The organism is Micromonospora sp. LHW51205 (assembly GCF_003315815.1).
Lineage (GTDB): Bacteria > Actinomycetota > Actinomycetes > Mycobacteriales > Micromonosporaceae > Micromonospora > Micromonospora chalcea.
The window spans coordinates 681,143-736,927 of the sequence record NZ_QMEZ01000002.1 but is presented as its reverse complement, the minus strand read 5'-3'; the positions used below and the strand labels follow the sequence as shown (position 1 = coordinate 736,927).

Genomic DNA, 55,785 nt, shown 5'->3' with positions numbered 1-55,785 from the left:
GGGCGGGCCGCCGCGGACCGGCGGACCACCTGCGGGTCGATGGTGGGCAGGGGCACCGCCCACTGGCCGAACTCGCGTACCCGGCCGACCTTGCCCGGCACCGCGCGGACCCGGCGCCCGTCGGGCTTCGGCTCCATCGCCCGCCGCGCCCGCGCCGCGCGGCTCGTCTCACCGGTACGGGAGAACGCGGTGAGCGCCGAGTGGTACGTGCCGGCGGAGAACCGGCCGCCGGCCCGCACGTACCCGTCCACGGCGATCGGCCCGTCTGCGGGCAGTTGCTTGACCGTGTACCAGACGCCCAGGTCGTGCGGGATCGAGTCGAAGCCGCAGGCGTGCACCAGGCGGGCCCCGGTGCGTACCGCCTCGGCGTGGTGCCGCACGTACATCCGGTCCACGAACTCCGGCTCACCGGTGATGTCGAGGTAGTCGGTGCCGGCTGCGGCGCACGCGGCCACAAGCGGCTCGCCGTGGTGCACGTACGGCCCGACGGTGCTGGCCACCACCCGGGCGCACTCCGCCACCGCGCGCAGCGACGCCGGGTCGGTCACGTCGGCGGTGAGCAGCGGCAGCTCGGCCAGGGCCGGGTCGATCGCGGCGAGCCGCTCCCGCACCGCGGCCAGCTTGTCCGGGTTACGCCCGGCCAGCGCCCAGCGCAGCCGCTCCGGCGCTTGCCGGGCCAGGTACTCGGCGGTCAGCCCGCCGGTGAAGCCGGTGGCGCCGAACAGGACGAGGTCGTACGGACGGTCTGCGCGCATCCGCCGAGTGTGCCATCCACGGCGCTCACCTTCACGGCGTGAAGACCACCCGGACGCAGCCGTCGGCCCGGTCGCGGAACAACGCGTACCCGTCGGCGCCGCGCTCCAGCGGCATCCGGTGCGTGGCCAGATGCTCGGTGACCAGCTCGTCGCGGGCCATCCGGGCCAGCAGCTCCGGGATCGCCGTCGCGCCCCGCCGCCGGGCCGCGCGGACGGCTAGGCCCTTGTCCGCGAGCGCGCCGAGCGGGAACCGGTCCACCACACCGGGCCGGGCGTCGAGCACCACCACGACGCCGCCCTTGCGGCACGCGTGCACCGCCTCGCGCAGCGCCGCCCCGCCGTCCGCCTCGGTCAGCGGCCACCGGTTCGGCTCGGCCGGCACCCCGGAGGCGTCGACGCAGACGTCCGGGCCCCGGCCGCCGCTGCGCTCCCGCAGCTCGGCGAGCACGTCCACGTACCTGTGGTTGAGCGCCTCCACCCCGGCGTGCCGGGCGACCATGCTCAGCCGGTCGTCCCGGTCGTCGACCACGATCACTCGGTCCGCGCCCCGGGCCACCGCCGCCCCGGCGGTGAGCTGGCCGACCGCGCCCGCGCCCCACACCGCCACCACGTCGCCCGGGGCGACCTCGCCCAGCTCCGCGCCGTACCAGCCGGCCGGCGCGGCGTCGGCGGCGAACACCGCGCGGTCGTCGCTCACCGACTCCGGTACGGCGAACGCGCCCACGTCCGCGTACGGCACCCGGACGAACTCGGCGTGGCCACCGGCGAACCCGCCCAGCCGGGCCGGCCGGCCGAAACCGCCCGCTGACGGCTGGCCCCACTCCGGCTCGGCCGTCACGCCGCTCGTGCCGTTGTCGCAGCAGGCGAGCAGCCCCTGCCGGCAGAACCAGCACGCCCCGCAGGCCACCGCGGCGCCCACCACCACCCGGTCGGCGACCCGGTGCCGGCGTACCTCCGTACCGACCTCGACCACCTCGCCGAGGAACTCCCGTCCGAGCACCTCCCCGGCGGACGCCTCGGGCACCCGCCCGTCCAGGAGCGGCAGGTCCGCGCCGCAGGTGATGCTGCGCCGCACCCGCACGATCATGTCCTGGGCGTTGCGCAGCTCCGGGTCCGGGACGCGACGTACCTCCACCGCGTCGGCCCCGGCCCAGCACAGCGCCCTCATCGCACCGGCCCCGGCCGCTCCAGCGGCGAACGGTCCGCCCGAAGCACCTCGCCGGTCTCCAGGAGCTGCTTGGTCTGCCGCAGCACGTGGCGCAGGTACCGGCCCGGGTCGTCACCGACCAGGTGCGCGGCGAACCCCGGCAACGTGCACTCCCCGCCCAGCGGACGGATCGCCAGCTCCGTGCCGCGACCGCCCGGCGCGGGGCGGGCCCACACCTCGACCGCCCCGTCGAGACGACGCAGCGGCTCGGGCCACCGTCCGGCCGGGAGCACCCGCTCGGGCTCGGCGGCCACCGTCACCTTCTGCCAGCGCCCCGGCCGTGGATCCGTTGCGGCCCGCTGCGGCAGGCGATCGGCCAGCCTCCGCGCCCCGCCGGCCGCCAGCGCCAGCGCGCCGGCCGCCAGCCGTCTGATCCGCGCCACCTGACCTCCCGAGGTCCCGGCCTCGGGCGGCCGGCGCTGCCCGGCCGGCCGCCCGCGTGCCTCCAGGGTGGGCGAGGGGCGGGTGAGCCGGGGTCGCCCCGAAGGGGTGAACCGGCCCGGTTCGGGTAACCGCTGCCCGCGTCGACAGGGGGAGGGATGCATGCCGGAGGAGGCCGACCAGGTCCGGTTCGTGGCCGCGCCGCACGACACCAGCGAGATCACCGGTACGTCCGATCTGCGTACCGCCGGCATCGATTCGCCCGACCTGGCCGGTGGTCCGCTGCCGGGCGGCCCGCCGCTGCTGGCGTCCCGGTTGACGCCGCCGGCGCCACCCGAGCCGGGCCTGCTGCGGCCCCGGCTGGTGGAGCGGGTGGAGCGGGGCGCGAGCGGTCCGGTGACGCTCCTGCTCGCGCCGGCCGGCTGGGGCAAGACGGCCGTGTTGTCCACCTGGGCGCGGGCGGAGCGGGACGGCCCGGCGCCGGCCTGGGTGACGGTGGGTGAGGGCGACACGGCACGGCGGCTCTGGGGCTACCTGGCGGCGGCCCTGCGGACGGCCGCCGTCGACGACCCGGACGAGGGACCACCGCCACCGGTGCCGGACGGCCCGCCCCGGCCGGAGCAGCTGGAGTCGTTGGCCGCCGCGCTGGCCGGACGGGAACGGCCGGTGCTGCTGGTCCTCGACGACCTGCACCGGGTCACCGACCCGGCGGCGCTGTCCGGGCTGGAGTTCCTGCTCCAGCACACCGACGGGCGGTTGCGGCTGGTGGCCGGCGCGCGGCGCGAGCCGCCGCTGGCGCTGCACCGCTGGCGGCTGGCCGGCGAACTGACGCTGATCGGCCCGGACGAGCTGGCGTTCACCACCGACGAGGTCGCCGACCTGCTGGTCGCGCACGGCGTGCCGGTGCCCGCCCCGGCGGTGCCCCGGCTGGCCGAGCGCACCGCCGGCTGGCCGGCCGGGCTGCGCTTCGCCGCGCTCGCGCTGGCCGACGGGACCGACCCGGCCCGCGCGGTGGACCGGTTCGCCGGTGACCAGCCGGACGTCGCCGCGTACCTGCGGGACGAGGTGCTCGCCCCGCTGGGCCCGGCGACCCGCGACGTCCTGCGCCGCGTGGCGGTGGCCGTCGCGGTCCGCGCCGACCTCGCCGCCGCGCTGACCGGGCGGGCCGACGCCGGGCAGGTGCTCGCCGAGGCGGCCCGGGACGGCGGCTTCCTCCTCCAGGACGGCGGCAACCCGCAGTGGTACCGGCCGCATCCGCTCCTGGCCGACGTGCTGCGGGACGAACTGGGCCGGCTGCCCGCCGACGAGGTGCGCGAGCTGCACCGGCGGGCGGCGGACTGGTACGCCGCCCATGACCGGCCGGCCGAGGCGGTACGGCACGCGCTGACCGCCGGTGAGTGGACCGCCGCCGCCGAGCTGCTGGTCAGCCGCTGGCCCGAGCTGACCCCGGATGAGCCGGCCGCCGCGCCGGCCCCGCCGGAGCCGCCCGCGCACCAGGTCCGCCGGGATCCCGAGCTGGCGCTGGCCGCCGCCGCCGAGCGGGCGTACGCCGGTGATCCGGCCGCCGCCGACGGGCAGCTGCGGCGGGCGCTGGCCCACGCCGACGACCTGCCCGCGCCGCGCCGCGACCGGTTCCGCCGGCTGGCCGCCGCCGTGGAGCTGAGCCTGGCCCGGCTCGGCGGGAACCACCAGGGGGTACGCGAGGCCGCCGACCGCCTGCTCGCCACCGCTTCCGGCCCGGCTGCCGACGCCGGGGCCGATCCGCGTGCCGGGTCGGCCGAGCGCGACGACGTACGCGCGGTGGCGGGCGCCGCGCACGGGCTGGTCGCGCTGGCCGAGGGGGAACTGCCGGCAGCCCGTACCCGGTTCGCCGAGGCGCGGGAGGCGGCGCGCCGGGCCGGGCGGCCGCGGACCGAGCTGCTCTGCGTCAGCCGGTCGGCGGCGCTGGAGGCGGCCCGGGGCGCGTTGCGGGCGGCCGAGGAACTCGCCGGGGAGGCGCTGGCGATGCCGGCCTGCCAGGGCTGGTCGGCGCGGGCGGACTGCGGCTACGCGTACCTGGCGCTGGCGCTCGTGGCCTGGCACCGGGACCGGCCCGCGGAGGCCGTGGCCCACCTGGCGCTGGCCGGTCCGGCCACCGCGGAGCCGGGGGGAGCGGCGCTGGCCGCGCTCTGCCGGGCCGGGCTGCTGGCCGACGGCGACGACCCGGCGGGCGCGCTGCGCACACTCGCCGGCGCGCGGGCGGTCGCGCCCGGCGCGGAGCTGGGCGGGTGGCTGGCCGCCGAGGAGGCGCAGGTACGCGCGGCGGCCGGTGACGCCGACGGCGCCCGGGCGCTGCTCGACGCCGCTGGTGACGGGCCGGCGCCGGCGCTGGCGTCCGCCCGGTTGCTGCTGCGCGCCGGTGACGCCCGCGCGGCCGAGCGGACGCTGCCCGACTGGGCCGGGCCCGGCGCGGCGGACTGGCCGCTGCCGGTGCGGCTGGGCGCCGGGCTGCTCGACGCGGTGCTGGCCGGGGGGTCCGGTGACGCCCGGCGGGCCGGGCGGGCGCTGGAGGAGGTGCTGGCGCTCGCCGAGCCGGACGGCTACCGGCGCGTCTTCACCCGGACCGACCCGGGGGTACGGGACCTGCTGGCCGCGCACCTGGACTCCGGGACCGCGTACTGGGCCACGGTGAGCGAACTGGTCCGGGGCGCGGACGCGCAGCCGGTCACCGGGCCGGCGGACGGCGCGGCGCGCGGGCTGGACGAGCCGCTCACCGAGCGGGAGCTGACCATCCTGCGGTACCTGCAGAGCATCCTGTCCAACGTGGAGATCGCCGCCGAGCTGTCGCTGTCGGTGAACACCGTCAAGACGCACGTGCGCAACATCTACCGCAAGCTCGACGCGACCCGCCGGCGGGACGCCGTCCGGCGGGCGCGCGAGCTGCGGTTGATCTGACTCAGGCGTCGGCGGCGGCGTCCACCGCTGTCAGCAGTTCGGCCAGGTCGTAGCCGCCGTCGTGGCGGACGCCGTTGACGAACAGCGTCGGGGTGCCGTTGACGCCGCTGCGGATGCCGCCGACGAAGTCCTGCCGCACCCGGTCGGCGTACTCCTGGCGGCCGACCTCCGCGGCGATCTCGTCCGGCGACAGTCCGATCTGCTCGACGCCGAGCGACAGGTGCACCGGGTCGAGCTGGTCCTGGTGCTGGAAGAGCCAGTCGTACATCTCCCAGAACCGGCCCCGGGCGGCGGCCGCCTCGGCGGTCTCCGCCGCGCTCTCCGCGTACGGGTGGATGTTGGCGATCGGGAAGTGCCGGTACGCCAGCCGCACCACGTCGGCCCGCTGGCGCAGCACCTCGGTCAGGTTCGGGTACGCGGCGCCGCAGAACCGGCACTGGAAGTCGCCGTACTCGACGATCGTGACCGGCGCGTCCGCCGGGCCGCGGACGTGGTCGTGTTCGGTCACCGGGGTCCGCAGCCGCGCGGTGGTGACCTGAAGTGGCGTGGTCATCGGGCGCTCACCCGCCGATCCGCGTCCAGCCGCTCCAGCGCGTCGAGGATGCCGTCCACGCCCGGGTTCACCTCGGGCGGCGACAGGTGGCTCCAGGCCACCCGGCCGTCCGGGTCGATCACCACGAGCGCCCGGTCGGACTGCCCACGCGGCGCGTACGCGCCGTACCGGCGCGACACCTCGCCCTTGGGCTCGAAGTCGGCGAGCAGCGGGAACCGGATGCCCTGGCTCTCGGCGAACGCCCGGTGCGAGTCGACGCTGTCCACCGAGATGCCCAGCAGCACCGCGTCGTACCGCTCCAGTTCGGGCAGGGCCGCCTGGTAGAGGGCCATCTGCTCGCCGCAGACCGGTGACCAGTCGGCGGGATAGAAGGCCAGCACCACCGGACGGCCCCGGAACTGCCCGGGACCCACCTGTCGCCCGTCCGGCGCCGCCGGCAGCGTGAACCCGGGGGCGGCCCGCCCGGGTGTGATCAGCCCGTTCGGATCACTCATGCCTCCCACCATGGCGGGCGCCCGGGTGAGGCGGGCTCACCCGGGCGGGGTGGTTCGGCTCAGCGCACGACCAGGTGGTTGTGCACCTCCCGGATGCCGGGGGCGTTCCACACCACCCGCTCGATCTCCGCGCGCTCGCCGGGCGAGTGGACCTGCCCGCCCAGCACGACGGTGTCGCCGTGCACCCGGACGTCGACGCTCTCGGCCTCGGTGGCGGCGTTGCGCGCGAGCGCGTCCACGATCCGTTCGGCCAGGTCGTGGCCGTCGGCGCGGACCGCCGGGCGCACGGCGATCCCGTTGCTCACCCCGCGTACGCCGGTGAGCCGGGCGACCGACCGTTCGGCGGCCCGCCGCTGGTACTCCCACTCGACGTCGCCGTGCAGCGTGACCCAGCCGTCGGAGACCGTCACCTGCAGCGTCTCGACCGGCACGAACGCGTCCCATTCCAGCGCCCGTACGGCCGCGACGGCGATCTCCGGGTCCTCCCGGCCGGCCGCGGTGGCGATCTGGACGGCGAGGTCGTTGGCGACCGCGCGGACCCGGGCGGCCCGGTGCGCGGCCCGCTCGGCAGCCCACTTCTTGGCGTAGCTGTCCACCCGGCCGGTCAGCGTCACCACGCCCTCGGTGACGGTTACGCCGATCTCGTCCGGGCCGACCCGGGGCTCCCAGGTCAGTTCGTCGAGCACCGCGGACTGGATGTCCCGGTCGGTGCGCGTGATCGTGTCGGTGGCCATCCGGCTCTCCCTCCGTCGATGGCGGCGCGGGCACGCGGTCCCGCACCCGCGATCCTGCGCGTGTCCGGGGTGACCGGCCCTCACCCGGTCCGGGTGGGGGAGCGCACCACGCGGCACGGTGGCCGCCCCCGGGAGTGCCGGGAGCGGCCACCGTGCCGGTCGGGTGGGGTTCAGCCGTCCAGGCCGGCCGGGGAGTTCGGGCGGTCCACGTCCACGAACTCGATCTCGTCCGCGGCGCGGTCGCGGCTGCCCGCGGCGCGCGCGGCGGTGCCGGCGGCCCAGCCGATCGCCGCGCCCGCGAGCGCCGCCGCGATCAGCAGCGTCCAGGGCAGGGCGGGCCGGCGTCCGGCCAGCGCGTCGAAGGCGAGCGTGGCCCGCCGGCGCGCCTCCTCGGCGGCGGAGCCGACCAGGTCGGTGGCGTCGTCGGCGAAGCCGGAGGAGTTGCGGCGGGCGCTGCGGGTGGCGTCGCGCACGCTGTCACCGGCGGAGCCGGCCGCGGAGAGCAGGTGCTGCCACGCCTGGTCGGCGACCCGCTCGGCCTTGCCCCGGCGGTCCAGCAGGTTGGATCCGAACATCGTTCTACCTCCTCGGGTGCCGAAGGCCGGCGGCCACTTCGGACTCCGGTGTCCATCCGGCGCGTTCACTGTCTCGGGGCAGTGCCCCACCGGCGCACGCGGCAAACCCTCGCGGTGGTGCCCGGCTCGTGAGCAGCGAACGGGACGAACCACCCGAACGCGCCGGGACCGGTGCCGACGGGACGTGCGCGCGCCCGCTACCCTGGTCGGCGGATCGACGGGTCCGACCGGCCGTACGGCTGGCCGCGGCCCGCGTCGAAGGGGAAACTGGAACCCGGAGGTCCGGATTGGGAGCGCCCAGGTGTGCCCAGTTCGCGAATTGCTCATCCCGGGGGGTGGCGACCGGGCCGTTGGAGGAATACTCTCGGTCGCGGCCCGCGTACTGATGAGGCGCCCGTCAAGGGCGAGTGGAGGTGCTCGCGTGAGCCTGTCGATCGTGAAGTCGGTGCGGCCGGGTGGTGTCGTCCAGATCGCGCCCCGTGGGGAGATCGACGTCGACACCGCGTACGAGGTGCGGGAAGCGATCGCCGAGGTGCTCGCGAAGGGCCGTCCCTCGCGCATCGAGCTGAACATGCGGCTCGTCACGTTCATCGACTCGGTCGGCATCAGCGCCATGGTGGCCGGCTTCCAGACCTGCGAGGTCAGCGGCGTCAAGCTCGTGGTCACCGAGCCGAGCCGGTTCGTGCACCGGCAGCTCTGGGTGACCGGCCTGCTCGGCCTCTTCGGCGCTCCCGAGCCGTGGTTCGCCGACGACACCCCCGAGGTGCTGCCCGGCGCCTGAGCGCCGTTCGCACCCCCTGCGGCCAGGGGACCTTCTACCCGTTGCCAGCCCGGCGTCGGTACGGGACGATCGTCGCGACGTACGACGGCGAGGGGGCCCGCTTGCAGAGCAGCGACAGCTTCAGCTACACCGTGCAGGCCCGGTGCAGCCGGGCCGACGCGGTGGCACTGCTGGGTGACCTGAGTCGCCAGGGCGAGCTGCATCCGCTGATCGTCCGGGTCCGGCAGCTGCCGGCCCGGCCGGGCGCGCTGGCCAGCTACGCGATCACCGACCGGCTGCAACTGGGCCCGCTGCACTTCCCGGTCACGTACCAGGCGGACGTGCTGGTCGCGAGCGAGGACGAGGTGGTCACTGTGGCCCGGCAGCAGCCGGCGACGACGGTGCGCAACCACACCCGGCTGCGCGACGAGCCCGACGGCACCGTGCGCATCGACGTGGAGATCACGCTCACCGCGCCGGCGCCGCTGTTCGGGTACGCGTTCCGCCAGGCCCGGGCGGCTCACCTGAGCCTGGCGGCCCGTCTCGGCGCGACGCTGGAGGGCCGGCCCGATCCGGCCGGCCCCCCGGGAGCGCGCTAGTACACCGACAGGTGCACGTGGTTGGTGTGGTCGCTGGACGGGTCTCCGTTGCCGCCGCTGTACGACTTCCACCCGCTGCTGGGCAGCCAGATCTGCTTGAACCAGATCACGTAGAGCACGGCGAGCGGGTCGGCGTTGCGCACGAAGTACGCGGCCAGGTTGTTGCCGTACGTCCGGTCACCGCCGCTGGCCACGCCGCCGAAGCCGTTCTTCTGGGCGGCGAAGTCGCAGGCCCGCCCCTTCGGGTGCTCACCCGAGCCGCTGGGCCGGTGGCACGAGACGTACCTGGTGAAACCGGCCGCCTTGGCCTGCTGCAGCGCGTGCAGCGTCCGCGGGGTGATGCAGCCGTTGGCCGGGGTCGGGTCGTTGACGCTGCACGACTCCGACGGCCACGAGCCGTCCGAGTTGCGTGGCGCGGGCTTCGCGTTCTTGCTTGAGGTGCCCTGGACGCTGCTGCCGCCGCCGCTGCTGTTGTTGCGTGCGGAACGTTCGTTGGCCACTTCGAGCGCGCGCTCGGCCTGCTCCTTGCGCTTGCCCATCACCTCGACCTGCTTGCGTTGCTCGCGGATCTCGGTGTCGAGCGCGGCCCGGGTGCGGGTGGCCTCGTCCCGGGTGGTGATCAGCTCGCGCACCGTGCGGTCCTCGTGCGCGGCGACCTGTTCCAGCGTGGCGGCCCGGTCCATGAAGCCCGCCGGGCTGCTGCTGTCGAGCAGCGCCGCGGCGGTGCCGAGGCGGCCCGCGCGGTACGCCACCCCGGCGATCTCACCGACCTTGGCGTCACGTACGGCCAGCTCGGCGCCGACCTTCGCGAGCTGGTCGTTGAGCTGCTTCTGGCGGTTCACCGACCGGTTCAGCGCGGCCTTCGCCTCCAGCCAGCCCTTGCTGGCCGCGTCGAGTTGGGCGCGCAGCTCGGGCGTGCCGCCCTCGTCGTCGCCGGGCGCGGCGGCGAGCAGGGCGGTCCGGGGCGCCGCCGAGGCGGGGGAGGCCGGAACGGTCGCGACGCCGACAGTCAGCGTCGCGACGAGCAGGGCCGCCAACCGGGCGGCCGTCCGTCGTACAGGTGCCACTGGGGGCATTCACATGTCCTTCCGTCAACCGCCGACCGGGTTAGCTGACGGGTTCGGGACGGAAGATCCCTACCGCTGACGCGGATGCACCCCACGTACGTGGTTCCCCGGCTCGCCCCTTCGGGCGATTAGGCGACGGCCACCCCACCTGCGCCGGTGACGCCGGTGGCTGCGGCCGCGACCGAGCCTACCGGCGCGGCCCGGGCGTGGCTCCGTTGCGCAGTGCCGCATGGTGGGGCAAAACCGACATAAGTGTACAGCAGTCACGGTGATTTAAGTCTGCCCTAATCACCACTCGGTCTTTCCGCACACTCCGGCTGACGCTCCGGGTTCGACCTGCAACGTGGCGTGATCGATGGAGAAGTCCTCGTGCAGCGCCGTCCGCGCGGCGGCCAGCACCCCGGCCGGGTCCACGCCCGGGTCGGTGGTCAGGTGCGCCGAGGCCACCTCCATGCCCGAGGTGAGCGTCCAGACGTGCAGGTCGTGCACCTCGGCCACGCCGGGGACCGCGGCCAGCCGGTCGTGCACGGCGGTCACCTGGAGGTGCTCCGGCGCCGCCTGCACCAGGATGCGCACCGCGGCCCGGCCGAGCCGCCAGGTGCGCGGCAGGATGAACAGGCCGATCCCGACGGCGACCAGTGGGTCCGCCCACCACCAGTCGGTCACCGCGATGACCAGCGCCGCGGCGATCACGCCGAGCGAGCCGAGCAGGTCGCCGAGCACCTCCAGGTACGCGCCGCGCAGGTTGATGCTCTCCTTCGCCCCGGCGCGCAGCAGCGCGAAGGCGACGATGTTGGCGAGCAGGCCGAGCACCGCCACCACGAGCATCGGGCCGGCCAGCACCTCCGGCGGCTCGCCGAAGCGGCGTACCGCCTCGATCAGGACGTAGACCGCGACGGCGCCGAGCAGCACGGCGTTGGCGAGGGCGGCGAGCACCTCCAGCCGGTAGAGGCCGAACGTGCGCTGCGGGTCGGTGCCGGCGCGCCGGGTGGCGGTGATCGCCGCGAGGGCCATGCCGATGCCGAGCACGTCGGTGAACATGTGCCCGGCGTCGGAGAGCAGGGCGAGCGAGCCGGTGGTGAAGGCGGCCACCGCCTCGACCACCATCAGGACGGCGAGCAGCGCGAACGCGGCCCAGAGCCGGCCTGCGTGGCGGTGTGCCGCGTTGGCCACCGCGCTGCTGTGGTCATGACCTGCGCCCACGCCAACACCCTCCCTGCCGCGTACCGGCCGGGCCCAATGTATGCTCACATCGCTATGTATGCAAGTGAACTGTGGGTGGCGCGGGCGTGGCCCCTCACCCCACCGGGTCGAGCGTGGTGAGGCGCTGGGTCGCCCGGGACAGCGCCACGTAGAGCGTGCGCACGCCCGAGCCCGGATCGGCCCGGATCTCGCTCGGCGCCACCAGCACCACGCCGTCGTACTCCATGCCCTTGGCCTGGAGGCTGGTCACCACCTGGAGCCGGCCCGCGCCGAGCGCGCCCAGCCAGCCGGCCACCTCGTCCCGGCGCGGCACCGGCGTGATCACGCCGACGGTGCCCTCCACCTGGCCGAGCAGCGCCTCGGCCGCCTCGACGGTGGCCGCCGGCAGCTCGGCGGCGGGCACCGTGCGCTCGACCGGCGGAACGCCGGTGGACCGGACCGCGTCGGGCAGCGGCAGATCCGGGTAGAGCCGGCGGATCTCCGCCGCCGCCACCGCGAAGATCTCCGCCGAGTTGCGGTAGTTGGTGGTCAGCTCGTAGCGGTGCCGCTTGCGCCGGCCCAGCGCCTGGTCCCGGGCCCGGTCCAGCTCCTGCGGGTCGCCGGTCCAGGCCGTCTGCGCCGGGTCACCGACAACGGTCCAGGACGCCAGCCGCCCGCGCCGGCCGATCATCCGCCACTGCATCGGCGAGACGTCCTGCGACTCGTCCACCACCACGTGCGCGTAGTCGCGGTAGTCGGCCGGACGCTCCCGCGCCGCCGCGCGGGCGGCGCGCTGCCGATCGGCGTACGTGCTCAGCTCGCGCACGCCACCGGCGAGCTGGTACGGGTCGCGCTTGGGCCGGGCCCGCTGCACCGGCTTGCCCAGCAGCGCGTCCAGCTCGTCCAGCAGCGCGATGTCCGCCACCGTCAGCCCGTCGGTCGCGAGCGTGCGGTACGCCTGCCCGAGCAACCGGATCTCGGCCGAGGAGAGGATCCCCCCGGCGTAGCGGCGCAGCCGGTCCGGGCGGGCCAGCCAGTCCAGCACGTGCCGGGGGTGCAGCCGGGGCCACCACGCCTTGAGGAACTCGCGGAACTCCGGCCGCTCGATGATCTCGTCCTCGAACGCGGGCTGCTCCGGCAGCCGTCCCACCCGCAGCGTGCGGGCCTGCGCGTAGAGCGCGGCGAGCACCGCGTCGAACGCCGCCCGGCGTACCTCGTTGCGGCGCGCGCCCCGGGCCAGCGTCCGGTCCCGGATCGCGTCCAGCGCGGGGCGCTCCAGGCGCAGCAGCTCACCCCGGTACAGCAGGCGCAGCTCGGCGGGGGAGTCCGGCACCGCGTCGCGGACCGCGCGTTCCAGCACCCGGCGCATCCGCAGCGAGCCCTTCACCGCCGCCACGTCCGGCGGGTCGGTCCGCGACGCGGACAGGCCGGGGAAGAGCGAGCCGAGCGAGTGCAGCGTGGCGGTCTCCTCGCCCAGTGAGGGCAGCACCGAGGCGATGTACTCGACGAACACGCCGGACGGGCCGACCACCAGGATGCCGCCGCCGGCGTACCGGGCCCGGTCGGAGTAGAGCAGGTACGCGGCCCGGTGCAGCGCCACCGCCGTCTTGCCGGTCCCCGGGCCGCCGGAGACGATCGTGACGCCGTTGCCGGGGGAGCGGATCGCCTCGTCCTGCTCGCGCTGGATGGTGGCGACGATGTCGCGCATGCCCCGGCCGGTGGCCCGGGACAACGTGGCCAGCAGCGCCCCGTCACCGACCACCGCCATGTCCGGCGGCGCGGCCTCCGGGTCCAGCAGGTCGTCCTCGATCCGGGTGACCTTCTCCGAGGCCGACTGGATCGTGCGCCGGCGCACCACGCCGCGCGGCTCGGCGGGCGTGGCCTGGTAGAACGCGGCGGCGGCGGGCGCCCGCCAGTCCACCACCAGCGTCTCCGCGTCCACGCCCCGCACGCCCAGGCGGCCGACGTGCAGCACCTGCCCGGTACGCAGGTCCAGCCGCCCGAACACCAGCCCCTCGTGCTCGGCGTCCAGCACGTGCCGGCGCTGGGCGGCGTGGAAGACCATCGCATCCCGCTCGACCAGCGCGCCGAAGTTGCCGACCCGGGCCAGCCGGTAGCCCTCCCGCTCGGCGTCGGCCGCCGACCGGCGCAGTTCGGCCAGCCGGGCGTACACCCGGTCGAGGTGGCGCTGCTCGGCGGCGATCTCCCGGTCCAGCGTGGTCTGGTCGGTCAACGCGGATGCTCCTGTGGTCGGACGGCACGACGGGCTGAATGAGGGTACGGGCCCCCGGCAACCGCAGCGCCGGGGCATGCCGTCCGCGTGGCGTACGTCAGTGCCGTTCCGGAGCGGGAGACGCTCAGAGGCGGGCCGCCGGACGGCCGGTCAGCACCCGGTCCAGCACCCCGGCCACGGCGTCGTTCACCTGGTCCGGGCGCTCCATCATCAGCATGTGACCGGCGCCCGGGCAGACGGTCAGCTCCGTGGTGGGCAGCGCCGCCGCGATCGACTCGGCGCACGGCGGCGGGGTGAGCCGGTCCCGGTCCCCGACCAGCGCGGCGGCCGGCAGCCCGCCCAGCGCGGCGAGCGTCTCCAGCCGGTGCTGCGCCCCGATCGAGGCGCGGAACCCGCCGATCGAGCGCAGCGTGGCCCGGGCCACCGCCGAGGTGACCAGCCGGATGTCCGCGGGGTCGCAGCGGTCGCCGAACAGCATCCAGCGGATGCTCGGGCGCAGCGCGCGCAGCAGGGCGTGCGGTGGCCGCCAGCCGCCGCACCGGGCCAGCACCCCGGCGCCGGTGGTCTCGGCGAGCCGGATCAACCTCGTGATGCGGGGGGACAGGCCGTAGACGGTGTGCGTGTGCCCCTCGGCGGTGGTCGAGACGAAGACCAGCCCGGCGGTACGCGCCGCGAACCGGTCGGCGTGGCGGTGGGCGTACTCCATCACCGTCATTCCGCCCATCGAGTGCCCGACCAGCACGATCGGCCCGGACGGGGCGATCTCGTCGACCACGGTGGCGAGGTCGTCGCCGAGCTGGGCGAGCGTGGCGTCGCGCAGCGCCAGGCAGCTCGACCGGCCGTGGCCGCGCGCGTCGTAGGTGACCAGGCGGACCCGGTCGCCGAACCGTTCCCGCAGCTCGGCGACCTGCCGGTGCCAGCTGCGGCCGTCGAGCGTCCAGCCGTGCAGCATCACCACGGTGACCTCGGCGTCGACCGGCCCGGTGACTGTCACGTGCAGGCGTACGCCGTCCGGAAGCCGCAGTTCCATGTCGCCACCCCCGAGCCCGTCCGGTTTGCGTCCACCGGGTGTCCCGGCGGTGACACCGGCGTTACCCGTCATGACACCACGGCAACCGGGGCGGGGAGAAGATTCGCGTCCGGCCTATGGACGAGCCGGACGCACATCCACCGGCGATCCGCCACCGGTGAGGTGACGCTGCTGCCGCAGGAGCAGACGCGAAACCGCCCGCCGGGGTGATCCCGGCGGGCGGTCGCGGTGGTGCGGGTGAAGGGTGCTCAGCCCTCGAAGACGCCGGCCTCGACCAGGCGCTTCTCGGTGGCCTCCCAGCCGTGGTCCGGGTGGGCGGCGGCGAGGCCGTTGATCTCAGCCCGGATCTTGGCGGCGTGGCCGGCGGCGGCCAGCACCCGGATCTCCTCGACGAAGGCCTCGGAGTCGGTGCGCAGGTGCGCGGTCTTGCCGTTGGTCAGGTTGCGCACGTAGGCGTGCTTGCCGCCGTTGAGCGGGATCAGGTACTTGAACTCGCCCAGCACGCTGAGGGCGCCACCCTGGCCAGCCTGGCCGGCCCGGACTGACGCGCGCGCGGTCTTAGAGGTGTTGCTCGCCACGGAGGTACTCCTTGCAGACGTACGGTGGGGACGGAAAGCCGTCCGGGGGCTGTGCGAGTGACGCCCGGGTTGAGCGCCTGCCCGCGAAGATGTACGGCGGCACACAGAACCGCCCAGAGAACTGTACACGACCGCGACACCTGGCTGGTCGTCGCGGCGTCAGAGGGCACAACCGGCTCCACCTCCCGGGTATTTCCCGCCGGCTGGGACCGGCGAATTTTCCGATTCGCTGGCGCACCACCAGTCACACGGGTCATCATGTGTGTCCAGGTACCACTCGGTAGGACGAGGTCGTAGGGGAAGACGCACCTCGGCTCACCGGGAGGTCACCGTGCCAACGCGTGGCGTCGTATACGTCCACTCGACCCCGCTCGCCGTGTGCTCGCACGTCGAGTGGGCGATCGCGCGCGTCCTCGCCGCGCCGGTCAACCTGCACTGGACGGCGCAGCCCGCCGATCCGGGCGCTCGTCGCGCCGAGTGCGGCTGGACCGGCAGCCCGGGGACCGGCGCGGAGCTGGCCGCTGCCCTCCGGCAGTGGCCCATGATCCGTTTCGAGGTCACCGAGGAACCCAGTCCCGGCGTCGACGGCGAGCGTTTCATGTACGTACCGGGCCGGGGCCTGTTCCGGGCCGCCGTCGGCGCGGCCGGTGACATCCAGCTCGGCGAGGACCGGCTGCGCAGCCTGATGGCCGCCGCCCGCAGCCCGGAGGCGCTCGCCCACGCGCTGGACAAGGCGCTGGGCACCGCCTGGGACGCCGAACTGGAGCCCTACCGTTACGCCGGCGACGGCGCCCCGGTGACGCTGCTCACCCGGGTCGGGTGACGGCGGCCGAGTTGCCCCGATACGGTGGGCCGCGTGTCGATTTCCCCGCGGCGCTCCGCCGTCGCGCTCGCCGCACTGACCGCGCTGCTCGTCTCCGGGTGCTCGGACGGGCCGGACCGGCCCCGTCCCACCCCGACGAGTCCGGCGCCGTCGTCGGCCGCGCCCGCGCCGAGCGAGTCCCCGGCCGCTGACCCGGCCGCCCGCGCCGCCGCGCTGGTCGGCACGCTGAGCGACGAGGACCTGGTCGGGCAGGTGCTGATGCCGTACGCCTACGGCAGCTCGGCCACCGAGGTCTCGGCCGGCTCGGCAGCCGGCAACCGCGCGCTGGCCGGCGTCGACACCCCCGCCGAGATGGTGGCGAAGTACCGGCTCGGCGGCGTCATCCTGGTCGGCTTCAGCGCCGACGACCCCACCTCCGGCAACCAGGCCACCACGAACGTCGACAACCCGAAGCAGGTCCGGGCGCTCACCGACGGGCTGCGCGCCGCCGCCGGCAAGCTGCCCGCCGGCGCCGCGCCGTTCCTGATCGGCACCGACCAGGAGTACGGCGTGGTCACCCGGATCACCGACGGCGTGACGCTGCTGCCCAGCCCGCTCGCGGCCGGCGCCGCCGGGAACCCGGCGCTGACCGAGGCCGCCTGGCGGGCCGCCGGGGCCGAGCTGGCCGCGATGGGCATCAACCTCGACTTCGCCCCGGTCGCCGACGTGCTCGTCACCCGCAGCACGGTGATCGGCTCCCGGTCCTTCGGCGCGGACCCGGCGACCGCGTCCCCCCAGGTGGCCGGCGCGGTACGCGGCCTGCAGGCCGAGGGCGTCGGCGCGGCGGTCAAGCACTTCCCCGGGCACGGCCTGAGCGCCGAGGACTCGCACACCGAGCTGCCCGTGATCAAGCAGTCCCGCGCCGACCTGGACCGGATCGCGTTCCCGCCGTTCCGGGCCGGGATCGGCGCCGGGGCCATGGCGGTGATGTCGGCCCACCTGGACGTCAAGGCGGTCGACCCGGGCACCCCCGCCACGTTCTCCCGCAAGCTGCTCACCGACGTGCTGCGCGGCCAGCTCGGCTTCCAGGGCGTGGTGATCACCGACGGGATGAACATGGCCCCGGCCAAGAAGTGGTCACCCGGTGAGGCGGCCGTGCGCGCGCTCAACGCCGGCAACGACCTCATCCTGATGACGCCGAACGTCACCCAGGCGTACGACGGGCTGCGCGCCGCGCTCAAGGACGGCTCGCTGCCCCGCGCCCGCCTGGTCGAGGCGGTCACCCGGGTGCTCACCATGAAGTTCCGGCTGGCCGGGCGGGACACGCCAGCGCTGTCCACGCTCGACGGCGCCGACCACCGCAAGGCCGCCGACGACCTCGCCACCGCCGCGGTGACTGTGCTGCGCGGCAAGTGCGGCGGCGCGGTGACCGGACCGGTCAGCGTGACCTCCTCCGGTGGCCGGGAGCGCACCCGCAAGCTGCTGACCGAGGCGCTCACCGCGGCCGGCGTCAAGGTGGTGCCCTCCGGCGGCACGGTGGTGCACCTGGTCGGGTACGGCGACGGCGCGAAGGACCTGCGCGCCGACGCCGCCGTGACGGTGGCGATGGACACGCCGTACGTGCTGTCCGGGGCGAAGTCCCCGACGCTGATGGCGACCTACTCGTCCACCCGGGCCTCGATGAACGGCCTCGCCGCGGTGCTCGCCGGCAAGGCCCGCCCGGGCGGCCGCTCCCCGGTGCCGGTCTCCGGCCTGCCCGCCACCGCCTGCCGCACCTGACCGCCGCCGCCGGTAACTCGGGTGCGGCCCGGGGCGGCCGGCTGGCAGGGTGGCGCTCATGGGAGAGGCAGCACAGGGATTCCGGTACGTCCAGCGCGCCGACGGCACGGTGGTGATCACGCATCACGGCCGGGTCGCGAGCACGCTTCGCGGCGGCCGGGCGGCGCAGTTCCTGGCCGAGGTCGACGACGATCCGCAGCTGGCCATGGCCCGGTGGACCGGCAACTACCGGCGGGGCAACGAGCGCACCGCCCGCCTACACCCCCGCAACCGCTGAGGTGTAAGGAAGGGCCCCCTGTTAACGCCTGCGGTAGAGGAAGGGCCCCTTCTTAACAGTCGGCTGTTAAGAAGGGGCCCTTCCTTACGTCAGGGGCGGGTGAAGACCAGCGCCACGTTGTGCCCGCCGAAGCCGAACGCGTTGTTCAGCGCCGCCGGGATCTCCATGTGCCGCGCCTTGTGCGCGGCGACGTCCAGGGTGAGGCCCTCGTCCGGGTCGTCCAGGTTGATCGTCGGCGGGATCACGCCGTCCCGGATGGCCAGGATGGTGGCGATCGACTCCAGCGCGCCGGCCGCGCCGAGCAGGTGCCCGGTCATCGACTTGGTGGCGGTGAGCACCGGGTGGTCGCCGACCGCCTGGCGCAGCGCGCCGATCTCCAGCATGTCCCCGACCGGGGTCGAGGTGGCGTGCGCGTTGACGTGCACGATGTCGGTACGGGCCACGTCCGCGTCGGCGACCGCCCGGGCGATGGCCCGGATCGCGCCCTCGCCCTCGGCGTGCGGCTGCACGATGTCGTACGCGTCCGAGGTGATCCCCGCGCCGGCCAGGCGCGCGTACACCCGGGCGCCCCGGGCGGCGGCGTGGTCGGCGCGCTCCAGGATCACCACGCCCGCGCCCTCACCGAGGACGAAGCCGTCGCGACCGGAGTCCCACGGCCGGGAGGCCCGCTCCGGCTCGTCGTTGCGGGTCGACATGGCCCGCATCGAGCTGAAGCCGGCGATCGGCAGCGGGTGGATGACCGCCTCGGTGCCGCCGGCCACCACCACGTCGGCCCGGCCGGCGCGGATGATGTCCAGACCCAGCGCGATCGCCTCCGCGCCGGTCGCGCAGGCGCTGGCCACGGTGTGCACGCCGGCCTTGGCGCCCAGCTCCAGCCCGACCCAGGCGGCCGGACCGTTCGGCATCAGCATCGGGATGGTGTGCGGGGAGACCCGCCGCGGGCCCGACTTCTCCAGGATGTCGTCCTGGGCGAGCAGGGTGGTGGCGCCGCCGATGCCCGAGCCGACGCTGACCGCCAGGCGCTCCGGGTCCGGCCCGGCCTCGGCCAGCCCGGCGTCGGCCCACGCCTGCCGGGCGGCGATGATGGCGATGGCCTCCGAGCGGTCCAGCCGGCGCAGCTTCACCCGGTCCAGCACCTCGGACGGGTCCACCGCCAGCTGGGCGGCGATCCGGACGGGCAGGTCCGCCGCCCACTCCTGGGTGAGCGCACTCACCCCGGAGCGGCCGGCGAGCATGGCGTCCCAGGTCGACGCGACGTCCCCGCCGAGCGGGGTCGTCGCGCCGAGCCCGGTGACGACGACGTCGGGACGACTCATGATCAGGACTGCGCCTCGATGTAGCTGACCGCGTCACCGACCGTCTTGAGGTTCTGCACCTCGTTGTCCGGGATCTTGACGCCGAACTTCTCCTCGGCCGCCACCACGACCTCCACCATGGAGAGCGAGTCGACGTCGAGGTCGTCGGTGAAGGACTTCCCCTCGGCCACGTCGTCCGGGTTCACCCCGGCAACCTCTTCGAGGATCTCGGCGAGGCCGGCGGTGATCTCGTCACGGGTCATTACGGTTGGTTCCTCTCATCGGGGGTTACCGGTGACCGGCGTCGCCGGTCACGCGCCTCGGCGCGTTCGCGCCCGAGGGGGTCTCAGGGGCAGCGCACGACCTGACCGGCGTAGGTCAGGCCGCCGCCGAAGCCGAACAGCAGGACCGGGGCGCCCGAGGGCACCTCGCGCCGCTCGACCAGCTTCGACAGGGCCAGCGGGATGCTCGCCGCCGACGTGTTGCCGGACTCGACGATGTCCTTGGCGATGATCGCGTCCGGAATGTTCAGCCGCTTCGCGATGCCGTCGATGATCCGGCCGTTGGCCTGGTGCGGCACGAACGCGGCGAGCTCCGACGGGGCCACGCCGGCCCGCTCGCAGGCCTGCAGCGCGAGCGGGGCCAGCGCGGTGGTGGCCCAGCGGAACACCGACTGCCCCTCCTGCGCGATGTACGGCTGCCAGCCCTCGATGCGTACCGCGTCGCTCTTCTCCGGCGCGGAGCCCCAGACCACCGGCCCGATCCCGGCCGGCTCGTCGTCGGCGGTCGCGGTCACCACGGCCGCCCCGGCGCCGTCGGCGAAGATGATGCAGGTCGAGCGGTCGGTCCAGTCGGTGAAGTCGGAGAGCTTCTCGGCGCCGACGACGATCGCGTTGCGCGCCGCGCCGGCCCGGATCGCGTGGTCCACGGTGCCCAGCCCGTACGCGAAGCCGGAGCAGGCGGTGTTGAGGTCGTACGCGGCGGGCGCGGTGACGCCGAGCTTCGCCGCGACCCGGCAGGCCACGTTGGGACTGCGGTCCACCGACGAGCAGGTGGCCACCACGACCATGTCGATGTCGGCGGCGGTGAGGCCGGAGTTGGCGAGCGCCTTGCCGGCGGCGGCGGTGGCCATGTCGGCGACCGTCTCGTCGCCCGCGATCCGCCGGGTGGCGATGCCGACCCGGTCCCGGATCCATTCGTCGCTGGTGTCCACCATCTGCGCGATCTCGTCGTTCGTGACGACGCGGGAGGGCTGGTAGTGCCCCATCGCGACGATCCGGCTGCCGGCCATTTAGTGCGTTCCTCCGATGCGGACGAGGGGCTGGCCCGGGGCGACCGGGTCGTCGTGGTGCGCGAGCCACTCGGTGAGCAGCCCGTTGTCGTGTGCGGTCACCTCGACCGGCCCCTGCGCTCCGGTGACGTGGCCGAGGACCTGGCCGGCGCGTACCTCGGCGCCCACCGTCGCCTCGGCCGCCCGGGCGAGGCGGCCGGCGGCGGGGGAGACGACCACCCGGAACCACGGCGCGTACGGGCGGGCGGGACCGGCGTGCCGGGCGACCAGCCGCCGCGCGGCGGGCAGGTCGGCGGGGGTGTTCAGGGTGACGATCTCGGGCGCGCCCTCGCCCTTGAGTTCTCGCTTGACCAGTCCGGCGAGGGTGCCGGCGGGCGGCAGCTCGATCACGCCGGTGACCCCGAGGTCGGCCAGCGTACGCATGCACAGGTCCCAGCGGACCGGGGCGGTGACCTGCCGGACCAGCCGCTGCAGCGTCTCCGGGCCGTGCCCGACCGGCGCGCCGTCGAGGTTGGACAGCAGGATCCGGGCCGGGGCGGAGGCGGTGACACCGGCGGCGACGGCGGCCAGCGCGGCCTCGGCCGGTGCCATGTACGGCGTGTGGAACGCGCCGGCCACCTGGAGCCGGATGATCCGGGTGCGGGCCGGCGGTTCGGCGGCGAGCTTGTCCAGCCCGTCGATCGCACCGGCGGCCACGATCTGACCGGCGCCGTTGCGGTTGGCCGGGTGCAGCCCGTGGGACTGGAGCGCGGCGAGCACCTCGTCCGGGTCACCGCCGAGCACCGCGGCCATCCCGGTCGGTTCCAGCGCGCAGGCCGCGGCCATCTCGTGTCCGCGTACGCCGGCGAGCGTCACGGCGGCCTCGGCCGGCAGTACCCCGGCCAGGGCGGCGGCGCCCAGCTCACCCACGCTGTGCCCGGCGACCAGCGCGACGTCGTGCATCGGCAGGTGCTCGGCGGCGAGCAGCGCGGCGGCGACCAGCAGCGGCTGGGTACGGGCGGTGTCCTTGATCTCGTCCGCGTCCGCCCGGGTGCCCAAATGGATCAGGTCCACCCCGGCCAGGGCCGACCACCAGCGCAGGCGCGCCTCGACACCGTCGAGGTCGAGCCACGGAGCGAGGAAGCCGGGCTTCTGCGAACCCTGTCCCGGAGAGAGTACGGCGAGCACGTGTACGACTCTGACGGATACTCGCGGGTCGCGCTGTAACGCACGGCACGAAACCGCACTAGAACCTTTGGAGGAAACCTACAAAAATCGGTGGGCGGTCATCGCCGGTCGGAGACCCCCGGTACCACCGGGTCGAGCCTACCCACAGTCAGCGCCACCTGCAGCGCGAAGGCGTCGCGCGGGGCCAGCGGCGAGAAGGCGGTCACCTCGGCGATCCGCTTCAGGCGGTAGCGCACGGTGTTCGGGTGCACGAAGAGCGCCCGGGCGGCGCTCTCCAGCGTGCCACCGGCGGCGAAGAACGCGTCCAGCGTCTCCAGCAGCTCGCCGCCGGAGCGGGCCAGTGCCGCGTACACGTCGTGGCGCAACCGGCGGCGGGCCTCGGTGTCGCCGGCCAGCGCCCGTTCCGGCAGCAACTCGTCCGCGGCGACCGGGCACGGCGCGGTCGGCCAGGCCGGCGCGGCCCGGAAGCCGGCCAGCGCGGCCCGCGCCGACTCGGTGGCCTCGTCCAGGCTGGGCACCGCCGGGCCGACCACCACCGGCCCCTCACCGAAGGCGGTACGCAGCTTCTCCGTGGCCGCCACCGGGTCGGCGGCCCCGCCCAGCACGATGACCAGCCGGTCGCCGTGCACGCCGCCGATCACCTCGACGCCGATCCGCCGGGCCTGCCGGTAGACGGTGTGCAGCACGGCGGCCACCTCGCCGCCGGGGGAACGGCCGACCGCCACCGCGACCGGTGGGGCGTCCGTCCAGCCGAGCGCGGCGGCCCGGCTGGCCAGCACGTCCGGGGAGTCGCCGCGCAGCAACGCGTCGACCAGGAGCGCCTGCAACCGGGCGTCCCAGGAGCCGCGGCTCTCGGCGGCCCGGGCGTAGACCCGCGCGGCGGCGAACGCGATCTCCCGGGAGAAGCGCAGCACCGCCTCCCGCAGCGACTGCTCCTCGCCCGGCACGGCCAGCTCCGACACCTGCTCCTCGACCACGTCGATGGTCACCTTGATCAGCGCCACGGTCTGCTGGAGGCTGATCGAGCGGGCCAGCGCCTGCGGCGCGGCGGCGAAGACCTCGTCCGACACCTCCTGGGTGCGGTCGGTGGCGCCGCCACCCTGGCGCAGCCACTGCACCAGTGACCGCACGCCGGCCTGGGCCACGAGCATGACCCAGGAGCGCTGGTCGGCGGGCAGGTCGCGGAACCAGGGCAGTGTCTCGTCCATCCGGGCCACGCTGGCGGTGGCCAGGCCGCCCGCCGCCCGTTCGATACGGCGCAGCGTCGCCGACGTCTCCGTGCCGCCCGGTTCGCTCACCGCACCAGCCTGACATGCGCTGAGCAGCGGTTCCACTCCGAGGTGGCGGCTTCGCCGTGGCGTGACGATCTCCACCGGTACGCGCTGGCGATCTTGTCCGGGTGGGCCAGTACGGTGTCAGGGCGCGCCCGGGCTGTTCCGGCGGGCGCGCGAGGGCGACGGTGAGGAGGCCGGGATGGCGCAGGGGGAGGCCGAGCACGGTTGCGCCCAGGGCGAGCCGTGCCGGCGTGGCCACGACCAGCCGGTCACGGCCACGCACCCGCGTCGGCCGTGCCTGCACCACCAGGGCGAGCAGGCCGTCGGCCGGGCCGCGGAGCGCGCCGAGGACGAGCCGGCGGTGCCCCGTCAGCGGGCCGTCGAGCCGGCGCATCTCGCGGACGAGGCGTCGCCGGAGCAGGGTTGTCGCAGCGATCTGGCGGGCTGGGCGGGCGCCCACCGCCACGGCGCGGTACGCCCGCGCAACCGTACGGTCCGCCGGGAGCGCCCGCCGCGTCGCTGGTGCTGACGCGGAGCCGGGCGGGTTGACGCCGACGCGGTGTCGGGCCGGGCTCAGCGGGTGCGGCGGCGCACCAGCAGCGCGATGCCGGCGAGCCCGGCGGTGATGACCAGCACGACGCCCACGTTGAGCAGCAGCAGCCGCTGGAGTTCGCCGAGGGCGGTGTCGAGTTCGCCCACCGGGTCGAGCGCCTCCTCCGGCAGTACCCGCTCGCCGCCGCCGATGCCACCGGCGAGCGTGTCGAACTGCGCCGGCAACGGCACGCCTACCGAGCGCAGCGTCTCCGGCATGTTGAGCCGCCCGAGGAACCAGCCCGCGCGGAGGTTGCTCCGGTCCGGCTGCTTCGCCGGCCGGTAGACCCGCGGGCCGCCCTTGGCCAGGGGAAAGAGGTCGTAGGTGCGCTGCGGACCGGCGGCGACGTGCACCACCACCGTGTACTTCGGACCGAGGTCCGCGGCGGCCGGGCCGCGCAGCTGGCCGGTCGCGCCCAGCCACTTGATCTGGTCGATCACCAGGTGGACGTCGGCCGACCGGCTGTCGGTGCGCAGCCGCAGCGGCTCGTCGAGCTTGTCGCCGGTGATGTCGACGCCGGTCGGGGCGGGCGCGGGCGTCGGTTTCGGGGCGGCGTAGGCCGCCGTCGCGCCGGTCAGAGCCAGTGTGCACGCGATGGCCGCCATCGTCCCGGTCACGGCGATCAGCAGCCGTCTCACCTTCCGGATCATCGCCGCCTCCTCGCCCCGTTCGATGGCTGGCTTCCGCTGCAGTCACACTGGACCGGTGTCCACCACAAAGACTCCGCAGAACGGCGCTCGGTTGCAGCAGGTGGAAGAGTATTTGGAACTATTTGCGAGCTGAGACCGACCAACGAGCGGTCGATGATCATCGGCCGGATCTTACCCGGACGGAGGGAACCATGGGGGGCAGGGTCGCCCGTACGGCGCGTACCTGGCTGGTGGTGCTCGGGGTGGTGGCGGCGTTCGCGCTGCTGCCGGCCGCGCCGGCCGCCGCGCACAACTCGCTGACCGGCAGCGATCCGCGCGACGGGGCCCGGCTGGCCGCCGCGCCGGAGCGGATCGAGCTGCGGTTCCTGGCCACGCCGAAGGAAGCCACGACCGAGGTCACCGTCACCGGGCCGGACAACGTGGCCGCTGCCGGCGGCGCGCCGACCTTCTCCGGCAAGCGGGTGACCGTGCCGTTCCGGCCGGGCGCGGCCGGGCTCTACATCGTCACCTACCGGCTGGCCTCCGACGACGGCCATCCGATCAAGGGGGAGATCCGGTTCACCCTGACCACCGGCACCCCCGCCGAGGCGCCGTCGGCGAGCGCGCCGCCCACGAGTGCCGCGCCCGCCGCGCCTACCAGCGCGGCGCCGAGCCCGACCCCGGCCCCCGCCGAGGCGGACGACGACGGGGGTACGGGCTGGCTGTGGGCGGCCGGCGCGGTGGTGGTGCTGGCCGCTCTGGGCGGCGGGCTGCTGCTGCGCCGCCGGGCCGCCCGCCGCTGACGCCGGCCGGTCAGCGGGAGCCGGCTCGCGGGGAACACTCCGCGTGACGCGGCCGGCGCAACGATCGCCGAAAACGCATATGCCTCTGAGTCATAATCATGACTCAGAGGCATATCGCTCGACAGGGTTACCTTCTCCCGGCCACGACACGCCCGGGCCGTCGGCGGGCCTGCCGCTCAGACCAGGCGTACGCGGGCGGCGCGCAGCCGGGTCAGCGTACGGTCGCGGCCGAGCACCTCCAGCGACTCGAACAGCGGCAGCCCGACGGTGCGGCCGGTGACCGCGACCCGTACCGGCGCCTGCGCCTTGCCCAGCTTCAGCCCGCGCTCCGCGCCGACCGCCTCCAGCGTGGCCTTGAGCGACTCGGCGTCCCAGGACTCCAGCGCCTCGAACGCGACGATCGCCGCGTCCAGCAGGTCGGCCGCGCCCTCCTTCATCGCCTTCGCCCACGCCGCCTCGTCGATCAGCGGGTCGGCCAGGAAGAGGAAGTCGACGTTCGGCACGATCTCGCTGAGCACCGCGATCCGGGTCTGCGCCAGCGGAGCCACCGCCGCGAACGCGGCCGGGTCGAACTCCTCGGGCTGCCACGGCGGCGGGGCGATGGTGTCGGTGCCGGTGAGCCACGGCTGGCAGGCGGCGACGAAGTCCTCCACCGGCAGCGCCCGGATGTAGTCGCCGTTGAACGCGCGCAGCTTCTTCTCGTCGAAGAACGCCGGGGACGGGTTGACCTCGTCCAGCCGGAACTCCTCCTCGATCACCGACCAGGGCACGATCTCCCGGTCGCCCGACGGCGCCCAGCCCAGCAGCATCAGGTAGTTGCGCATCGCGTCGGCGAGGTAGCCCTCGTCCCGGTACGCCTCCAGCGCGACCTTGTCCCGCCGCTTGGACAGCTTCTGCCGCTTCTCGTTCACCACCACCGGCACGTGCGCCCAGATCGGCGGCTTGACCCCGAGCGCGTCCCACAGCAGCTGCTGCTTCGGGGTGTTCGGCAGGTGCTCCTCGGCCCGGATCACGTGGGTGATCCCCATCGACATGTCGTCCACGACGTTGGCCAGCAGGAACACCGGGGAGCCGTCGCCGCGGGCGATGACGAAGTCCTCGATCAGCTTGTTCTCGAACGTCGGCTCGCCGCGCACCAGGTCGACCACCACGGTCTCGCCCTCGTCCGGCGTACGGAAGCGCAGTGCCCGGCCCTCGCCCGGTCCCAGGCCGCGGTCGCGGCAGAAGCCATCGTAGCCGCGCTGCTGCGGCCCGGTACGCGCCTGCACGTCCTCACGGGTGCAGTCGCAGTAGTAGGCCCGGCCGCCCTCGTACAGCCGCTGCGCGGCGGCCCGGTGCTCGCCGGCGTACGAGGACTGGAAGTACGGACCCTCGTAGCTGCCCCGCGCGATGCCGATCCACTCCAGCGCGGACAGGATGCCCTCGGTCCACTCGGGCTTGTTGCGGGCCGCGTCGGTGTCCTCGATGCGCAGCACGAACACCCCGCCCTGCTGCTTGGCGAAGATCCAGTTCTGCAGCGCCGAGCGGGCGCCGCCGACGTGGAACATACCGGTCGGGGAGGGGGCGAAGCGTACACGTACCGTCACGTCCCCCAGCCTACGGCGGGCCGCCACCGAGAAAGGAAGGGCCCCTTCTTAACGCCTCCGGAGGTGAAGGGGCCCCTTCTTAACAAGCGCGGCAGCCGGCGGGCGTCACGGCACGGAGCGGATCTTCACGACCAGGGCGCTGCCGAGCAGCGTGACCGCCGCGGTCACCGCGTACAGCGTCGGGTAGCCGCCGAGGTGCACGACGATCGGCGCGGACAGCGCCGGGCCGAGCACCTGCGGAGCGGAGTTGGCGATGTTGATCACGCCGAGGTCCTTGGCCCGGTCGGTGGCGGCGGGCAGCACCTGCGTGATCAGCGCGGCGTCCACCGCCAGGTAGACGCCGTACCCGGCGCCGAGCAGCAGCGCCGCGACGATCGCCATCGGCCAGGTGGGTGCCACCGCCAGTAGCGTCGCCGCCACCGCCATGATCAGCCCGGAGGCGATCACGAAGACCTTGCGCCGGCCGGAGCGGTCGGACATGCGCCCGGCGGTCACGGCGGTCAGCATCATGCCGACCGTGTAGAGCAGGATCAGGATCAGCAGCGAGCCCTCGGGGTCGGCCACCCGTACCCCGTCGGTGAGGAAGTAGAGCAGGTAGAGCGTGCCCAGCGCGTTGCCGGTCTGCACCAGGAACCTGGTGAACCACGCCCAGGCGAAGTCGGGGTGGCGGCGCGGGCTGATCCACATCGAGGAGAACAGCGAGCGCAGCCGCAGCGGCGAGCGGTGCTCCCGGGGCAGGTGGTCGTCCTGGGTCAGCAGCGCGAACGGCAGCGACAGCAGCAGCACGGCGAGCGCGATCGCGGCGTACCCGGCGGCGTTGCCGGTCACCACGGCCGTCACCAGCACCGCGCCCAGCACCAGGCCCAGCGCCTGCGGGATGCCCACCCAGCCGGACACGCCGCCACGCTGCGCCACCGGCACCCGATCGGGGATCGCCGCGGTGAGGCTGGCCAGCATCGCGTTGAAGCAGACCTGCGCGGCCACCCAGGCCACCGCCACCCCGGCGATCGTGTTCTGCCGGGCCAGCAGCACCAGGGCGAGCGCGCCGATCACCGCGCCGAACGCGGTCCAGACGTGCCGGCGGCCGAAGTGGCGGTTGGCCAGCCGCAGCGAGGTGCGGTCGGACAACGCGCCGGCGAGCGGGTTCGCCAGCACCGCGGCGAGCGCGCCGATGCCGGTGACCACCGCCAGCATCGCCTCCTTGTCGGCCGGCGCGATCCGTTCCACCTGCTGCGGCAACAGCACCTGGATCGGGGTGAAGAACGCCATCCAGACGCCCAGGTTGGCCGCGAAGATCAGCGCGATCCAGCTCCGCCGTACCGGCACCGTCGGTTCGGCGAGCGCCGCCGGCAGCGAGGCCGGCGTCGGGTTCACAGTGGTCACCGCCGGACCAGGTCCCGGAACCAGGCGTACGACGACTTCGGCGTCCGCCGCTGCGTGTCGAAGTCGACGTGCACCAGGCCGAACCGCTTGGTGAAGCCCTCGGCCCACTCCCAGTTGTCCAGCAGCGACCAGACGAAGTACCCGGTCACCGGCACGCCCTCGGCCATCGCCCCGCGCACCGCGCGCACGTGCCCGTCCAGGTACGCGATCCGCTCCGGGTCGTGCACCCGGCCGTCGGCGTCCGGCGCGTCGTCGTACGCGCAGCCGCTCTCGGTGATCTGGATCGGCGGCAGCGCGTCGCCGTACCGCCGGTGCAGTTGGAGCAGCAGGTCGCGCAGGCCGTCCGGGGCCACCGGCCAGTCGAACGCGGTACGCGGGTAGCCCTCCAGCGGCACGATGTCGAACGGCAGCGGCGAGCCCGCCTCGGGCGCCCGGATGGCGGTCGGGTTGTAGTAGTTGACCCCGAGCACGTCGATCGGCGCGGCCAGCACGTCCAGGTCGCCGTCCCGGATCACCGCCGGGTCGAGGCCGGGAGCGTCCGGGTAGCCGCGCCCGAGCAGCGGATCGGTGAACAGGAGGTTGTGCAGCGCGTCGTACGCCGCGGCGGCGGCCCGGTCCGCGTCGGTGTCGCCGGCGACCCGCACCGGGGAGTAGTTGTTGGCGATCGCCACCGGGGACGTGGTGCGGGCGCGCAGCGCGGAGACCGCGAGACCGTGCCCGAGAAGCTGGTGGTGGGCCACCGGGAAGGCGTCGAACAGCAGCATCCGGCCGGGGGCGTGCACGCCCATGCCGTAGCCCATGCTCATGTGGATGAACGGCTCGTTGAGCGTGATCCAGAGCTTCACCCGGTCGCCGAGCCGGGCGGCGGCCAGGTCGGCGTACTCGGCGAAGCGCGCGGCGGTGTCCCGGTTCAGCCAGCCGCCGGCGTCCTCCAGCGGCTGCGGCAGGTCCCAGTGGAACAGCGTGGCGACCGGGTCCACCCCGGCGGCGAGCAGGCCGTCCACCAGCCGGTCGTAGAAGTCCAGCCCGGCGGCGTTGGCCGGGCCCGTGCCGTCCGGCTGGATCCGGGGCCAGGCGAGCGAGAACCGGTACGCGGACACCCCCAGCCCGGCCAGCAGCGCGGTGTCCTCGGCGTACCTGTGGAAGTGGTCGCAGGCCCGGTCGCCGGTGCTGGCGTCGGCGACCCGGCCCGGCTCGTGCGCGAACGTGTCCCAGATGGACGGACCGCGACCGTCGGCAGTGGTCGCGCCCTCGATCTGGTACGCGGAGGTGGAGACCCCCCAGCGGAAGCCGGCGGGGAACTCGGGCATCGGCGCGGTCGTCAAGGCACCCTCCAAGACATGAAGCGTGCTCGCGACTCTAGGGCTCGGCGGACCGCCGCGCCATAGGCCGAGATGACTGGGTGGCGCAAGGGAGTTCGGCGTGTCTTTTCCGAACCCGTCCGCTTAAGTCCGATTTACACATAGAGTGCCAAATATCGCGGATGTGATTTAAGTGGGGGAAAGATACTCATGATCCTCGTGGAACGAAGCGCGCACGTGGCGGCGCCGGTGGATGTGGTCTGGGACGTGGTGCAGCGCGCCGAGCAGCTGCCGGCCTGGCTGGCGGGAGTCCGCGCGGCCGAGGTCCTGTCCGGGGAGGGATTCGGGCGGCGGCAGCTGGTCCAGGCCGGACGCGGCGCCGCGCACGAGGCCGAGGTGATCGCCTTCCAGGAGCCGACCCTGATCGGCTGGCGCGAACGCGCGAAGGGTGCCGGCGCCCGAGCCGAGGCGCGCACCGAGATCTACGTCCAGCTGACCCCGGACGAGGAGGCCGGCGGCACCGTCGTACGGCTGATCGTCGTGCGGTGGCCCGCCGGACCCGTCAAGGCGGCCCTGCTCCGGCTCGGCCTGCGCCGGGTCGGCGCCGACCTGGAGGACTCGCTGGCCCGGCTGACCGACCTGGCCGCCGTCGGCTGACCGAGCCCAGTCCCGGCGTCGCCCGCGATGGTGACGGCCCGGCGTTCCCGCCAGGGACGCCGGGCCGTCGTTCTACCCGAGGTTGTTAAGAAGGGGCCCCTCCTCTACCGGAGGCGTTAAGAAGGGGCCCTTCCTTTCAGCTGTCGCCGCCGGTCTCGCCGACCGGGGCGGCGTTGACGTCGTCCAGCGCGTACTTGCGGGCCGCGTCGGCCGGCACGTGCGCCGGCACCACACCGCGCAGCGCGAGCTGGCGCAGCGTGGCCACCGCCACCGACTCGGCGTCCACGTGGAAGTGGCGGCGCAGCGCGTGCCGGGTGTCCGACATGCCGAACCCGTCGGTGCCGAGCGAGGTGTAGTCGCCGGGTACCCAGCGGGCGATCAGGTCCGGTACCGCGCGCATCCAGTCGCTGACCGCGACCTTCGGCCCGTCGGCGTCGGCCAGCTTCCGCGCGATGTACGGCACCCGCGGCTCCTCGCCCGGGTTGAGCAGGTTGTGCTCCTCGCACTGGACCGCGTCGCGGCGCAGCTCGGTCCAGGACGTCACCGACCACACGTCGGCCGAGACGCCCCAGTCCTCGGCGAGCAGCTGCTGGGCCTTGAGCGCCCACTGCATGCCGGTGCCGGACGCGAGGATGTTCGCCTTCGGCGCGTCGTCGCCGACCTGCGGCGCGGGGGAGTAGCGGTGGATGCCCTTGACGATGCCCTCGACGTCCACGCCCTCCGGCTCGGCCGGCTGGAAGATCGGCTCGTTGTAGACGGTGAGGTAGTAGAAGATGTTCTCCTGCGCCTCGCCGTACATCCGGTGCAGGCCGTTCTCCACGATGTGCGCCAGCTCGAAGGCGAACGCCGCGTCGTAGGAGACCACCGCCGGGTTGGTGGCGGCGAGCAGCAGCGAGTGGCCGTCCTCGTGCTGCAGGCCCTCACCGTTGAGCGTGGTCCGGCCGGCGGTCGCGCCGAGCACGAAGCCCCGCGCCATCTGGTCCGCCGCCGCCCAGAACCCGTCGCCGGTGCGCTGGAAGCCGAACATCGAGTAGAAGATGTACAGCGGGATCATCGGCTCGCCGTGCGTCGCGTACGCCGTGCCGGCAGCGGTGAACGAGGCCACCGAACCGGCCTCGTTGATCCCCTCGTGCAGGATCTGGCCGGTGGTCGACTCCTTGTAGGACAGGAACAGGTCCCGGTCGACCGCGGTGTAGCGCTGACCGTGCGGCGAGTAGATCTTCTGCGTCGGGAACAGCGAGTCCATACCGAACGTACGGGCCTCGTCCGGGATGATCGGCACCCAGCGCTTGCCGAACTCCTTGTCCTTCATGATGTCCTTGAGCAGGCGGACGAACGCCATCGTGGTGGCGACCTTCTGCTTGCCCGACCCGCGCTTGACGTCGGAGAACCGCTCGCTGCCCGGGATGGCCAGCGTCTTGCGGGCGGTGCTGCGCGTGGGCAGGTAGCCGCCGAGCTGCTGACGCCGGTCCTTCAGGTAGGTGATCTCGTCCGACTTCTCGCCCGGCGTGTAGTACGGCGGGAGGTACGGGTTCTCCTCCAGAGACTTGTCCGGGATGTCCAGGTAGAGGCGGTCGCGGAAGAGCTTCAGGTCCTCCAGCGTCAGCTTCTTCATCTGGTGCGTGGCGTTGCGGCCCTCGAAGTGCGAGCCGAGCGTCCAGCCCTTGATCGTCTTGGCGAGGATCACCGTCGGCTGGCCGGTGTGCTCCATCGCCGCCTTGTAGGCCGCGTAGAGCTTGCGGTAGTCGTGGCCACCCCGCTTGAGGTTCCAGATCTCGTCGTCGGACAGGTGCTCGACCATCTTGCGGGTCCGCGGGTCGCGGCCGAAGAAGTGCTCCCGCACGTACGCCCCGGACTCCGCCTTGTAGGTCTGGTAGTCGCCGTCGGGCGTGGTGTTCATCAGGTTGACCAGCGCGCCGTCGGTGTCCGCGGCGAGCAGCGGGTCCCACTCCCGGCCCCAGACGACCTTGATGACGTTCCAGCCGGCGCCCCGGAAGAACGCCTCCAGCTCCTGCATGATCTTGCCGTTGCCGCGGACCGGTCCGTCCAGGCGCTGCAGGTTGCAGTTGATCACGAAGGTGAGGTTGTCCAGCTCCTCGCGGGCGGCCACGCCGATCGCGCCGAGCGACTCGACCTCGTCCATCTCGCCGTCGCCGAGGAACGCCCAGACGTGCTGCTGGGAGGTGTCCTTGATGCCCCGGTGCTGCAGGTAGCGGTTGAACCGCGCCTGGTAGATGGCGTTCAGCGGCCCGAGACCCATGGAGACGGTCGGGAACTCCCAGAAGTCCGGCATCAGCCGCGGGTGCGGGTACGACGGCAGCCCGCCACCGGGGTGCGACAGCTCCTGCCGGAACCCGTCGAGCTGGTTCTCGCTGAGCCGGCCCTCCAGGAACGCCCGCGCGTACATGCCGGGGGAGGCGTGGCCCTGGTAGAAGATCTGGTCGCCGCCGCCCGGGTGGTTCTTGCCCCGGAAGAAGTGGTTGAAGCCCACCTCGTAGAGCGACGCGGAGCTGGCGAACGTGGAGATGTGGCCACCGACGCCGATCTCCGGGCGCTGCGCCCGGTGCACCAGCATCGCGGCGTTCCACCTGATGTACGCCCGCAGCCGCCGCTCGACGTGCTCGTCACCCGGGAACCACGGTTCGCGCTCCGGCGGGATCGTGTTGATGTAGTCGGTGGTGGTCAGGGACGGCACCCCGACCTGCCGCTCGCGGGCCCGCTCCAGCAGGCGCAGCATGACGTACCGGGCTCGCTTTGTCCCGCGCTCGTCGATGACACCGTCGAGCGACTCGACCCATTCGCTGGTCTCTTCAGGGTCGATGTCCGGAAGCTGGCTCGGCAGACCAGCGGTGATCACCGGGCGCTTGCGTTCCGTAGCCACAGGCGTTCCCTCGGTTTCGTGTGGGATAGGTCTCTAGCGCCATCCTGCCCCCTGGTGGCGCGTGCCGTCACCTCTCCCACCCTCAGACGCGACGCTGAACACAGGTACCCATCAGTAACTTTGCGCGATCACCGGATGCGCTATCGGCGGGCGGGGCGGGGAACCGGGCACTGCGGCAGAATGCGCCGTATGCGCAGTGAGGTGATCACCGTCCGGACCGGCTCCCGGCCGACCGTCCGGGACATCACGAGCGAGGCCGAGCGGTTCGTCGCCGGGGCCGGCGACGGCCTGCTGCACGTCTTCGTCCCGCACGCCACCGCCGGGCTGGCGATCATCGAGACCGGCGCCGGCTCCGACGACGACCTGCTGCGGGCCCTGGACGACCTGCTTCCCACCGACGACAGGTGGCGGCACCGGCACGGCTCGCCCGGGCACGGACGCGACCACGTGCTGCCGGCGTTCGTGCCGCCGTACGCGACGCTGCCGGTGCTCGACGGGCGGATCCAGCTCGGCACCTGGCAGTCGATCTGCCTGGTCGACACCAACGGCGACAACCCCGACCGCCAGGTGCGCTTCTCGTTCCTGCCCGGCTGAGCGGCCGAACAGATAGTGGAGCGCGTCAATTGTTGACCCGTCACGTACAATCGACTGATGGCGCACTCCACTGTCTCCGCTGATCAGCCCGGCCCGGGTGACCGGCCGAGCCTCGCCGGGGACACCGTGCGCCGGATCCTGCACGTCGCCGCCGCGCTGCGCCACCACCAGGACGAGGCGCTCGCCGGGCTGGGGCTCACGCCGGCGGCCGCCCGCGCGCTGCACGAACTGGACCCGGACCGTCCGCTGCCCGCCCGCGACCTCGCCGAGCAGCTCGGCTGCGACAGGTCGAACGTCACCGGCCTGGCCGACCGGCTGGAGCGGGCCGGGCTGGTGGAACGACGCACCGACCCGGCCGACCGGCGGCAGAAGGCGCTCGTGGTCACCGAACGCGGCCGGGAGGTCCGCGAGCAGGTCGTCCAGGTCATGTCGGACCCCCGGCTGCTGGACGACCTCAGCACCGCCGAACTGGCCGCGCTACGTGAACTCGTCTTCAAGGTCTCCGACGGTGGGTGCCCGGAGGAGTGCGGCGAGGTCTGAGCCACGCCGGGCGGAACGTGTCCGACTGGGCGCGGCGGGCCCGAGTCGGTAATGCTGTCCGACGTGACCACCCCGCACGATCTCGACGACCGGCTCCGGGCCGAACTGGCCGCGCTCGGGGCGCCCGACCAGCGGCGCGACCTGGGCGAGCGGCTGCCCGACGGCGGGCCGCTGACCGGGGCGCAGGCGCTGGCCCTGTTCGACGCGCAGCTCACCAGCCGCCTGCTCGACCTGGCCGGGCAGTGGCTGCACGGCTTCGGTGAGGGGTACCACACCATCGAGTCGGCGGGGCACGAGGGCAACGCCGCCGTGGCCGCCGCGCTGCGGCCGACCGACCCCGCGCTGCTGCACCACCGCTCCGGGGCGTTCTACTGCCTGCGCGCCGCCCAGGCCGCCGGCGCCTTCCCCGCCGCCCCGGCGCCGGCCGTCCCGCCGACACCCGCCCCGGAGGCCGATCCCGACGCCGCCGTGGACGCCTCGCCCGATGCTGGTCCCGGCACCGTCGTCGACGGCTCGCCCAGTGCTGCTCCGCCGGCTGCCGCCGGCTCGCCCGGCAGCGCCGTTGACGGCTCGCCCGCCGCCGACGGCTCGCCCGGCACCGCTGCCCGCGCCGAGGTTCGCGGCTCGTCCGGTGCCGTCCCCGGCACCTCGAGCGGCGTCTCGCCCGACGAGCCGGCCGCATCCTCCGCGCAGCGGGCCACCCCCGCCTCCTCGGCTGTCGCCCCCGCTCCGTCTGCTGTCATCCCGGACCCGGCGGCCGCCCCGGCCCTGCCGGCCGCCGTGCACGAATCGCACGACCTGCCCGCCCAGCGCGGCACCGGCCAGGATTCGCACATCAATCCCACCTCCCAGGAGCAACGTTCCACCCTCCGGGAACCGGAGAGATCTTGGAACGAAAGTGCCCCTATAGGGGCCGTTTCGTACCAAGATCTCGAACGGCCGGGGGCGGGAGGCGAGGCGGGCAGCCTTCCCGCGGGAGCCGCGATCGTGGTGGACGCGGACGGTGACGCGACTGTCGGCGTACCCGATCTGCCACAGCCCGCGCCCGACGACGCGTTCGCGGCGGCGGCGCGCGACGTGCTGCGCGGCATTGTCGCGTCCGTGGAGGAACCGGCCGCCGGCGGCCGGCAGAAGCTCTTCGGCCGCGCCGACCTCGCGGTCGTGCCGACCGCCGCGAACGCCGGCTCGCACCTGCCCCGCGCGGTCGGCCTGGGGCTGGCGCTGGAGCGGCTGCGCCGGGGCGCCCGGTCCGCGGACGGCGAGCCGGAGGTAGCGGCCTGGCCCGCCGACGCCGTGGTGGTCTGCTCCTTCGGCGGCGCCTCGGTCAACCACGCCACGGTGACCGCCGCGCTCAACACCGCCGGCTGGTACGACCACACCGGCCTGCGTATCCCGGTGCTGTTCGTCTGCGAGGACAGCGGCGGCTCCGCCGACGGGTGGGTGGCGACGACGCTGCGGTCCCGGCCCGGCATCCGCTACTTCGCGGCCGACGGCACGGACGTGGCCGAGAGCTACCGGGTGGCGGCGGAGGCGTCGGCCTGGGTGCGTCGGCACCGCCGGCCCGCCGTGCTGCACCTGGGCGCGGTCCGGCTGATGGGCCAGGGCGACGCGGCCCGCGACCCGCTGCTGGCCACCGCGCGGCTGCTGGTCACCTCCGGGTACGCCGGGGGCGAGGAGCTGCTCAGCCGGTACGACGAGCGGGGCTGGCAGCTGCGCCGCATCGCCGAGGAGGTGCTGGACGAGCCGAAACTGACGTCCGCGGTCGAGGTGGTGCGGGAGCTGGCGCCGCGGCGGCCGGTCCGGGTGTCCCGGGCGGTGGCCGACGCGGCGGCGCGGGCGGCCGGGCCGGGCGCCGGGGCGCGGGCGGAGGCGTTCGGCGGCAAACCGCCGGAGCTGACCGGGCCGCTGACGCTGGCGCAGAGCATCAACGCGGCGCTCGCCGACGGCATGCTCGACCACCCTCAGATGGCGGTGTTCGGCCGGGACGTGGCCGCCGGTGGGGCGCACGGGGTGACCGAAGGGCTGCGGGACCGGTTCGGGGCGGCCCGCGTGTTCGACACGCCACGGGACGAGACCTCGATCCTCGGGCTCGGGCTGGGCGCCGGCCTGGCCGGGATGCTGCCGGTGCCGGAGATCCAGTATCTGGCGTATCTGCACAGCGCCGAGGACCAGCTCCGCGGCGAGGCGGCCACCATGCGGTTCTTCTCCCGGGGCGCGTTCCGCAACCCGATGGTGGTGCGGGTGGCCGCCCTGGCGGGCGAGGACGGGCTCGGCGGCCACGCGCGCAACGACAACTCGGTGGCGGTGCTGCGGGACGTACCGGGGCTCGTGGTCGCCGTGCCGGCGCGGCCGGACGACGCCGCGCCGATGCTGCGTACGTGCCTGGCCGCGGCCCGGGTGGACGGCAGCGTCTGCGTGTTCCTGGAGCCGGCCGCGCTCTACCACGCCCGCGACCTCTACGCCGACGGCGACGGCGAGTGGACGGTCGAGTACGCCGAGCCGGGCGCCTGGGCGGACCGGCACGTGCCGATCGGGCGGGCCCGCGTCTACGGGATCGGCTCGGCCGAGGACCTCACCATCATCACCTTCGGCGGCGGGGTGCGGATGTCGCTGCGTGCGGCGGCCACCCTGGCCGCGGAGGGCGTGGGCAGCCGGGTGGTGGATCTGCGCTGGCTGGCCCCGCTGCCGGTGGCCGACATCATCCGGGAGGCCTCGGCGACCGGCCGGGTGCTGGTGGTGGACGAGACGCGGCGCTCCGGCGGGGTGGGCGAGGGCGTGCTGTCCGCGCTCGTCGACACCGGGTACGTCGGCGCCGCGCGCCGTGTGGCCGGACTTGACTCGTTTGTACCATTAGGTCCGGCCGCTCGTCAGGTTCTGGTCTCCGAGGAAGCCATCACCCAGGGTGCCCGTACGCTGCTGGCACGGTAAATTCCGTTCCACCCGGTGCGCCACTTGCGCGGCGAGCCGCAACTGTGTGGACTGGGCCCGACGGTGTCACCCGACGCCACGAGCAGGGATGAGATGAGGAGGCACGCGACAGTGAGCGCGACCGCTGGCCAGGCCGACGGGGTACGCAGCCTGGCGGACCGGTTCGGTATCGAGCCGGGCATGGTCGTCATGGAGATGGGCTACGACGACGACGTCGACACCGATCTCCGGGACGCCCTGACCGACCGCTGTGGGGAACTCGTCGACGAGGACACCGACGAGGTGGTCGACGCGGTTCTGGTCTGGCACCGCGACGGCGACGGTGACCTCTTCGAGCTCCTCGTGGACGCCCTCGGGCCCCTTGCCGACAACGGCGTGGTCTGGCTCCTGACCCCGAAGGCCGGCCGCGACGGCCACGTCGAGCCGAGCGAGGTCGCGGAGAGCGCGCAGACCGCCGGCCTCCAGCAGACCTCCACCATCAACGCCGGCCGCGACTGGAGCGGCGCCCGCCTCGTCATGCGGCGCGGCTCCAAGAGCAAGAAGTAGGAGCACACATGCCCGTCGAGGTTGGCGCCGAAGCGCCCGACTTCCTGCTCAAGGACCAGAACAACCAGGAGGTACGGCTCGCCGACTTCCGCGGCCGCAAGACCGTCCTGCTCGTCTTCTACCCGCTCGCCTTCACCGGCGTCTGCCAGGGCGAGCTGTCCGAGGTGCGGGACAACCTCGACGAGTACGCCAACGACGACGTCCAGGTGCTGACCGTCAGCGTCGACTCCGTGTACGCCCACAAGATCTGGGCCGAGCAGGAGGGCTTCCAGTTCCCGCTGCTCGCCGACTTCTGGCCGCACGGCGCGGTCGCCCAGGCGTACGGCGTCTTCAACGACGTCGCGGGCATCGCCAACCGGGGCACCTTCGTCATCGACAAGGCCGGCGTGGTCCGCTTCGCGGAGATGAACATGCCCGGCGAGGCGCGCGATCAGCAGGGCTGGCGCAAGGCGCTGGCCGAGGCCGCCGCTGCCTGAGTCCCACACCCAGGTACGTCGTTCGACCGGGCCGGAGGCGGGCAGGTAAGCTGGCCGCTCCGGCCCGCCGTACGGGCGTTCCGGGCGCGTAGCTCAGTGGGAGAGCACTCGCCTTACAAGCGAGGGGTCGCAGGTTCGAAACCTGCCGCGCCCACCTTTCACATCAGCGGGAACCGTCCCGAGAAGATCACTCCCCGGGGCGGTGACTCGACGGGCTCCACGTGTTAGATCCGTTGCCATTGATGCCGGGACCAGGGCGGCTGGCGTCCGGGAGAATGAGCCTGTGGCCTCTGACCAGGAAGCGCTTCCGCGCCTGCGGGAATGCCCTACCGGGCCGGCGCTGCATTACGCTGCCAGGCCACACCTCGCAGGACCGCTACCTCCCCCGAGCGGTTGCCGCAGACGTAACCCTCGCCTGCACTGCTCCTCGGAGGTGAGACGTGGCTACCGTGGACCCGGGTTTGCGGCCAGAGATGGTGCAACGAGAAGGCCGGGAAGCTTTCGAGCGGCTTCGCACGTACTCCATAATCGCTGTTCAGGCGGGTGTGGCCGCTGGATTGTCCTGGTTCATCGCCAGCGACGTGCTGCACAATCCACAGGCGTTGTTCGCCCCCGCCGCCTCGATCGGCACGGTCGCAGCAGCCCTCGGCAATCGGATCAGGCGAGCGGCGGAACTCATCGCCGGGGTGATCCTCGGGGTGGCGGCCGGGCAGTTGATCATCTTCGCCATCGGGACGGGGCCGATACAGATCGCCGTGATCGTGGCATTCGCGATCTCGTCGGTAGCCGTGATTCGCGGGGGCGGCGCCGTGATGGTGCACGCAGGAAGCACCGCGGTGCTGCTGGGGACGCTGACTGCGCAGCAATCCCACCTGGCTGTGGCGCGGACGGTCAACGCGTTGATCGGGGGCGCGACGGCCATCGCCGTGGCGTTGCTGATCCTGCCGGCCAACCCTGTGCGCGTCGTGCACCGCTCTGCCGGTCCGTCGCTGGATGTTTTCGCCCGTGCTCTCACGGCTGTCGCCGAGGCGTTGGATCGGCGTGAGGTTCAACAGGCCGACGACGCCTTGCAGCGCCTGATCGCGGTAGAGCAGGAAAGAGACAAGACGATCGAGATGGTCGCCGCGGCGGGGGAGATCGCGCTTCTCTCACCCTGGCGGTGGCGACGATTGGGCATCCTGCGCCGGTATCAGCGCGCCTCCGAGCACCTCCAATCCGCCTACTCCAACAGCCGCGAATTGGCGCACTGGGTCGTATCGGCGGTACGGCTGCGTGAACCCGTACCCGCCGGCCTCTCAGCGTCGATCGAGCACCTCGGCCAAGCGGTGCGGCTGCTGCATCGCGATTTCGTCGCCGGCCGAGAGCCCGACCTTGCACGCGCGCGGGCGCAACAGGCCATCGAGGAGGTCAACCAGGCCTGCGCCGAAGAGATCGGATTCTGCGAGATGGTCCTCATTTCCCGGCTGCGCCTTGCCATCAGCGACGTGCTTCAAGCGTCCGGACTGCCAAAGGCAGAGGCAAATCAGCAGGCGGGGTTGGCCGCCGACTCGAGCTGATTCAACAACAGGTGTTCTTGCCGCGTTGCGGAAGCCGCAGCCGCGACTAAGGCGTGTTTCAGAAGTCGTGGTGGCCGGTGAAGGTCGCGGCGTGGCGGTGATCGACAACTAAAGAGGTCTCCGGTATCTGGTTCTGCGACCAAGCAAGAACTTCATACCGGAGACCTCGTGGCCAGCGTAGCGGTGACGAGGCGGCACGACCTCACCGACGCTCAGTGGCAGCGGCTCGCTGCGCTACTGCCGGCCGCGTCGGCGAAGGGCCGGCCGCCGAAGTGGCAGAAACGGCAGCTCATCGATGGGATCAGGTGGCGGATCCGGATCGGGTCGCCCTGGCGTGACGTCCCGGCCGAGTACGGACCCTGGCAGACGCTCTACGGCCTGTTCCGTCGCTGGCAGCGCGACGGCACCTGGGACAAGATCCTGGCCGCGTCACAGGCCGCCGGCGATGCGCAAGGCCGCATCGGCTGGACGGTCAGCGTGGACTCGATGACCAGCCGCGCCCACCAACACGCCGCCGGCGCCCGCAGAGACGGCCACCTGCAGAAAGAGCCACCCGGTGGCGTGCACGACGAACCCGCCGATCACGCCCTCGGACGATCTCGCGGCGGTCTGACCACCAAGACGCATCTGGCCTGTGAGCAGGGACAGAAGGTCCTATCGATGGTCGTGACCGCCGGGCACCGTGGTGACAGCCCGCAGTTCATCCCGGTCCTGCGTCGTATCAAGGTGACCCGCCTCGGGGTGGGCCGGCCCCGCACCTGCCCCGACCTGGTCCTGGCCGACAAGGCGTACACCAGCCGCGGAAACCGCGCCTACCTGCGCAAGCGCGGGATCAAGGCGTGCATCCCGAGTAAGACCGATCAAGACGCCCACCGCAAGGCCAAGGGCAGCCGCGGCGGGCGCCCGCCGAAGTTCGACCGAGACCTCTACCGGATGCGACATGCCGTCGAGAACGGCATCGCCCGGCTCAAGCGCCACCGCGGCCTGGCCACCCGCTACGACAAGTTGGCCGTCCGGTTCCAGGCCGTCCTGACCATCACCATCATCTGTGAATGGCTCTGACCGGGCTTATGAAACACGCCTTAGCGGCGGACGACACGGGAGAGCAAGCGACAGCTCGCAGCTCCGAACCGGCCGCACCCGCCGCTCACGCCAGCCAAACCGCCGGTGCGGTGACAGCACGAGTAGCCCGTTGACGACCTGCAATGAGGTCAGGCGCTCCAGCCACCGACGCCACCGCTGCCGGTGTTGCCGCCGTCCGTCCGGTTCCGATGGTCGTCGAGCCTGCGGCGGGCCACGGCGGATGCCTGGAGGTCACGCACCTGGCCGCCGTCGACTGGTGTCTTCCGGCTATGGCGCCACAGTGCGACCGCAGCGACGGCCGCCGCGATGATGATCAGAACGATGAGCCAGCGCACTTCGACCTCCCTGGGTGAGATGCCTGCCCCCACTGTGAGGCAGCCGGTCAAGGCTGGTTCCAGGGCGCCTCGACAACGAATGAGCCGCCGGAGATCAGGCTCGGAGCCGTACCCTCCGGGGCTGTGGAACTGGACGATGCATCGTGGGGCAGGGCACTGGTCCTCGTTATGGAACTGCGCGACCCCGCCATTCCTGACGTCGAGGGGTTCGGGGCGACCGACCTGCGCCCTGTTGACCTTCATGCGAGGATCTGAGGTGTGATTCTCCACCGAAGGGGCAGTGCCTCGTAGGCAGCCGCAGCCCCGATCACTTCGCCGCCGCGTGCGCATCACGCGAAGCCCGTGGGCCCGTTATCGGGATGTTCCTGGACTCTCCGGTCCCGCGAACGCTGCCATCCGTCTGGTGGAAGGGCGGCGGTGGCTCCCGGGCACGGTGGCCGCCGCCATCAGGATCTGGGGCGCGCATGCGTACGGCAGCCGGCATCGGTGGAAGCCGTGGGAAGCGGAGTTCGCCTGTTCCTGCTGTGGCGAAGCCTGGGCACGACTGCGCTTGGAAGAGGCAATCGTCTCGCTGCCAAGCCATGCCGGGCGAGAGCTTCAGGTAGTTGTCGACCGCCTGGACGACGCATTGTTGAGGCGTACCCATCACGATCCTCAAACGCCCGGTCACGACCCCTGGTGGCTGCGCCGCTGTTGATCAAGCGGAAACGCTCTTACTACGTCGTTTTCGTCGGGTGGAACCGCCGGTAGATGGCAGGTAGGAACAGCAGAATCAGGACGACGATCGCTGCTCCCACGAGTAACGGTGGCCCCAGCGAGTCAGCGAGGCGGATCCCGCTCGGTGCCGAGGTGTGCTGAGGCGCGTTCGGGTTGTCAGGGCTTCCGGCGAACGAGCCCCGATTTGCGATGAACGCCTGGCCGCAGCAGAGGGCCATTGGAATGGTCAGGATGCAGGTCATCGTATGTGCCCACGCTCTGCCTCGCACGAGACCCACCAGCGACAGGAGCAGGCCGGCCATAGCGAGACCGGACAGGACCACCGTCAGCCGGCCGACGACCTCGGCCCCCAGGTCGGCAAGCCCGTTCCGGTTCGCTGCCTCCTCCGGCGACACGTGGTACACGACGTCCCAGTGCGTGAGGTCATAGAGGACTGTTACGGCGTTGAGCGTCAACCCGAGCACCAGTAGGCCGACCGCGACGGCCGGTGCGAACAGCGGCCATCGAGACGTCGACCCTCGCCGGCGGTTGGCCCTCTTGATGATCACTCGGCGGACCATACACAAGCTGATCTGGCGTCAGGGGCACATCGCTCTTGGGGTGACAGCAACGCCGATAGCAAGAGGCCCGGCGAGCGGCGGATGGCTGGAGATCAGGCTTGGAGCCGTACCCTTCGGGCTGCGGATCCTGCGCTGCCCGGACGTCATCACCCTGATGTTCTTCAACCAGCCCGAGTTGACGGACGAGGAGGTGATAGATGGTCGTGCAGGAACGACCGCGCCGCGTCCTTCATGGCTGCCACCGCCTCCTCCGTCTGATCCGGCGCTGCGCCGCAATCGGCGTACAGGTACAGGAAGCGGTAGCCCACCTCGCGCAGCTCCTCAGAGGGAAAGTAGGCCGACTGCCAGTAGATCTCGTGCGCCAGGTCCTCGGGGTCGCCCTCTCCGGCGATGATGCTCGCCGCTGCCGCACGCATGAGGTGCAGCCGGGCGCCGCTCTCGTCCGGGACCGGCGAGCCGAGTTCCTCCATCGCCTGCCGGAACAGGTCGACGGCTTCCCGGGACTGGCCCTTCGACAGACCGGCGAGCTCACGCAGGCTCGGCGAGTCGACACCACGGGCCAGAGCGTGCGCGGCCGCCATCGCCAGGTCGTCGCCGACCGGCTCGTCCATCGCCAGCCGGACGGCAAGGTCGCGCAGTCGCTCCATCCCCGAGAGGCTAGGCGGTACGTGGGGCCGTGTCCGCCCATGGGGACGCGATTGCGCGACGGGTCAGCGAATGCCCGCGTCGTGGAGCCGCCGGGTGGCACCCGGATCGATGGTGGTCCGCACGAGCGAACCGGGCGCGTCTGAGGATCCAGTACTGAACGCGGTCACCACCAGCACGACGACCAGCACCGGCATCAACAGCGTCCGGACCAGCATGGCCCAGCACGCCTTGAGGCCGACCCGGCCGCCGTCCTTGGCCCTGACGAGTTGGGTGCCGGTGAGCAGCGCGCCGAGCGCCCGGCCGTTGCCGTAGCAGAGGCCGTAGAGCAGCGGCACCACCACGAGCAACGAGAGGCTCGCCCCGGCGGCGAAGTTGTCGGACAGGGTGACCGCGCGGTCCACCAGGGACAGGGCGACGACGCCCGCCCCGACACCGAACAGGAACACCGTGAAGTCGACGAGCCAGGCCAAGGCCTGCGCCCCGGTGCCGGCCCGGACGTACAGGCCGCCGTTGCCGAACGTCGCGATCCGCTTCGCCTCCCGGGGGCCGAGTACGTGCTCCGCCTGCGCCTGGGCGGCTTCCAGCCGGGTCAGTGGGTGGCCCGTGGCGCGGACTGTCACAGCGCTCTCCTGTTGTGTCGTGGGCACCGGGCGTTTCGCCGGATCCGGACGCCGTGCCGTGTCGTACCCCGAGTGCAGAGTAGTCGGCGCCAGAACAAGGCCACGGCGCTATGTCGCTGAGGTGTTGTACCGGTCCAGCGTCGCCTTGGAGGTCGACGCGTCGCGGAAGACGAGCTCCCACGGGCCGGTGTTCACATCCATGTCCTTGCCGAACCCGACCCACTTTCCGGCCATCCGCCGGCCCGTCGGCTCGGCGCGGAGCTGGATCGCTCCGTGATAGCGGGCGCCTCGGTAGTAGCCGGCCGGATCGGTCTGCTCCACCCAGGTGCCGGTGACAACGGCCCCGTCCACGGTCAGGTCCAGCGACAGAGATGAGGACGCCGACCCGGGCAGGCTGCGCGCGGTCAGCCTGTCGCCGTGCTGCAGCAGGACGACGAAGTGCTGTCCGGCGAAGGACTCCTCCCGTCCGCTGGAGTAGTACTGGTAGCGGCTGAGCCACACGCCCTCGTATGACCTGTGCGCCGTGCTGGGCTCGGCAGCCGGCGTCGGCGTGGCCAGGTTCGACACGGGCGAGGTCAGGTCGTGGCCACCCTGTTGGTCGTCGGCCACGTGCCCACCGGGCACCGCGGCGAAGCCGAGCAGTGAGATGGGCAGGCCGGTGACGACCTCCAGCGCGCGTGCGAAGTCGTCCTGGTTCATGCGCATCCCGTTATCGAGGGCGCCCAGGGCCGTGTCGGAGCGGCCATGAGCGACACGATAGCGCTGTGTCGCAGTGGTGTCACCGTTGGTGCATGGCCCGTAGGTCATCGACGAGCGGCGTTTCGGGGTACGGTCGACAGAATGGCGGCCGGGTGAGTTCGCCGGGCCTCTTGAGCTTGGAGCTGGGCTATGGCTTCCTCCGTCGATCCGCGCTTCGGGGCAGCTCTGCGCGAGTTTCGGGAGCGGCGTGGTCTGTCGCTTCGGTCCCTCGGGCAGCTCGCCCATCGAAGCAAGAGCCATCTGCACGAGCTGGAAGCAGGGCTCAAGGCTCCGACTGTCGACACGGCGCGCCACTTGGACCGGATTCTCGACGCCGGAGGTGTGCTTGCTCGGCTGGTCGATGCGCCGATCGACCATGCGGCCGAGGCGGGCGAGTTGCGGGCGAGGGTTGCCGCCAGTGATGTCAGCGGTGAGGTGCTCGAACGGATCGAGCAGGGCGTCGACGACCTCGCCAGCTCCTATCCGACTATGGCGCCGGCGGATCTGTTGCCGCTGGTGCGGCGACATCTGGCCTATGTGGTGCGGCTGCTGGACGGACGGGTCACGCTTGCTCAGCAGCGTCGGCTGTTGGTTGCGGGCGGTTGGTTGGCGGTGCTGCGGGCCACCGTTCACATCGACCTGCGGCAGCGCGGTGCGGCGGCTGCCCATCTGCGTGCTGCTCGTGAGCTTGCCGAACACGCCGAGCATGCGGAGATCCAGGCGTGGTGTCTGGAGACCCGGGCCTGGGACGTGTTGACGCAAGGTGACTACCGGACGGCACTCGATCTGTCTCATCAAGCACAGCGGGTCGCGCCGAAAGGCAGCTCGGCCAGGATTCAGGCGACTGCCCAGGAAGCTCGCGCGTGGGCGCGGATCGGTGATGTGGCCGCCACCCGGCGAGCGCTGGAGCGGGTGGAGCGGTTGACGGCGAATCTGCCCGTTCCGGAACGGGCCGAGCATCACTACCGCTACGACCCCGCGAAGGCCGCCGCCTATATGGCCACGACGTTGGCGTGGGCCGGTGACCCGGCTGCCGAGCAGGTGGCGCGGGCGGTACTGACCGATCTGGACCCGCACGGTGATGGGGGAGCGCGTCCTCGCCGTTCCGCGTCGGCGCGTCTCGACCTCGGACTTGCCCTGGTCGCCGCCGACCAGCCGGATGAGGCGGTTGCGCTCGGGGCGCAGGCGGTGGCGTCCGGGCGGGTGGTGCCGTCGAACTGGTGGCGAGCCGCGGAACTGCTCGCGAAGGTGGAGCAGTCGGGCGTGCCGGAGGCCGCGATGTTGCGTGACCTGTGCGTCGAGTACGCCCCCGCCCGCCGATCGACAGCGGACAGCACACCTGGTTAGCGGACAGTCACCTCCTGGATCGTGGACGCGCTCGGCGTGACGCTGGATCTCCACCGGGCGCGGAAAGGCACATCAGCAGGTGTCCTCCGTGCCCTCACCACGGAGGGCCGGACAGATGACGGTGACCATTGGGCTCCTGCGACGGCTCGTCGGTCGGTACCTTCCGCCGTCGACGGTGTCCGGCTTCGGCGAGCGCATCCAGGCGATGGAGCAGGAGATCGCCAGACGTCGTTTGCTGGATCAGGCGCGAGGCGGGCAACGGTCCCCGGACGGCGACGCCTCGCGGGAACGCCGCGTCTCGTACGACGCTTACCTGTCGGCCGCCGCGTTGACGTTCGCCCGGCGGCATCGGCCGGTGTGGTGCTGGCGGCGGTGGCGACGGGTTTGCCGGTGCGGAGCCGACCTGCCCTGTCATTCGCGGCATCGGCTCCCGATCAATCGTGGTCACTGGCCACAGGCGGGTGACGAGTGATCGGCGGGCCGGAGGAGATGATCCTCGCGGTACACGTGCGGGGACTCGACGGCATGTGTGCCGGGTGCCGGGCGTGGTGGGCACGGCTCACGCCGTACCCGTGCTGGCAGGCGGAATGGGCGACGAGTCGGCAGGCGCGGGCGATCACCGCGCGGTTCCTGGAGGGTGCGCGCACTCGCAGGCGTGAGCTGCGGGCGGAGTACGCCGGCGCGCCGGTGTCACTGGCTCTGTATCTCGGCGCCTACCTCGTGCAAGCCTCCGAGGACATGCCCTGGGCGCCTGCCGGCGCGCTGCACCGCCGCTTCGTCGGGTGGACCCGGGAGGCCGGTCCGCAGGGGTGATGACTGCTCAGAGTCGCCGCTCCCGCAGCCGCCGCCGGAACCGCATCCACTCGGCCGGTACGACGAGGCAGCCCGCCACCGCGGGCGGCACGGTCACCAGGAAGTCCGGCCACCGCCAGATCGGCGCGTCCGCTTCCCGCAGGTGGGTGGGGTGCCGGGGGTCGTACCGGACCGCTATCACGTCGCCGGCGGCCGGCCGGCGCGCCGGGTTCTCCAGGATCGCTGTCGTGCCCACCGGACCCGAGACGTAGACGACGTTCAGGGACTTGCCGCGCCCCTCGTAGTTGGCGCGTACCACCTCGGCCTCGGCGATCTGCCCCCTGGTCTCCAGCATGCGGTTCTCCCACACCTGCCACCCGACGAAGGTCAGGAACAGCGCGGTGAACAGGGACGTGACGAGCAGCCAGAGACCGGCTGTCAGCACGGTCGCCCCCTCGCCCCGTAGCAGGCCGAGGACGACCTCCTCGTAGCGCGAGGGGCGGCTGACGGGGCCGGCGCCCGCTCCGTCGACAGACATCCCGCCGCTCCTTCGCCGACTGCCCCGGACATCCACGGTAGCCAGCGCGCCCAGCCCGGTGGGGAATAGGTGACGAGAAGTCGATATGACTGAGAGGCATAAATATACCTCTCAGTCATATCGCTCGAAGCACTCAGTCTTCCGGCCGGGCATCACCCTCCGTGACAGAACGGCCTGGCGCCGCCGGGGCGGTGAGCGACAGCGTGGGCCACGCCGCCAGGTCGTGGAGCATCTGCCGGTCGTGGGTGGCGACCACCACCGCGGCCCTCGTCGTCAGCAGGGCGGCGGTGAGGTCGTCGACCAGCGGCGCCGACAGGTGGTTGGTGGGTTCGTCGAGGATCAGCAGGTCGGGACGTTCGGCCAGGCGCAGCGCCAGGTTCAGCCGCCGTTGCTGTCCGTGCGACATCCGGCCGACGGGGGTACGCCGGGCCTCGGCGTCGAGCAGGTTCGTCGCGCTCAGCGGCAGGGCCGTGCCGGAGCCGACGCGCCCGGCGGAGCGCAACCGGCCCACGTGCTGCTCGTACAGGTCGTGGGCGAGCAGCGCCGGTGGCCAGTCGGGCACCTCCTGACCGAGGTACGCGACGCGCGCCCCGGACAGGTGCCGGACCTCCCCGGTCGACGGCATGAGGTCACCGGCCAGCACGGAGAGCAGCGTCGACTTGCCCGCGCCGTTGGGTCCGGTCACCAGCAGGCGGTCCCCGCCGTCGAGCGTGAGCGTGACCCGGGTACGCAGGCGCCCGGCCACCGTCACGTCGTGGCAGCGCAGGATCGGCAGTCCGGGACGGGTGTCCAGCGGTGGCCAGCGCAGCGGCTGCGGTGGCTCCGGCACGGTGACGCGGTGCGCGTCGAGCGCCTCCTGCCGGCGGCGCAGCGCCTGGACCAGTCCGGGCGCGCGGGACTGGCGCTGGTGCTTGCCGTGTCCCTTCTCCGGCCGCCAGCCGGTGCTGAGGCGGTCCTGCGCCTCCCGTACCCCGTCGGCCAGCCGCTGGTGCTCGGCCTGCTGCGCCTCGTGGTCGCGTACCCAGTGCGCGAAGTCGCGGCGGCGCCCGTCCTGCCAGGCGGCGTAGTCCCCGGCGTAGCGGCGCGGGCGCCCGTCCGCGCTGGGGTCGAGGTCCAGGAACTCCGTGGCGACGTCCCGCAGCAGGGCGCGGTCGTGGGTCACCAGCACGACGCCGCCCGGGTGGTCGCGTAGCCGGGCGGTGAGGAAGGCCAGGCTGTCCGCGTCGAGGTGGTTGGTCGGCTCGTCCAGCATCAGCAGGTCCACCCGCGCTCCCAGCAGGCATGCCAGCCGGACCCGGTAGCGCTGGCCGACGGACAGCGTGGCCAGCTCCCGGTCCCGGTCCGGGCAGGCGTCGAGGCCGGCCAGCGCCACGTCGACGCGCCGCTGCGCGTCCCAGGCGTCCAGCCGGGTCGCCGCGTCCAGGGCAGCGGCGTACGCGTCGTCCGCGCCCGCCCGGCCCTCGGTGAGCGCGATCGCGGCCTCGTCGAACGCCCGCAGCGCGCGTTCGGACTCCCGGATCGCCTCCCGGACGAGCGTGCCCACCGTCTCGCCGTGGCGCGACTCCAGGTTCTGCCGGGCGACGCCGATCGTGCCCAGCCGTTCCACCACGCCCTGGTCGGGAGCGATGAGGCCGGCCAGCACGTGCAGCAGGGTGGTCTTGCCACGGCCGTTCTCGCCGACGACCGCCAGGCGGGAACCGGCGGAGACGGTCACGCTGACGTCGGACAGCACGACCCGGCCGCCGAGTACGACGCGGACGCCGTCGGCCCGCACGTGCGCCCGGTGCCCGGCGGGCAGCGAACCGCCCGAGGTGGATGGGAAGGAAGGAATGTTGTCGAGGTTGTGCACAGTCCGCTCTTCGGCTCGTCGTGGAGCCGGGCAGCGCGAGGACACCGCCCGGCGGGAACGCCGGGACGGCGGAGCAGAGCTGGTACGTCAGAAGAAGCCGGTCACCCTGCCGCCGTCAGCGGAGGGACCAGGGCTTCATGACAGCGGCGAAGAACCTCATGCGGCAAACAGTACCCGGCTCCGGGCCGGAGATCACCGGAGTTACCGGCGGAGGCGGGCGGAGGCCTCGGCGTCGAGCAGGTCGTTCACCGCCAGCGCCGAGTTGATCAGGGCGAGGTGGCTGAACGCCTGCGGATAGTTGCCGATCTGCTCACCGGTGGAGGCGATCTCCTCGGCGTAGAGCCCGAGGTGGTTGCTGAAGGTGAACATCTTCTCCAGGGTGAGCCGGGCGTCGTCCAGCCGGCCGGAGCGGGCCAGCGCCTCGACGTACCAGAACGTGCACATGTTGAACGTGCCCTCGTGACCGGGGAGCCCGTCGGGGGAGTGGACCGGGTCGTACCGGTGGACCAGGCTGTCCGAGACCAGGTCCCGCTCGATCGACTCGAGGGTGGACAGCCACAGCGGGTCGGTGGGCGTGACGAAGCCGACCGCCGGCATGTAGAGGAGGGCGGCGTCGAGCACGTTCTCGTCGTACGCCTGCACGAAGCTGCCGCGTTCCCGGTGGAAACCGCGGGCCATGACCTGGTTGTAGATCCGGTTGCGTTGTTCGGTCCAGCAGTGCATGTCGCCGGGCCGGCCGGTGCGGGTGGCCAGCCGGATGGCGCGGTCCAGCGCCACCCACGACATCACCCGGCCGAACGTGTAGTTGCGGGGGTGGTGGCGGCTCTCCCAGATGCCGGCGTCGCGCTGGTCCCAGTTGTGGCAGAGCCAGTCGATCAGCCGCACGGTGCTCTTCCACACCTGGTGCGACACCCGGATGCCCTGCTCGTCGGCGAGGTGCATGGCGTAGAGCGCCTCGCCGTGGATGTCGAGCTGGAGCTGGTCGGCGGCGCCGTTGCCGATCCGCACCGGACGGGAGCCGCGGTAGCCCTCCAGGTGGTCGAGCACCTCCTCGTGCAGGTCCGAGGACCCGTCCACCCGGTACATGATCTTCAGTGGGTCCTGGTGGTCGCCGGCCTCGCGGATGCGCTCGTCCAGCCAGTCCATGTACCGGCTGACCTCCTCGGTGAACCCGAGGCCGAGCAGCGCGTGCACGGAGAACGAGGTGTCGCGTACCCAGGTGTAGCGGTAGTCCCAGTTGCGGGAGCCGCCGACCAGCTCGGGCAGCGCGGCGGTCGGCGCGGCGATCATCGCGCCGGTCGGCGCGTACGTCATGAGCTTGAGCGTGATGGCCGAGCGCTCGACCATCTCCCGCCAGCGCCCGGTGTAGCGGGAGCGCTCGACCCAGCGCCGCCAGTAGTCCCGGGTCCACTCGAACATGCCCTGGACCTCTTCCGGCGGAATGATCCTGGGCTCGTCGATGCCGGTCTCCAGGACCACCCCGCCGGTGTCGCCCTCCTGCAACGTGCCGTAGGCGATCAGGTCGCCGTCCTCCATGCGGATCTCGCCGGTCTTGGCCCAGAGCTGCCGCACCGGATCGATCGGGTTGAAGGCGAGCGTCGCCGACCGGCTCCGGAACAGGTAACCGTTGCGGTGCCGCTCCAGCTCGTGGCTCTCCCGGGCGAAGTCGAAGCGCGGCCGGCACTCCACCCGGAACCGCATGCTGCCGCGCACCATGTTGACCATGCGCACGATGCGGTGCGAGTCGGTGACCCGCTCGCCGGTCACCGGCATGAAGTCCATCACCTCGGCGACGCCGTCCGCGCTGATGAACCGGGTGATCAGGATCGGCGTGCCGGGGAGGTAGAGCTGCTTCGTGACGTACCGGACGTCGTGCGGGGCGATCTGGAAGAAGCCGCCCTTGTCCTTGTCCAGCAACGCGCAGAAGACGCTGGGCGAGTCGAAGCGCGGCGCGCAGAACCAGTCGATCGTCCCGTCACAGGTCACCAGCGCCGCGGTCTGAAGGTCGCCGATGAGCCCGTGATCCTCGATCGCCGGATAGCTCTTCACGTCGCCCCCCAGGTTCCGACTGCCCTCTCCGACTCAACCTAGGGGAAGAATTGTCAGGTTAGAGGGGATTCGTGGTCACCCACCCTCGCGCGTCACGCCGCGCCTCGACCGCCCGGCGGGTCTCCTCGTTCACCAGTTCCGCGTTGATCATCGCCGCGGTCCGGGCACCAGCCGCGGCAGCGGCCCCGACCTGCGCCGACAGGTCGGTCACGTTGCCCGCGACCCACACCCCGGGCACCTCGGTACGCCCCGACTCGTCGGCCGGCAGGTACTCGCCCATCCCGCTGGGGTGCGGTTGCGGCCGCAGTCCCAGTCCGGCCAGGAACCCGGTGCGCGCGACCATCCGGGGCGCGACGGTCAGCACCTCCCGGTCGACGGTGCGGCCGTCGCGCAGGCGTACCCCGGTCACCCGGTCCCCGGCCGTCTCGACGGCCGCGACCTCGCCCTCGACCACCGGCACGCCGCGGGCGGCGAGCTGCTCGGCCTGCTCGTCGGTCAGCGGCGGCGCGGTGTGCCGCAGGTAGACCACGTCGTCGCTCCACTGCCGGAACAGCAGCGTCTGGTGCACCGACATCGGGCCGCTGCCGATCACCCCGATCGGCCGGTCCCGCACCTCCCAGCCGTGGCAGTACGGGCAGTGCACCAGGTCCCGGCCCCAGCGCTCGCGCAGGCCGGGCACCTCGGGCAGCTCGTCGACCAGGCCGGTGGCGACGAGCACATGACCGGCGCGTACCCGCCGGCCGTCGGCGAGCGTCACCTCGAAACCGTCGCCGTCGCGGCGTACCGCCTCGACCCGGCCCTCGGCCAGGTGCCCGCCGTAGCCGCGGACCTCGTCCCGGCCGCGCGCCAGCAGTTCGGCCGGCGGTACGCCGTCGTGGCCCAGCAGCGCGTGCACGCCGTCGGCGGGCGCGTTGCGCGGTTCGCCGCCGTCCACCACGAGCACCGACCGGCGTGCCCGGGCCAGCATCAGCGCGCCGCTCAGCCCGGCCGCGCCGCCGCCGATCACCAGTACCTCGTAGTCCTCACGTAGCTCGGTCATCGTGACCACCTCCGCGACCAGACTGCGGCGGGGAAGCGCAGAACCGCAAACTCTCTTGCTGATGTGGCAAACTGGGGGCATGGATGTCGACCTCGACCAGGCCCTCGACGCGGTCGGTCCCCGGCTGCGCGCGCTGCGGCGTGAGCGGGAGACCACGCTCACCGACCTCTCCGCCACCACCGGCATCTCGGTGAGCACGCTGTCCCGGCTGGAGTCCGGCGGCCGCAAGCCCACCCTCGAACTGCTGCTCCCGCTCGCCCGCGCGCACGGCGTGACGCTGGACGAGCTGGTCGGCGCCCCGCCCACCGGCGACCCTCGCGTCCACCTGCGGCCGGTCGCCGCGTTCGGGATGACCATGCTGCCGCTCACCCGCCGCGCCGGCGGCATCCAGGCGTACAAGCTGATCATCCCGGCCGGCGGCCGGTCCGAGCCCGAACCGAAGACCCACGAGGGGTACGAGTGGGTCTACGTGCTCAACGGGCGGCTGCGGCTCGTGCTCGGCGAGCACGACCTGGTGATGGTCCCCGGTGAGGCGGCCGAGTTCGACACCCGCGTACCGCACTGGTTCGGGCGTGCCGACAGCGAGGGGGTGGAGTTCCTCAGCCTCTTCGGCAGCCAGGGCGAACGCGCCCACCTGCGCGCCCGCCCCCGCGCGTCGAGCTGAGCGGCGACGGTAAACACGCCCGCCGCGGCATCGGCGGCGCGACGATCGGCGGGTGAGCTATGCGGACGTCGGCGGGCTGCGGATCTGGTACGAGGAGCACGGGGCCGGCAAACCGTTGGTCCTGCTGCACGGCGAGTACGGCTCGACGGAGACGTTCGCGCCGGTCCGCCCGGCGCTGGCCACGCGCCGGCGGCTGATCGCCGTCGACCTGCAGGGCCACGGCCGCACCGCCGACGTGGACCGGCCGCTGCGGTACGAGTCGATGGCCGACGACGTCGCCGGGCTGCTGCGTCACCTCGGCCTGCCCCGGGCCGACGTGCTCGGCTACTCCCTCGGCGGCGGGGTGGCCCTGCGTACCGCGATTCAGCACCCCGACCTGGTCCGGCGCCTGGTGCTGGTCTCCACGCCGTTCCGGCGGCGCGGCTGGTACCCGGAGACGCTCGCCGCGATGTCCGCCCACGACGAGCGCGTCGCGCAACGGATGCGCGGCACCCCGCTCCACGAGCGGTACGCGCGGGTGGCGCCCCGCCCGCAGGACTGGCAGGCGCTCTGGGCCCGCGGCGGCGAGCTGCTGCGGCGGGACTACGACTGGTCCGCCGAGGTGGCCGCGCTGCCGATGCCGGTGCTGCTGGTCTTCGCCGACGCGGACGAGATCCCGGTGAGCCACGCGGCGGAGTTCTTCGGCCTGCTCGGCGGCGGCCACCGGGACGCGGGCGGCGACGGAACCGGCCGCCCCGCGTCCCGGCTGGCGGTGCTGCCCGGGCTGACCCACTACGACGTGCTGACCTCGCCCGCGCTGCCGGCGGCGGTGCTGCCGTTCCTCACCCATCCGGCGCGCGCCCCGGGCTGACTCAGCCCACCAGCGCCGGAGCGTCCGCGCCCGCCGTCGTGCGCGGGCGCAGCAGCGCGTACGCGAGCCCGACGGCGACCACGAGCAGCCCGGCGCCGATCGCGAACGCCAGGTGGAATCCGCTGGTCAGCGCGGCGGCCCGGTCGTCGCCGAGCGCGAGGCGGTCCGCGGTACGGGCGGCGGCCAGCGTGGACAGCACCGCTACGCCGAACGCCATGCCGAGCTGCTGGGTGGTGTTGAACAGCCCGGAGGCGAGACCGGCGTCGTCGGGGCGGGCGGCGGACATGCCGAGCGCGGTCAGCGCCGGCAGCACCAGCCCGAACCCGCCGGCGAGCAGCATCACCGGGAGCACGTCGGGCAGGTAGCGGCCGTCCACCGGTACGCGGGCCAGCAGCACGAACATGGCGACGAGCAGGACGAGCCCGGCCAGCAGCACCGCCCGCTCGCCGAACCGGGCGTTGAGCCGGGCGGAGACGCCCAGCGACACCGCGCCGATGACGACTGCCGCCGGGAGCAGGGCCAGCCCGGTGCCTGTGGCGTCGTAGCCGAGCACCTGCTGGAGGTAGAGCGTGACGAGCACCTGGAACGCGAACGTCGACGCCACGGTGAGGATCTGGACCACGTTCGCCACCGCCACGCCGCGCGAGCGCAGGATCCGCAGCGGCATGAGCGGGCGGCGTGCGGTCGCCTGCCGGACGACGAACCCGGCGACCAGCGCGACGGCGAGCGCGCCGAGGCCGAGCGTGCGCGCCGACGTCGCCCCGTACCGCTCGATCGTGACCACCGTGTAGATGCCGAGCACCAGTCCGGCGGTGACCAGCAGCGCGCCCGCCACGTCGGCCCCGGCGGCCAGGCCGAGGCCCCGGTCGGCGGGCAGCGTACGGACCGCGAGCGCGATCGTGGCCAGGCCGATCGGCAGGTTGATCAGGAAGATCCAGTGCCAGCCCAGCGCGTCGGTGAGCAGGCCGCCGGCGACCTGGCCGATGGCCGCCCCGGCCGCGCCGGTGAAGGCGAACACGGCGATCGCCCGGCCCCGCTCGGCGGCGTCGGGAAAGAGCGTGACCAGGATGCCGAGGCTCACCGCGACCGCCGCCGCGCTGCCGACACCCTGGAGGAAGCGGGCCGCGACGAGCGTGGCGCTGTTCGCCGCCACCCCGGCCAGCACCGAGGCGGCGGTGAACAGCGCGGTGCCGCCGAGGAACATCGCCCGGCGTCCGACCAGGTCGCCCAGGCGGCCGGCGAGCAGGAGCAGGCTGCCGAACGCGATCAGGTACGCGTTCACCACCCAGCTCAGGCCGGCCGGGGAGAAGCGCAGGTCGCGCTGGATGGCCGGCATCGCCACGGTGACGATGCTGCCGTCGAGGATGGTCATCAGGGCGCTGGTGGCGAGCACGCCGAGGGCGAGCCGCCGCGAGCGGGGAGCGGACATGGAGTCCTCCTGTCGAGAGGTGCGACAGGAGGGACCGTAGCGGATAGTTCCGTTACGGACAATCTATTGAGGGACTATTGGCGAGCTCGGCGGGCCGGTTTCGGGCTCTGTACCGGCGTGGCCAGGTGGCCGGCGGCCAGGCGCTCCAGCGCGCGCAGGAAGACCGCCCGCTCGTCCTCCGGCAGGCTCGCCAGCGCCTCGGCGTGCACCCGGTCGACGATCTCCTGGCTGCGCGCGGCCACCCGGGCGCCCTCCTCGGTGACCGCGATGATCCGGGCCCGCCGGTCGGTACGCGACGGCCGCCGCTCGGCCAGCCCGGCCTGCTCCAGCGCGTCCACCGTCACCACCATCGTCGTCTTGTCCATGTCGCCCATCTCGGCGAGCTGGATCTGCGTACGCTCCTCGGGCAGCGCGTGCGCGAGCACGCAGTGCATCCGCGCGGTCAGCCCGATCTCGGCCAGGGCCGCCGCCACCCGGGTGCGCAGCACGTGACTGGTGTGGTCGAGCAGGTACGACAGGTCCGGGGTGCTCATCCGCCCAGCGTACCGATGGGTTCGTGGCGGATGATCCGGCGCGGACCCGGTCGGACCGCGGATACGATCTTGTGAGATGTCGTCGGCAGGAGAGGTTCGGTGCGGTGAGCGACGTGCACGGCAGGCAAGTGATGGTGGGTTACGACGGGTCTCCGGCCGCGAGCGCCGCCATCGAGGCGGGCGCGTTGCTGTTCCCCGGCGCGCACGCGTGGATCGGGCATCTGTGGACGCCTCCGTTCGCCAGCGAGGAACTGCGCAAGCGGCTCTGGACCGGCAAGCGCAACATCAACGCGTTCGTGGAGGCGATCGAGCGCGAGGGCGGCCGGGAGGCCGACCGGCTCACCTCCGTCGGCGTGATGCTGGCCCGCGCCGCCGGCTGGGACGCCGAGCCGCTCGTGTGCCGCAGCTACGGCGGTGAGGGGCTCCGGCTCGCCGAGCTGGCCGACGAGAAGCAGGCCGACGTGCTGCTGCTCGGCTCGCGCGGTCTGGGCGGCGCCCGGGCCGTGCTCGGCAGCGTCTCGGACATGGCCGTGCACTACAGCCCGCGGCCCGTCC

General features: G+C 73.2%; 55 protein-coding genes, 1 tRNA gene, 1 pseudogene and 1 riboswitch (2 of these 58 only partly in view). Of the genes and pseudogenes, 24 read left to right on the top strand and 33 right to left on the bottom strand.

Annotation, left to right across the window (positions count from 1 at the left end; all coding sequences use genetic code 11):
- The 3 genes in view from DQE82_RS11375 to DQE82_RS11365 are tightly spaced (at most 31 nt apart) and all read right to left on the bottom strand, a layout consistent with a single transcriptional unit that may run on beyond the window.
- Positions 1–755, bottom strand: partial view of a trans-acting enoyl reductase family protein gene (locus tag DQE82_RS11375; RefSeq protein WP_113972621.1) — the 5' portion only. 421 nt of this gene lie to the left of the window's left edge; only the first 755 of its 1,176 coding nucleotides appear in the window; the start codon lies at positions 753–755; its stop codon lies beyond the left edge, outside the window.
- A 31-nt stretch (positions 756–786) separates the two neighbouring features.
- The gene (locus DQE82_RS11370) at positions 787–1,923 is read right to left on the bottom strand and encodes an alcohol dehydrogenase catalytic domain-containing protein (RefSeq protein ID WP_069088910.1); all 1,137 of its coding nucleotides are present in this window, start codon (positions 1,921–1,923) and stop codon (positions 787–789) included.
- Complete coding sequence (locus tag DQE82_RS11365; RefSeq protein WP_064448221.1) at positions 1,920–2,345, bottom strand: hypothetical protein; 426 nt, start codon at positions 2,343–2,345, stop codon at positions 1,920–1,922. The genes DQE82_RS11370 and DQE82_RS11365 overlap by 4 nt, the downstream gene beginning before the upstream one ends.
- A gap of 160 nt (positions 2,346–2,505) precedes the next feature.
- Here DQE82_RS11365 and DQE82_RS11360 point away from each other — a divergent pair, with 160 nt between their 5' ends.
- Entirely contained in the window at positions 2,506–5,277 is a 2,772-nt protein-coding gene (locus DQE82_RS11360) for a LuxR C-terminal-related transcriptional regulator (protein WP_113972620.1), read from the top strand.
- A gap of 1 nt (position 5,278) precedes the next feature.
- On the opposite strand, the gene DQE82_RS11355 is transcribed toward DQE82_RS11360, so the two are convergent.
- The 4 genes from DQE82_RS11355 to DQE82_RS11340 all read right to left on the bottom strand — a co-directional run bounded on the left by DQE82_RS11355 (position 5,279) and on the right by DQE82_RS11340 (position 7,633).
- On the bottom strand, positions 5,279–5,830 hold the full coding sequence (locus DQE82_RS11355; protein WP_064448223.1) for a DsbA family protein: 552 nt from the start codon (positions 5,828–5,830) through the stop codon (positions 5,279–5,281).
- Positions 5,827–6,324: a redoxin domain-containing protein gene (locus tag DQE82_RS11350; RefSeq protein ID WP_043329170.1), complete on the bottom strand. Its 498-nt coding sequence runs from the start codon at positions 6,322–6,324 to the stop codon at positions 5,827–5,829. The genes DQE82_RS11355 and DQE82_RS11350 overlap by 4 nt, the downstream gene beginning before the upstream one ends.
- Positions 6,325–6,383: 59 nt before the next feature.
- The gene (locus tag DQE82_RS11345; RefSeq protein WP_064448224.1) at positions 6,384–7,058 is read right to left on the bottom strand and encodes a BON domain-containing protein; all 675 of its coding nucleotides are present in this window, start codon (positions 7,056–7,058) and stop codon (positions 6,384–6,386) included.
- A gap of 170 nt (positions 7,059–7,228) precedes the next feature.
- Positions 7,229–7,633: a hypothetical protein gene (locus DQE82_RS11340; protein ID WP_064448225.1), complete on the bottom strand. Its 405-nt coding sequence runs from the start codon at positions 7,631–7,633 to the stop codon at positions 7,229–7,231.
- Positions 7,634–8,054: 421 nt separating this feature from the next.
- Here DQE82_RS11340 and DQE82_RS11335 point away from each other — a divergent pair, with 421 nt between their 5' ends.
- Positions 8,055–8,414: an STAS domain-containing protein gene (locus DQE82_RS11335; RefSeq protein ID WP_013287849.1), complete on the top strand. Its 360-nt coding sequence runs from the start codon at positions 8,055–8,057 to the stop codon at positions 8,412–8,414.
- Positions 8,415–8,455: 41 nt separating this feature from the next.
- Positions 8,456–8,992, top strand: a complete 537-nt coding sequence (locus DQE82_RS11330; RefSeq protein ID WP_231915621.1) for an SRPBCC family protein — start codon at positions 8,456–8,458, stop codon at positions 8,990–8,992.
- Here DQE82_RS11330 and DQE82_RS11325 read toward each other — a convergent pair.
- From DQE82_RS11325 to DQE82_RS11305, 5 genes are all read right to left on the bottom strand, one after another.
- Positions 8,989–10,068: a hypothetical protein gene (locus DQE82_RS11325; RefSeq protein WP_113972619.1), complete on the bottom strand. Its 1,080-nt coding sequence runs from the start codon at positions 10,066–10,068 to the stop codon at positions 8,989–8,991. The two genes, DQE82_RS11330 and DQE82_RS11325, sit on opposite strands and share 4 nt — an antisense overlap.
- 4 nt (positions 10,069–10,072) lie before the next feature.
- A riboswitch (cyclic di-AMP (ydaO/yuaA leader) is annotated at positions 10,073–10,204 on the bottom strand.
- A 143-nt stretch (positions 10,205–10,347) separates the two neighbouring features.
- Positions 10,348–11,262, bottom strand: a complete 915-nt coding sequence (locus DQE82_RS11320) for a cation diffusion facilitator family transporter (protein ID WP_043329179.1) — start codon at positions 11,260–11,262, stop codon at positions 10,348–10,350.
- A gap of 94 nt (positions 11,263–11,356) precedes the next feature.
- Positions 11,357–13,474: an AAA family ATPase gene (locus DQE82_RS11315; RefSeq protein ID WP_064448226.1), complete on the bottom strand. Its 2,118-nt coding sequence runs from the start codon at positions 13,472–13,474 to the stop codon at positions 11,357–11,359.
- 124 nt (positions 13,475–13,598) lie between these two features.
- Positions 13,599–14,504 carry an alpha/beta fold hydrolase gene (locus DQE82_RS11310; protein ID WP_113972618.1) on the bottom strand — a complete coding sequence of 302 codons (906 nt, stop codon included), beginning with the start codon at positions 14,502–14,504 and terminating at the stop codon, positions 13,599–13,601.
- Between the two features lie 248 nt (positions 14,505–14,752).
- Positions 14,753–15,082 (bottom strand): hypothetical protein, encoded by a 330-nt coding sequence (locus DQE82_RS11305; protein WP_043329183.1) that lies wholly within the window; start codon positions 15,080–15,082, stop codon positions 14,753–14,755.
- Positions 15,083–15,413: 331 nt separating this feature from the next.
- Between DQE82_RS11305 and DQE82_RS11300 the strand changes: the two genes are divergently transcribed.
- The 3 genes from DQE82_RS11300 to DQE82_RS11290 are packed head-to-tail and all read left to right on the top strand — an operon-like array spanning position 15,414 to position 17,940.
- Positions 15,414–15,905: a DUF3145 domain-containing protein gene (locus DQE82_RS11300; RefSeq protein WP_013287841.1), complete on the top strand. Its 492-nt coding sequence runs from the start codon at positions 15,414–15,416 to the stop codon at positions 15,903–15,905.
- A 33-nt stretch (positions 15,906–15,938) separates the two neighbouring features.
- A complete protein-coding gene (locus DQE82_RS11295) occupies positions 15,939–17,663 on the top strand; it encodes a glycoside hydrolase family 3 protein (RefSeq protein ID WP_064448228.1) in 1,725 nt (574 codons plus the stop codon).
- 58 nt (positions 17,664–17,721) lie between these two features.
- A complete protein-coding gene (locus tag DQE82_RS11290; RefSeq protein ID WP_069088914.1) occupies positions 17,722–17,940 on the top strand; it encodes a hypothetical protein in 219 nt (72 codons plus the stop codon).
- A gap of 89 nt (positions 17,941–18,029) precedes the next feature.
- Here DQE82_RS11290 and fabF read toward each other — a convergent pair whose 3' ends face one another.
- The 5 genes from fabF to DQE82_RS11265 all read right to left on the bottom strand — a co-directional run bounded on the left by fabF (position 18,030) and on the right by DQE82_RS11265 (position 23,066).
- Complete coding sequence (gene fabF / locus DQE82_RS11285) at positions 18,030–19,256, bottom strand: beta-ketoacyl-ACP synthase II (RefSeq protein WP_030503633.1); 1,227 nt, start codon at positions 19,254–19,256, stop codon at positions 18,030–18,032.
- A gap of 2 nt (positions 19,257–19,258) precedes the next feature.
- The gene (locus DQE82_RS11280; RefSeq protein ID WP_007072348.1) at positions 19,259–19,498 is read right to left on the bottom strand and encodes an acyl carrier protein; all 240 of its coding nucleotides are present in this window, start codon (positions 19,496–19,498) and stop codon (positions 19,259–19,261) included.
- Between the two features lie 83 nt (positions 19,499–19,581).
- Positions 19,582–20,526: a beta-ketoacyl-ACP synthase III gene (locus tag DQE82_RS11275; RefSeq protein ID WP_043329189.1), complete on the bottom strand. Its 945-nt coding sequence runs from the start codon at positions 20,524–20,526 to the stop codon at positions 19,582–19,584.
- Entirely contained in the window at positions 20,527–21,693 is a 1,167-nt protein-coding gene (locus DQE82_RS11270; RefSeq protein WP_113972617.1) for an acyltransferase domain-containing protein, read from the bottom strand.
- A gap of 98 nt (positions 21,694–21,791) precedes the next feature.
- On the bottom strand, positions 21,792–23,066 hold the full coding sequence (locus tag DQE82_RS11265; RefSeq protein ID WP_274479170.1) for a CdaR family transcriptional regulator: 1,275 nt from the start codon (positions 23,064–23,066) through the stop codon (positions 21,792–21,794).
- A 100-nt stretch (positions 23,067–23,166) separates the two neighbouring features.
- On the opposite strand from DQE82_RS11265, the gene DQE82_RS11260 reads away from it, so the two are divergent.
- Positions 23,167–23,496, top strand: a complete 330-nt coding sequence (locus DQE82_RS11260) for a hypothetical protein (RefSeq protein WP_043329196.1) — start codon at positions 23,167–23,169, stop codon at positions 23,494–23,496.
- Positions 23,497–23,540: 44 nt separating this feature from the next.
- On the opposite strand, the gene DQE82_RS11255 is transcribed toward DQE82_RS11260, so the two are convergent.
- Positions 23,541–24,209, bottom strand: a complete 669-nt coding sequence (locus DQE82_RS11255) for a hypothetical protein (RefSeq protein ID WP_043329199.1) — start codon at positions 24,207–24,209, stop codon at positions 23,541–23,543.
- 191 nt (positions 24,210–24,400) lie between these two features.
- Between DQE82_RS11255 and DQE82_RS11250 the strand changes: the two genes are divergently transcribed.
- The gene (locus tag DQE82_RS11250; RefSeq protein ID WP_043329202.1) at positions 24,401–24,991 is read left to right on the top strand and encodes a copper resistance CopC family protein; all 591 of its coding nucleotides are present in this window, start codon (positions 24,401–24,403) and stop codon (positions 24,989–24,991) included.
- 176 nt (positions 24,992–25,167) lie between these two features.
- Here the strand turns inward: DQE82_RS11250 and gltX are convergent, their stop codons facing one another.
- The 3 genes from gltX to DQE82_RS11235 form a co-directional block, all read right to left on the bottom strand.
- A complete protein-coding gene (gltX, locus tag DQE82_RS11245; RefSeq protein WP_082931128.1) occupies positions 25,168–26,577 on the bottom strand; it encodes a glutamate--tRNA ligase in 1,410 nt (469 codons plus the stop codon).
- A 105-nt stretch (positions 26,578–26,682) separates the two neighbouring features.
- The gene (locus tag DQE82_RS11240) at positions 26,683–27,960 is read right to left on the bottom strand and encodes an MFS transporter (protein WP_113972616.1); all 1,278 of its coding nucleotides are present in this window, start codon (positions 27,958–27,960) and stop codon (positions 26,683–26,685) included.
- Positions 27,957–29,270, bottom strand: a complete 1,314-nt coding sequence (locus DQE82_RS11235; protein ID WP_064448235.1) for a GH1 family beta-glucosidase — start codon at positions 29,268–29,270, stop codon at positions 27,957–27,959. The genes DQE82_RS11240 and DQE82_RS11235 overlap by 4 nt, the downstream gene beginning before the upstream one ends.
- A gap of 201 nt (positions 29,271–29,471) precedes the next feature.
- Between DQE82_RS11235 and DQE82_RS11230 the strand changes: the two genes are divergently transcribed.
- The gene (locus tag DQE82_RS11230; protein ID WP_030503643.1) at positions 29,472–29,918 is read left to right on the top strand and encodes an SRPBCC domain-containing protein; all 447 of its coding nucleotides are present in this window, start codon (positions 29,472–29,474) and stop codon (positions 29,916–29,918) included.
- Between the two features lie 136 nt (positions 29,919–30,054).
- Here DQE82_RS11230 and aceE read toward each other — a convergent pair whose 3' ends face one another.
- Positions 30,055–32,799, bottom strand: a complete 2,745-nt coding sequence (gene aceE / locus DQE82_RS11225; RefSeq protein WP_113972615.1) for a pyruvate dehydrogenase (acetyl-transferring), homodimeric type — start codon at positions 32,797–32,799, stop codon at positions 30,055–30,057.
- A gap of 189 nt (positions 32,800–32,988) precedes the next feature.
- Here aceE and DQE82_RS11220 point away from each other — a divergent pair, with 189 nt between their 5' ends.
- The 8 genes from DQE82_RS11220 (at position 32,989) to DQE82_RS11185 (ending at position 40,501) form a co-directional block, all read left to right on the top strand.
- Entirely contained in the window at positions 32,989–33,393 is a 405-nt protein-coding gene (locus DQE82_RS11220; RefSeq protein WP_199495979.1) for a secondary thiamine-phosphate synthase enzyme YjbQ, read from the top strand.
- Between the two features lie 57 nt (positions 33,394–33,450).
- Positions 33,451–33,933, top strand: coding sequence for a MarR family winged helix-turn-helix transcriptional regulator (locus DQE82_RS11215; protein WP_113972613.1), 483 nt, complete (start codon positions 33,451–33,453; stop codon positions 33,931–33,933).
- A gap of 63 nt (positions 33,934–33,996) precedes the next feature.
- Positions 33,997–36,861 carry a transketolase C-terminal domain-containing protein gene (locus DQE82_RS11210; protein WP_370446788.1) on the top strand — a complete coding sequence of 955 codons (2,865 nt, stop codon included), beginning with the start codon at positions 33,997–33,999 and terminating at the stop codon, positions 36,859–36,861.
- 111 nt (positions 36,862–36,972) lie between these two features.
- Positions 36,973–37,407: a DUF3052 domain-containing protein gene (locus DQE82_RS11205; protein ID WP_013287823.1), complete on the top strand. Its 435-nt coding sequence runs from the start codon at positions 36,973–36,975 to the stop codon at positions 37,405–37,407.
- A gap of 8 nt (positions 37,408–37,415) precedes the next feature.
- Positions 37,416–37,883 carry a peroxiredoxin gene (locus DQE82_RS11200; protein ID WP_043329219.1) on the top strand — a complete coding sequence of 156 codons (468 nt, stop codon included), beginning with the start codon at positions 37,416–37,418 and terminating at the stop codon, positions 37,881–37,883.
- Between the two features lie 82 nt (positions 37,884–37,965).
- A tRNA-Val gene (locus DQE82_RS11195) sits at positions 37,966–38,037 on the top strand.
- A gap of 286 nt (positions 38,038–38,323) precedes the next feature.
- Entirely contained in the window at positions 38,324–39,439 is a 1,116-nt protein-coding gene (locus DQE82_RS11190; protein ID WP_223201351.1) for an aromatic acid exporter family protein, read from the top strand.
- Positions 39,440–39,607: 168 nt separating this feature from the next.
- On the top strand, positions 39,608–40,501 hold the full coding sequence (locus tag DQE82_RS11185) for an IS5 family transposase (protein WP_113972612.1): 894 nt from the start codon (positions 39,608–39,610) through the stop codon (positions 40,499–40,501).
- A 149-nt stretch (positions 40,502–40,650) separates the two neighbouring features.
- Here the strand turns inward: DQE82_RS11185 and DQE82_RS11180 are convergent, their stop codons facing one another.
- A complete protein-coding gene (locus DQE82_RS11180) occupies positions 40,651–40,857 on the bottom strand; it encodes a hypothetical protein (RefSeq protein ID WP_113972611.1) in 207 nt (68 codons plus the stop codon).
- A gap of 123 nt (positions 40,858–40,980) precedes the next feature.
- Here DQE82_RS11180 and DQE82_RS31315 point away from each other — a divergent pair, with 123 nt between their 5' ends.
- Complete coding sequence (locus DQE82_RS31315; protein ID WP_255423671.1) at positions 40,981–41,112, top strand: hypothetical protein; 132 nt, start codon at positions 40,981–40,983, stop codon at positions 41,110–41,112.
- A gap of 461 nt (positions 41,113–41,573) precedes the next feature.
- Here the strand turns inward: DQE82_RS31315 and DQE82_RS11175 are convergent, their stop codons facing one another.
- The 4 genes from DQE82_RS11175 to DQE82_RS11160 all read right to left on the bottom strand — a co-directional run bounded on the left by DQE82_RS11175 (position 41,574) and on the right by DQE82_RS11160 (position 44,107).
- A complete protein-coding gene (locus tag DQE82_RS11175) occupies positions 41,574–42,122 on the bottom strand; it encodes a hypothetical protein (RefSeq protein WP_147265135.1) in 549 nt (182 codons plus the stop codon).
- 173 nt (positions 42,123–42,295) lie between these two features.
- Positions 42,296–42,781, bottom strand: coding sequence for a hypothetical protein (locus tag DQE82_RS11170; protein WP_113972610.1), 486 nt, complete (start codon positions 42,779–42,781; stop codon positions 42,296–42,298).
- 63 nt (positions 42,782–42,844) lie between these two features.
- A complete protein-coding gene (locus DQE82_RS11165; protein WP_233514643.1) occupies positions 42,845–43,402 on the bottom strand; it encodes a hypothetical protein in 558 nt (185 codons plus the stop codon).
- 108 nt (positions 43,403–43,510) lie between these two features.
- A complete protein-coding gene (locus DQE82_RS11160; protein ID WP_113972609.1) occupies positions 43,511–44,107 on the bottom strand; it encodes an XRE family transcriptional regulator in 597 nt (198 codons plus the stop codon).
- Between the two features lie 183 nt (positions 44,108–44,290).
- On the opposite strand from DQE82_RS11160, the gene DQE82_RS11155 reads away from it, so the two are divergent.
- The 3 genes and pseudogenes from DQE82_RS11155 to DQE82_RS11145 all read left to right on the top strand — a co-directional run bounded on the left by DQE82_RS11155 (position 44,291) and on the right by DQE82_RS11145 (position 46,300).
- The gene (locus tag DQE82_RS11155; protein WP_113972608.1) at positions 44,291–45,487 is read left to right on the top strand and encodes a helix-turn-helix domain-containing protein; all 1,197 of its coding nucleotides are present in this window, start codon (positions 44,291–44,293) and stop codon (positions 45,485–45,487) included.
- A 267-nt stretch (positions 45,488–45,754) separates the two neighbouring features.
- Positions 45,755–46,132 (top strand): annotated as a pseudogene (locus DQE82_RS31450) (hypothetical protein); the annotation flags it as partial.
- On the top strand, positions 46,118–46,300 hold the full coding sequence (locus DQE82_RS11145) for a hypothetical protein (protein WP_245255597.1): 183 nt from the start codon (positions 46,118–46,120) through the stop codon (positions 46,298–46,300). The pseudogene DQE82_RS31450 and the gene DQE82_RS11145, both read left to right, overlap by 15 nt.
- Positions 46,301–46,307: 7 nt before the next feature.
- Here DQE82_RS11145 and DQE82_RS11140 read toward each other — a convergent pair whose 3' ends face one another.
- The 4 genes from DQE82_RS11140 to DQE82_RS11125 form a co-directional block, all read right to left on the bottom strand.
- Positions 46,308–46,817, bottom strand: a complete 510-nt coding sequence (locus tag DQE82_RS11140; protein WP_113972606.1) for a DUF3592 domain-containing protein — start codon at positions 46,815–46,817, stop codon at positions 46,308–46,310.
- 133 nt (positions 46,818–46,950) lie between these two features.
- A complete protein-coding gene (locus tag DQE82_RS11135; protein ID WP_233514642.1) occupies positions 46,951–48,666 on the bottom strand; it encodes an ABC-F family ATP-binding cassette domain-containing protein in 1,716 nt (571 codons plus the stop codon).
- A gap of 201 nt (positions 48,667–48,867) precedes the next feature.
- On the bottom strand, positions 48,868–50,715 hold the full coding sequence (locus tag DQE82_RS11130) for a glycoside hydrolase family 15 protein (protein WP_043329230.1): 1,848 nt from the start codon (positions 50,713–50,715) through the stop codon (positions 48,868–48,870).
- A 58-nt stretch (positions 50,716–50,773) separates the two neighbouring features.
- Positions 50,774–51,754, bottom strand: coding sequence for an NAD(P)/FAD-dependent oxidoreductase (locus DQE82_RS11125; protein ID WP_064448319.1), 981 nt, complete (start codon positions 51,752–51,754; stop codon positions 50,774–50,776).
- Positions 51,755–51,833: 79 nt separating this feature from the next.
- On the opposite strand from DQE82_RS11125, the gene DQE82_RS11120 reads away from it, so the two are divergent.
- Together DQE82_RS11120 and DQE82_RS11115 are read left to right on the top strand one after the other, a co-directional pair.
- Positions 51,834–52,418 (top strand): helix-turn-helix domain-containing protein, encoded by a 585-nt coding sequence (locus DQE82_RS11120; RefSeq protein WP_113972605.1) that lies wholly within the window; start codon positions 51,834–51,836, stop codon positions 52,416–52,418.
- A 52-nt stretch (positions 52,419–52,470) separates the two neighbouring features.
- A complete protein-coding gene (locus tag DQE82_RS11115; RefSeq protein ID WP_043329232.1) occupies positions 52,471–53,268 on the top strand; it encodes an alpha/beta fold hydrolase in 798 nt (265 codons plus the stop codon).
- A 1-nt stretch (position 53,269) separates the two neighbouring features.
- On the opposite strand, the gene DQE82_RS11110 is transcribed toward DQE82_RS11115, so the two are convergent.
- A complete protein-coding gene (locus DQE82_RS11110) occupies positions 53,270–54,697 on the bottom strand; it encodes an MFS transporter (protein WP_113972604.1) in 1,428 nt (475 codons plus the stop codon).
- Between the two features lie 74 nt (positions 54,698–54,771).
- A complete protein-coding gene (locus tag DQE82_RS11105) occupies positions 54,772–55,230 on the bottom strand; it encodes a MarR family winged helix-turn-helix transcriptional regulator (RefSeq protein WP_113972603.1) in 459 nt (152 codons plus the stop codon).
- 131 nt (positions 55,231–55,361) lie between these two features.
- On the opposite strand from DQE82_RS11105, the gene DQE82_RS11100 reads away from it, so the two are divergent.
- Positions 55,362–55,785: the 5' end (the start) of a universal stress protein gene (locus DQE82_RS11100; protein ID WP_370446792.1), read on the top strand. Its footprint extends 428 nt past the window's final position; the window shows 424 of its 852 coding nt (coding positions 1–424); it begins with the start codon at positions 55,362–55,364; the stop codon falls past the right edge of the window.

What these genes read in the sequence shown, in the direction of transcription:
- DQE82_RS11255 (WP_043329199.1), bottom strand. Translation starts at nt 24,209, where the DNA reads ATGATCCGGAAGGTGAGACGGCTGCTGATCGCCGTGACCGGGACGATG.
- DQE82_RS11200 (WP_043329219.1), top strand. Translation starts at nt 37,416, where the DNA reads ATGCCCGTCGAGGTTGGCGCCGAAGCGCCCGACTTCCTGCTCAAGGAC.
- DQE82_RS11310 (WP_113972618.1), bottom strand. Translation starts at nt 14,504, where the DNA reads ATGGAACTGCGGCTTCCGGACGGCGTACGCCTGCACGTGACAGTCACC.
- DQE82_RS11105 (WP_113972603.1), bottom strand. Translation starts at nt 55,230, where the DNA reads ATGAGCACCCCGGACCTGTCGTACCTGCTCGACCACACCAGTCACGTG.
- DQE82_RS11220 (WP_199495979.1), top strand. Translation starts at nt 32,989, where the DNA reads ATGCGCAGTGAGGTGATCACCGTCCGGACCGGCTCCCGGCCGACCGTC.
- DQE82_RS11280 (WP_007072348.1), bottom strand. Translation starts at nt 19,498, where the DNA reads ATGACCCGTGACGAGATCACCGCCGGCCTCGCCGAGATCCTCGAAGAG.
- DQE82_RS11110 (WP_113972604.1), bottom strand. Translation starts at nt 54,697, where the DNA reads ATGTCCGCTCCCCGCTCGCGGCGGCTCGCCCTCGGCGTGCTCGCCACC.
- DQE82_RS11290 (WP_069088914.1), top strand. Translation starts at nt 17,722, where the DNA reads ATGGGAGAGGCAGCACAGGGATTCCGGTACGTCCAGCGCGCCGACGGC.
- fabF (WP_030503633.1), bottom strand. Translation starts at nt 19,256, where the DNA reads ATGAGTCGTCCCGACGTCGTCGTCACCGGGCTCGGCGCGACGACCCCG.
- DQE82_RS11350 (WP_043329170.1), bottom strand. Translation starts at nt 6,324, where the DNA reads ATGAGTGATCCGAACGGGCTGATCACACCCGGGCGGGCCGCCCCCGGG.
- DQE82_RS11170 (WP_113972610.1), bottom strand. Translation starts at nt 42,781, where the DNA reads ATGGAGCGACTGCGCGACCTTGCCGTCCGGCTGGCGATGGACGAGCCG.
- DQE82_RS11345 (WP_064448224.1), bottom strand. Translation starts at nt 7,058, where the DNA reads ATGGCCACCGACACGATCACGCGCACCGACCGGGACATCCAGTCCGCG.
- DQE82_RS11125 (WP_064448319.1), bottom strand. Translation starts at nt 51,754, where the DNA reads ATGACCGAGCTACGTGAGGACTACGAGGTACTGGTGATCGGCGGCGGC.
- DQE82_RS11275 (WP_043329189.1), bottom strand. Translation starts at nt 20,526, where the DNA reads ATGGCCGGCAGCCGGATCGTCGCGATGGGGCACTACCAGCCCTCCCGC.
- DQE82_RS11370 (WP_069088910.1), bottom strand. Translation starts at nt 1,923, where the DNA reads ATGAGGGCGCTGTGCTGGGCCGGGGCCGACGCGGTGGAGGTACGTCGC.
- DQE82_RS11235 (WP_064448235.1), bottom strand. Translation starts at nt 29,270, where the DNA reads ATGCCCGAGTTCCCCGCCGGCTTCCGCTGGGGGGTCTCCACCTCCGCG.
- DQE82_RS11355 (WP_064448223.1), bottom strand. Translation starts at nt 5,830, where the DNA reads ATGACCACGCCACTTCAGGTCACCACCGCGCGGCTGCGGACCCCGGTG.
- DQE82_RS11325 (WP_113972619.1), bottom strand. Translation starts at nt 10,068, where the DNA reads ATGCCCCCAGTGGCACCTGTACGACGGACGGCCGCCCGGTTGGCGGCC.
- DQE82_RS11120 (WP_113972605.1), top strand. Translation starts at nt 51,834, where the DNA reads ATGGATGTCGACCTCGACCAGGCCCTCGACGCGGTCGGTCCCCGGCTG.
- DQE82_RS11250 (WP_043329202.1), top strand. Translation starts at nt 24,401, where the DNA reads ATGGGGGGCAGGGTCGCCCGTACGGCGCGTACCTGGCTGGTGGTGCTC.
- DQE82_RS11360 (WP_113972620.1), top strand. Translation starts at nt 2,506, where the DNA reads ATGCCGGAGGAGGCCGACCAGGTCCGGTTCGTGGCCGCGCCGCACGAC.
- DQE82_RS11140 (WP_113972606.1), bottom strand. Translation starts at nt 46,817, where the DNA reads ATGTCTGTCGACGGAGCGGGCGCCGGCCCCGTCAGCCGCCCCTCGCGC.
- DQE82_RS11215 (WP_113972613.1), top strand. Translation starts at nt 33,451, where the DNA reads ATGGCGCACTCCACTGTCTCCGCTGATCAGCCCGGCCCGGGTGACCGG.
- DQE82_RS11260 (WP_043329196.1), top strand. Translation starts at nt 23,167, where the DNA reads ATGGCGCAGGGGGAGGCCGAGCACGGTTGCGCCCAGGGCGAGCCGTGC.
- DQE82_RS11340 (WP_064448225.1), bottom strand. Translation starts at nt 7,633, where the DNA reads ATGTTCGGATCCAACCTGCTGGACCGCCGGGGCAAGGCCGAGCGGGTC.
- DQE82_RS11155 (WP_113972608.1), top strand. Translation starts at nt 44,291, where the DNA reads ATGGCTTCCTCCGTCGATCCGCGCTTCGGGGCAGCTCTGCGCGAGTTT.
- DQE82_RS11160 (WP_113972609.1), bottom strand. Translation starts at nt 44,107, where the DNA reads ATGCGCATGAACCAGGACGACTTCGCACGCGCGCTGGAGGTCGTCACC.
- DQE82_RS11230 (WP_030503643.1), top strand. Translation starts at nt 29,472, where the DNA reads ATGATCCTCGTGGAACGAAGCGCGCACGTGGCGGCGCCGGTGGATGTG.